The organism is Allobosea sp. 2KB_26, assembly GCF_052115715.1.
Lineage (GTDB): Bacteria > Pseudomonadota > Alphaproteobacteria > Rhizobiales > Beijerinckiaceae > Allobosea.
The window spans coordinates 57,672-113,910 of the sequence record NZ_JBFRHE010000009.1 but is presented as its reverse complement, the minus strand read 5'-3'; the positions used below and the strand labels follow the sequence as shown (position 1 = coordinate 113,910).

At 64.8% G+C, this 56,239-nt stretch carries 51 protein-coding genes, 1 tRNA gene and 2 pseudogenes (1 of these 54 running past the window's edge); 22 read left to right on the top strand and 32 right to left on the bottom strand.

All coding sequences use genetic code 11. From position 1 onward, the window contains the following. Both AB4099_RS22480 and AB4099_RS22475 read left to right on the top strand, forming a co-directional pair. Positions 1-1,185: pseudogene (locus AB4099_RS22480) on the top strand (MgtC/SapB family protein) (its annotated part extends 267 nt beyond the left edge of the window); the annotation flags it as partial. Between the two features lie 98 nt (positions 1,186-1,283). Further along, positions 1,284-1,529, top strand: a complete 246-nt coding sequence (locus tag AB4099_RS22475; RefSeq protein WP_441479770.1) for a DUF4010 domain-containing protein — start codon at positions 1,284-1,286, stop codon at positions 1,527-1,529. Positions 1,530-2,341: 812 nt separating this feature from the next. Here AB4099_RS22475 and AB4099_RS22470 read toward each other — a convergent pair. Then, positions 2,342-2,539 carry a hypothetical protein gene (locus AB4099_RS22470; RefSeq protein ID WP_113515181.1) on the bottom strand — a complete coding sequence of 66 codons (198 nt, stop codon included), beginning with the start codon at positions 2,537-2,539 and terminating at the stop codon, positions 2,342-2,344. Positions 2,540-2,852: 313 nt separating this feature from the next. Between AB4099_RS22470 and AB4099_RS22465 the strand changes: the two genes are divergently transcribed. After that, on the top strand, positions 2,853-3,065 hold the full coding sequence (locus AB4099_RS22465; RefSeq protein ID WP_162768137.1) for a hypothetical protein: 213 nt from the start codon (positions 2,853-2,855) through the stop codon (positions 3,063-3,065). Between the two features lie 91 nt (positions 3,066-3,156). Here AB4099_RS22465 and AB4099_RS22460 read toward each other — a convergent pair whose 3' ends face one another. Beyond that, a complete protein-coding gene (locus tag AB4099_RS22460; RefSeq protein ID WP_113515177.1) occupies positions 3,157-3,441 on the bottom strand; it encodes a hypothetical protein in 285 nt (94 codons plus the stop codon). Positions 3,442-3,677: 236 nt separating this feature from the next. After that, positions 3,678-3,875 (bottom strand): hypothetical protein, encoded by a 198-nt coding sequence (locus AB4099_RS22455; protein ID WP_441479675.1) that lies wholly within the window; start codon positions 3,873-3,875, stop codon positions 3,678-3,680. Between the two features lie 563 nt (positions 3,876-4,438). Here AB4099_RS22455 and AB4099_RS22450 point away from each other — a divergent pair. Beyond that, positions 4,439-4,828 (top strand): hypothetical protein, encoded by a 390-nt coding sequence (locus AB4099_RS22450; RefSeq protein WP_441479674.1) that lies wholly within the window; start codon positions 4,439-4,441, stop codon positions 4,826-4,828. Positions 4,829-5,315: 487 nt separating this feature from the next. Here the strand turns inward: AB4099_RS22450 and AB4099_RS22445 are convergent. From AB4099_RS22445 to AB4099_RS22430, 4 genes are all read right to left on the bottom strand, one after another. After that, a tRNA-Thr gene (locus AB4099_RS22445) sits at positions 5,316-5,391 on the bottom strand. 69 nt (positions 5,392-5,460) lie between these two features. After that, positions 5,461-6,408, bottom strand: a complete 948-nt coding sequence (locus tag AB4099_RS22440; RefSeq protein WP_113515175.1) for a prephenate/arogenate dehydrogenase family protein — start codon at positions 6,406-6,408, stop codon at positions 5,461-5,463. Continuing rightward, positions 6,408-7,514 (bottom strand): pyridoxal phosphate-dependent aminotransferase, encoded by a 1,107-nt coding sequence (locus AB4099_RS22435; protein ID WP_113515173.1) that lies wholly within the window; start codon positions 7,512-7,514, stop codon positions 6,408-6,410. The genes AB4099_RS22440 and AB4099_RS22435 overlap by 1 nt, the downstream gene beginning before the upstream one ends. A 35-nt stretch (positions 7,515-7,549) precedes the next feature. Continuing rightward, a complete protein-coding gene (locus AB4099_RS22430) occupies positions 7,550-8,383 on the bottom strand; it encodes a chorismate mutase (RefSeq protein WP_441479673.1) in 834 nt (277 codons plus the stop codon). Between the two features lie 179 nt (positions 8,384-8,562). Between AB4099_RS22430 and metX the strand changes: the two genes are divergently transcribed. Together metX and metW are read left to right on the top strand one after the other, a co-directional pair. Beyond that, entirely contained in the window at positions 8,563-9,732 is a 1,170-nt protein-coding gene (metX, locus tag AB4099_RS22425) for a homoserine O-acetyltransferase MetX (protein WP_441479672.1), read from the top strand. Between the two features lie 4 nt (positions 9,733-9,736). Continuing rightward, positions 9,737-10,360, top strand: a complete 624-nt coding sequence (gene metW, locus AB4099_RS22420) for a methionine biosynthesis protein MetW (RefSeq protein ID WP_441479671.1) — start codon at positions 9,737-9,739, stop codon at positions 10,358-10,360. A gap of 160 nt (positions 10,361-10,520) precedes the next feature. On the opposite strand, the gene clpB is transcribed toward metW, so the two are convergent. Then, on the bottom strand, positions 10,521-13,142 hold the full coding sequence (gene clpB, locus AB4099_RS22415; RefSeq protein ID WP_441479670.1) for an ATP-dependent chaperone ClpB: 2,622 nt from the start codon (positions 13,140-13,142) through the stop codon (positions 10,521-10,523). Positions 13,143-13,316: 174 nt separating this feature from the next. Here clpB and AB4099_RS22410 point away from each other — a divergent pair, with 174 nt between their 5' ends. Both AB4099_RS22410 and AB4099_RS22405 read left to right on the top strand, forming a co-directional pair. Continuing rightward, a complete protein-coding gene (locus tag AB4099_RS22410) occupies positions 13,317-13,640 on the top strand; it encodes a DUF2293 domain-containing protein (protein WP_113515163.1) in 324 nt (107 codons plus the stop codon). Positions 13,641-13,739: 99 nt separating this feature from the next. Further along, positions 13,740-14,531, top strand: coding sequence for an MOSC domain-containing protein (locus tag AB4099_RS22405; protein ID WP_113515161.1), 792 nt, complete (start codon positions 13,740-13,742; stop codon positions 14,529-14,531). A gap of 56 nt (positions 14,532-14,587) precedes the next feature. Here the strand turns inward: AB4099_RS22405 and AB4099_RS22400 are convergent, their stop codons facing one another. The 6 genes from AB4099_RS22400 to otsA form a co-directional block, all read right to left on the bottom strand. Then, complete coding sequence (locus tag AB4099_RS22400) at positions 14,588-15,601, bottom strand: DUF4167 domain-containing protein (protein WP_441479669.1); 1,014 nt, start codon at positions 15,599-15,601, stop codon at positions 14,588-14,590. 401 nt (positions 15,602-16,002) lie between these two features. Beyond that, positions 16,003-16,836 carry a peptide chain release factor N(5)-glutamine methyltransferase gene (prmC, locus tag AB4099_RS22395; protein WP_441479769.1) on the bottom strand — a complete coding sequence of 278 codons (834 nt, stop codon included), beginning with the start codon at positions 16,834-16,836 and terminating at the stop codon, positions 16,003-16,005. 85 nt (positions 16,837-16,921) lie between these two features. Next, positions 16,922-17,170 carry a hypothetical protein gene (locus AB4099_RS22390; protein WP_113515157.1) on the bottom strand — a complete coding sequence of 83 codons (249 nt, stop codon included), beginning with the start codon at positions 17,168-17,170 and terminating at the stop codon, positions 16,922-16,924. A 60-nt stretch (positions 17,171-17,230) separates the two neighbouring features. Continuing rightward, positions 17,231-18,316 carry a peptide chain release factor 1 gene (gene prfA / locus AB4099_RS22385; RefSeq protein ID WP_441479668.1) on the bottom strand — a complete coding sequence of 362 codons (1,086 nt, stop codon included), beginning with the start codon at positions 18,314-18,316 and terminating at the stop codon, positions 17,231-17,233. A gap of 51 nt (positions 18,317-18,367) precedes the next feature. Beyond that, positions 18,368-20,635 (bottom strand): phosphoenolpyruvate--protein phosphotransferase, encoded by a 2,268-nt coding sequence (gene ptsP / locus AB4099_RS22380; RefSeq protein WP_113515153.1) that lies wholly within the window; start codon positions 20,633-20,635, stop codon positions 18,368-18,370. Positions 20,636-20,816: 181 nt separating this feature from the next. Further along, a complete protein-coding gene (otsA, locus tag AB4099_RS22375) occupies positions 20,817-22,376 on the bottom strand; it encodes an alpha,alpha-trehalose-phosphate synthase (UDP-forming) (protein WP_113515151.1) in 1,560 nt (519 codons plus the stop codon). A 283-nt stretch (positions 22,377-22,659) separates the two neighbouring features. Between otsA and otsB the strand changes: the two genes are divergently transcribed. Further along, a complete protein-coding gene (gene otsB / locus AB4099_RS22370) occupies positions 22,660-23,454 on the top strand; it encodes a trehalose-phosphatase (protein WP_113515384.1) in 795 nt (264 codons plus the stop codon). 2 nt (positions 23,455-23,456) lie between these two features. Beyond that, complete coding sequence (locus AB4099_RS22365) at positions 23,457-25,298, top strand: glycoside hydrolase family 15 protein (protein ID WP_113515149.1); 1,842 nt, start codon at positions 23,457-23,459, stop codon at positions 25,296-25,298. Positions 25,299-25,451: 153 nt separating this feature from the next. On the opposite strand, the gene AB4099_RS22360 is transcribed toward AB4099_RS22365, so the two are convergent. The 3 genes from AB4099_RS22360 to AB4099_RS22350 all read right to left on the bottom strand — a co-directional run bounded on the left by AB4099_RS22360 (position 25,452) and on the right by AB4099_RS22350 (position 28,770). Further along, the gene (locus AB4099_RS22360) at positions 25,452-26,660 is read right to left on the bottom strand and encodes a M20 family metallopeptidase (protein WP_441479667.1); all 1,209 of its coding nucleotides are present in this window, start codon (positions 26,658-26,660) and stop codon (positions 25,452-25,454) included. Positions 26,661-26,867: 207 nt separating this feature from the next. Next, positions 26,868-28,043 carry a pyridoxal-phosphate-dependent aminotransferase family protein gene (locus AB4099_RS22355; protein WP_113515145.1) on the bottom strand — a complete coding sequence of 392 codons (1,176 nt, stop codon included), beginning with the start codon at positions 28,041-28,043 and terminating at the stop codon, positions 26,868-26,870. Between the two features lie 94 nt (positions 28,044-28,137). Beyond that, positions 28,138-28,770: a LysE family translocator gene (locus tag AB4099_RS22350; protein WP_113515143.1), complete on the bottom strand. Its 633-nt coding sequence runs from the start codon at positions 28,768-28,770 to the stop codon at positions 28,138-28,140. A 127-nt stretch (positions 28,771-28,897) separates the two neighbouring features. Here AB4099_RS22350 and AB4099_RS22345 point away from each other — a divergent pair, with 127 nt between their 5' ends. Next, positions 28,898-29,416 (top strand): hypothetical protein, encoded by a 519-nt coding sequence (locus tag AB4099_RS22345; protein ID WP_162768135.1) that lies wholly within the window; start codon positions 28,898-28,900, stop codon positions 29,414-29,416. A 13-nt stretch (positions 29,417-29,429) separates the two neighbouring features. Here the strand turns inward: AB4099_RS22345 and AB4099_RS22340 are convergent, their stop codons facing one another. The 3 genes from AB4099_RS22340 to AB4099_RS22330 form a co-directional block, all read right to left on the bottom strand. After that, positions 29,430-29,936: a DinB family protein gene (locus AB4099_RS22340; protein ID WP_441479666.1), complete on the bottom strand. Its 507-nt coding sequence runs from the start codon at positions 29,934-29,936 to the stop codon at positions 29,430-29,432. 10 nt (positions 29,937-29,946) lie between these two features. Then, positions 29,947-31,167 carry an NAD(P)/FAD-dependent oxidoreductase gene (locus tag AB4099_RS22335; RefSeq protein ID WP_113515137.1) on the bottom strand — a complete coding sequence of 407 codons (1,221 nt, stop codon included), beginning with the start codon at positions 31,165-31,167 and terminating at the stop codon, positions 29,947-29,949. Positions 31,168-31,260: 93 nt separating this feature from the next. Then, positions 31,261-32,175, bottom strand: coding sequence for a LysR family transcriptional regulator (locus AB4099_RS22330; protein WP_113515135.1), 915 nt, complete (start codon positions 32,173-32,175; stop codon positions 31,261-31,263). A 136-nt stretch (positions 32,176-32,311) separates the two neighbouring features. On the opposite strand from AB4099_RS22330, the gene amaB reads away from it, so the two are divergent. From amaB to AB4099_RS22310, 4 genes are all read left to right on the top strand, one after another. Beyond that, positions 32,312-33,832, top strand: a complete 1,521-nt coding sequence (gene amaB / locus AB4099_RS22325; protein WP_113515133.1) for an L-piperidine-6-carboxylate dehydrogenase — start codon at positions 32,312-32,314, stop codon at positions 33,830-33,832. 18 nt (positions 33,833-33,850) lie between these two features. Next, on the top strand, positions 33,851-35,068 hold the full coding sequence (locus AB4099_RS22320; RefSeq protein ID WP_113515131.1) for an acyl-CoA dehydrogenase: 1,218 nt from the start codon (positions 33,851-33,853) through the stop codon (positions 35,066-35,068). Between the two features lie 113 nt (positions 35,069-35,181). Beyond that, positions 35,182-36,369, top strand: a complete 1,188-nt coding sequence (locus AB4099_RS22315; protein ID WP_441479665.1) for a CaiB/BaiF CoA transferase family protein — start codon at positions 35,182-35,184, stop codon at positions 36,367-36,369. Further along, a complete protein-coding gene (locus tag AB4099_RS22310; RefSeq protein ID WP_441479664.1) occupies positions 36,362-38,032 on the top strand; it encodes a thiamine pyrophosphate-binding protein in 1,671 nt (556 codons plus the stop codon). The genes AB4099_RS22315 and AB4099_RS22310 overlap by 8 nt, the downstream gene beginning before the upstream one ends. Here AB4099_RS22310 and AB4099_RS22305 read toward each other — a convergent pair. From AB4099_RS22305 to AB4099_RS22265, 9 genes and pseudogenes are all read right to left on the bottom strand, one after another. Next, positions 38,023-38,607 carry a cytochrome b gene (locus AB4099_RS22305; RefSeq protein ID WP_441479663.1) on the bottom strand — a complete coding sequence of 195 codons (585 nt, stop codon included), beginning with the start codon at positions 38,605-38,607 and terminating at the stop codon, positions 38,023-38,025. The two genes, AB4099_RS22310 and AB4099_RS22305, sit on opposite strands and share 10 nt — an antisense overlap. After that, on the bottom strand, positions 38,604-39,167 hold the full coding sequence (locus AB4099_RS22300; RefSeq protein ID WP_441479662.1) for a YceI family protein: 564 nt from the start codon (positions 39,165-39,167) through the stop codon (positions 38,604-38,606). The genes AB4099_RS22305 and AB4099_RS22300 overlap by 4 nt, the downstream gene beginning before the upstream one ends. A gap of 70 nt (positions 39,168-39,237) precedes the next feature. Further along, entirely contained in the window at positions 39,238-39,849 is a 612-nt protein-coding gene (locus AB4099_RS22295; RefSeq protein ID WP_113515121.1) for an HdeD family acid-resistance protein, read from the bottom strand. Positions 39,850-39,940: 91 nt separating this feature from the next. Further along, positions 39,941-40,075: pseudogene (locus tag AB4099_RS22290) on the bottom strand (SDR family oxidoreductase); the annotation flags it as partial. A 16-nt stretch (positions 40,076-40,091) separates the two neighbouring features. Further along, complete coding sequence (locus AB4099_RS22285; RefSeq protein WP_441479661.1) at positions 40,092-40,643, bottom strand: cysteine hydrolase family protein; 552 nt, start codon at positions 40,641-40,643, stop codon at positions 40,092-40,094. Continuing rightward, positions 40,643-41,617 carry a transaldolase gene (gene tal / locus AB4099_RS22280; RefSeq protein ID WP_441479660.1) on the bottom strand — a complete coding sequence of 325 codons (975 nt, stop codon included), beginning with the start codon at positions 41,615-41,617 and terminating at the stop codon, positions 40,643-40,645. The genes AB4099_RS22285 and tal overlap by 1 nt, the downstream gene beginning before the upstream one ends. A 110-nt stretch (positions 41,618-41,727) precedes the next feature. Further along, positions 41,728-42,564 (bottom strand): carbohydrate ABC transporter permease, encoded by an 837-nt coding sequence (locus AB4099_RS22275; protein ID WP_113515117.1) that lies wholly within the window; start codon positions 42,562-42,564, stop codon positions 41,728-41,730. Beyond that, entirely contained in the window at positions 42,564-43,451 is an 888-nt protein-coding gene (locus AB4099_RS22270) for a carbohydrate ABC transporter permease (protein WP_441479659.1), read from the bottom strand. Before AB4099_RS22270 ends, AB4099_RS22275 begins: the two co-directional genes overlap by 1 nt. Positions 43,452-43,550: 99 nt before the next feature. Then, positions 43,551-44,924, bottom strand: a complete 1,374-nt coding sequence (locus tag AB4099_RS22265; protein ID WP_441479768.1) for an ABC transporter substrate-binding protein — start codon at positions 44,922-44,924, stop codon at positions 43,551-43,553. A gap of 276 nt (positions 44,925-45,200) precedes the next feature. Here AB4099_RS22265 and AB4099_RS22260 point away from each other — a divergent pair, with 276 nt between their 5' ends. Further along, complete coding sequence (locus AB4099_RS22260; RefSeq protein WP_441479658.1) at positions 45,201-46,187, top strand: ABC transporter substrate-binding protein; 987 nt, start codon at positions 45,201-45,203, stop codon at positions 46,185-46,187. Positions 46,188-46,210: 23 nt separating this feature from the next. Continuing rightward, a complete protein-coding gene (locus AB4099_RS22255; protein ID WP_441479657.1) occupies positions 46,211-47,953 on the top strand; it encodes an ABC transporter permease in 1,743 nt (580 codons plus the stop codon). Between the two features lie 15 nt (positions 47,954-47,968). On the opposite strand, the gene AB4099_RS22250 is transcribed toward AB4099_RS22255, so the two are convergent. Next, on the bottom strand, positions 47,969-48,883 hold the full coding sequence (locus tag AB4099_RS22250) for a LysR family transcriptional regulator (RefSeq protein ID WP_441479656.1): 915 nt from the start codon (positions 48,881-48,883) through the stop codon (positions 47,969-47,971). A gap of 124 nt (positions 48,884-49,007) precedes the next feature. On the opposite strand from AB4099_RS22250, the gene AB4099_RS22245 reads away from it, so the two are divergent. From AB4099_RS22245 to nudC, 4 genes are all read left to right on the top strand, one after another. Continuing rightward, the gene (locus AB4099_RS22245) at positions 49,008-50,504 is read left to right on the top strand and encodes a CoA-acylating methylmalonate-semialdehyde dehydrogenase (protein WP_441479655.1); all 1,497 of its coding nucleotides are present in this window, start codon (positions 49,008-49,010) and stop codon (positions 50,502-50,504) included. Between the two features lie 26 nt (positions 50,505-50,530). Further along, positions 50,531-51,679, top strand: coding sequence for an isobutyryl-CoA dehydrogenase (locus AB4099_RS22240; RefSeq protein WP_441479654.1), 1,149 nt, complete (start codon positions 50,531-50,533; stop codon positions 51,677-51,679). Positions 51,680-51,738: 59 nt separating this feature from the next. Further along, on the top strand, positions 51,739-52,626 hold the full coding sequence (mmsB, locus tag AB4099_RS22235) for a 3-hydroxyisobutyrate dehydrogenase (protein WP_441479653.1): 888 nt from the start codon (positions 51,739-51,741) through the stop codon (positions 52,624-52,626). Positions 52,627-52,817: 191 nt separating this feature from the next. Next, positions 52,818-53,774: an NAD(+) diphosphatase gene (gene nudC, locus AB4099_RS22230; protein ID WP_113515103.1), complete on the top strand. Its 957-nt coding sequence runs from the start codon at positions 52,818-52,820 to the stop codon at positions 53,772-53,774. Positions 53,775-53,824: 50 nt separating this feature from the next. Here nudC and AB4099_RS22225 read toward each other — a convergent pair whose 3' ends face one another. Together AB4099_RS22225 and AB4099_RS22220 are read right to left on the bottom strand one after the other, a co-directional pair. Further along, positions 53,825-54,679 (bottom strand): prephenate dehydratase, encoded by an 855-nt coding sequence (locus tag AB4099_RS22225; protein ID WP_441479652.1) that lies wholly within the window; start codon positions 54,677-54,679, stop codon positions 53,825-53,827. Between the two features lie 3 nt (positions 54,680-54,682). Then, complete coding sequence (locus tag AB4099_RS22220) at positions 54,683-55,426, bottom strand: 3-deoxy-manno-octulosonate cytidylyltransferase (protein ID WP_113515099.1); 744 nt, start codon at positions 55,424-55,426, stop codon at positions 54,683-54,685. Between the two features lie 198 nt (positions 55,427-55,624). On the opposite strand from AB4099_RS22220, the gene AB4099_RS22215 reads away from it, so the two are divergent. Then, positions 55,625-56,167, top strand: coding sequence for a c-type cytochrome (locus tag AB4099_RS22215; protein ID WP_441479651.1), 543 nt, complete (start codon positions 55,625-55,627; stop codon positions 56,165-56,167). Positions 56,168-56,239 lie beyond the last annotated feature (72 nt).

The following is a 56,239-nucleotide window of genomic DNA, read 5'->3' as shown; positions in this document are numbered from 1 at the left end:
GATTGCGTCGAGTTCTTCTTCCTTGGCCCGGCAATCCGGCCTGGCGCGCAAATCCTCCAGGCGCTCGAGGGCGCAAGCGTAATCTTCTTCCGAGTAGATAAGAACCAACCGCTTCATGACCAACTCACCAAGCATAAGACGGGCCAAGCCGCCCGCGATGACGACATGGGTTGGTCTAAAGACCGCCTGCATGACCTGCAGATGACGGCCGCCGGCGCTGACCGGGATGCGTCCTGGCGCTATCCGAACCGGCCGCTTCCGATATGCTCTGCGAACGATCGCCACGCCCGAGTGAAGCCGCAGACCGATATGGACGAACACGCCCTTCTGAGCCGCCTTGCCGTCTCTCTCGCCATCGGACTCCTGGTCGGTCTCGAACGTGGCTGGCGCACGCGCGGCGAGGATGACCACCAGCGTGCTGCGGGCCTGCGCACCTTCGCGCTGTCCGGGCTGCTCGGCGGCGTGACCGGGGCCATCGGCCAGCAGCTCGGCGGCATCGCAATCGGCCTGGTCTTTCTCGGATACAGTGCGGCCTTCGGCGCCTTCCACTGGCTGGAGGCCCGTGCCGAGCAGAATGTCAGTGCGACCTCGGTCATCGCCGGGATGCTGACCTTCATGCTGGGCACGCTCGCCATGGTCGGCGATCTCAATGCCGCAATTGCAGGCGCAGTCGCGATGACGGTGCTGCTGGCGTTGCGCGAACAACTGCACCGCTGGGTCGCCTCACTGAGCTGGCAGGAAATCCGCTCGATCCTGACCCTGCTCGCCATGTCCTTCCTGCTGCTGCCAGTTCTGCCGAACCGCCCGATCGACCCATGGGGATCGATCAATCCCTATTCGATCTGGCTGCTCGCCATCCTGATCGCGGCAGTGTCCTTCGGCGGCTATGTCGCCGTCCGCGTCTTCGGGGACCGACTCGGCGTGATCATGGCAGCGGTCGCCGGCGGCCTCGCCTCCTCCACCGCGACGACGCTCACCCTGGCTGGGCTCGCGCGCCAGCATTCGGATTCCGGCCGTCTGCTCAGCGCCGGCATCCTGATCGCCGGGGTGGTGATGGTCCTGCGCGTCGCCATCGTCGCCATGGCGCTGAACCCGGTCCTGATCCCGCTCCTTGCACTGCCGCTCGCCTGCGCCGGCGGCGTCCTCGCAGCAGGCGCCGGCCTCATGCTGATCAACACGGGCGGCTCCTCCGAGCGGCCGGAGCTGAAAATCTCGAATCCGCTGGAACTCGGCTCCGCTCTGAAGAGGCGCGCTTGCTGCAGCAGCATTTCGGCGATGCGGGCGTGCTCGCCACGGCCGCTCTGTCCGGTATTGCGGATGTCGACGCCGTCGTCATCTCGATGTCGCGCATGGCGCTCGGCGTCATTGACCCGACGCTCGCAGGCCGCGCGATCCTGCTCGCGACAGGCGTCAACACGCTGGTCAAGGCCGGACTCGCCGCATCGACGGGCGGCATGGCGCTTGGCCTGCGGGTCGGCAGCGTCAGCGCCCTCGCCGTCGCAGCAGGGCTGTTGGCGGCGTCGCGATAGGTCGCGCCTTCCGGCGGGCGCGGCGCGCGAAGTCTTCAGCTCGGGCACCAGCGGCTAGCCGGCTGGTCCGCGCTCCCGTACGGCCTCCGTTCGGCAGCATCACGGTACGACATGGCCCCGCGCGCGTTTGCCATTGGGCAACCGGCACGAACACCCGGACCGGACATACGCTGCGCTCTTCAGCACGCAGATGCGGCTCGACGTCTGGCAGTGCCGGCCTGTTGCTCTGACCGCGCGGCGATCGACTACACCATATCCGGCGCCGATGCCGGCATTGCCCAGCGGCTGTGTGCCTCCATAGCCGATCGGTGGACCCGCGCCAGGGATCCCCCCGCCACTCGAATGCAATCGGATATCCGGCACACTGTCGCTGAGTGAGGGCGGCCCAAGACCTTGTCTGGGGCCACCGGGTGTGAGCGGCGCGTTCCCGGGCGTGCCGATCTGCGCCCCGGCCGGCACTGCGAGAACAAGGGAGAACATGAACGACAAAGCTGCGGTGAACCTGCGCGTCATGGTGAGGCCTCCCGGAACAACCAGCATTTGCGCGGCTTGGAAGGTCAGTTTCTCCACAGCCCTCGGCGCTCTTGTCGAGATCACACCTGTTGCAGGCCCTTGTCGAGTCGCGAATACGGCTCCAGCATTGGCTGCCGTTCGCCATTGACTGAGGCTGAGGGCGATCAGTAAACGCGGCGGGCGAGCGGACTGACGCTTCATGACGCCGTCAAGCGTCACAGGCGATATGCGCCAACGTCAGGGCTCGGGCCCTCCGCCCCGGGGGGAAGAGGCACGGCTGCCTGAGGTCGAGCCGTGAGCTATCGAGATCGAGCTCCGGGAGCCTGTGCGTGTTGGCCGCCGAGTTGAACGACAATCAGATCCAGCCTGCCGTCGGGAGCGATGCGGATCACGCTGCCGTCCTCATTCAGGATGTAGGCTGACAGGCCTGCCTTTTGCGCACGTTCGACCTCCCTGCGCCGGAACTGCTCAAGCTTCTCGTCACAGGTGGGGTTCATGGTGCGCTCCGACATTCGTCAGTGCGTGAAAGACTACGCATTCGGGCCGGTCGAATATGTGAGGCACCTCACTTAGCGTGACGCGGGGATGCACGAGCGGGAATTCTGGGTCCGGGACGGCATGCCAAGGGACGCTCCGCCGTCCTCGGACACGGTTCTCTCCATGCCAAATTGCGACGCTGATCTTCATCGGTTGGCTGGCAGCGGACGGTCTGCCGAGCCCATGCGGCTGGCAACACTGCCCGACGTTTTCGTCGAGGAGCCGCCTTGCCGTATAGCTCTGCTCATCGAATCGCCATTGACGGAAGAGATCATGCCTAAGCTCTGCAAGTTCACTTCGCCCTCCGATGGAAAGCCCGTCTACGTCAATCCCGCGCAGGTCAGCGTGGTCTACACGTTCAAGGGCAACCCGCCGGACACCATCATCGGCTTCCGCAAGGATTTCATGCTCGGCGTGAGGGAAAGCCTGGAGGAGGTGGTCGAAATTCTCGACAAGGCGACGGCCGAGGACACGGCTGGCAGCTAGAACTGCGAAACATTGGGGGCAGCCGGGTCACTCGGGCCGTTGCGGTTCGCGCGGGAGCGTCCCGGCGTTGCCTCGGTTGACCTCATCTTGGTCAGGACAGCCGCCTGTCGCGGATGTCGACAATGCGCTCGCATATCCCGAGATGTTCGGCCAGCAGCGCTTGCAGAGGCGTCAGCGGCCGGAAAGCCCGCATGTCCTGCTCAAAATCGATCTCCTCGGCCCAGGCCGCGATCGCCTCATCGGCCGCAAGCACTTGCTGCTCGGTCGGGACATCGACGGGACGCTCGCCCCTCTCTTCCGCGAGTCTTAGCGCGATCGTCTGCCGCAATTCCTGCTCCAGCCGAATGAGCGGCTCGAGTTCGTCGACATAAGACATGAAATCTCCTCCTGCAGGCGCAGCGAGCACTCGCTGCTGATCGGGTCGTGTGTGAGCCATTCAGGCGGCTCGCGAGTAGGTACCTTTTGTCTGCCGCACACCCATACCGTTCAGCGCTTAGGGTCTGACAGCATGGCATTTGCGAGCGGGAAGCCGACTTGCCCGCATTTCGCGCAACTCTCAGGGAGGCGCCAGGCAGTCAAGCTGATCGACCTTCGTCGGTCGGATACTCCGCCTTATTGGGCTTCAATGCGATGAAGGAGGTTGGCAGCATCGATTGGCCGCATCGCCAGTATTTCTTGATACATTGCGATCGCTAGTGCGCAATAATCTCCGTACAGCGCAGGAAGAACAGCCTCTAACTGAAAAATTGCGATTTTTTTCAGCGCATACACGTTTTGACAACGCTTTATAGACGCGCGCAAATAGGTCATCTGTAATCTTTTGATCGACCGGAATCGTTTTCACTAACGTCTTGGGGCGCACCCTTGCACCTCCAACGCGAGGCAAGTTCCGCCCGGTAATCTCGAAAATTGGGAAAAGCGGCGCGTTTGGCAGCGGCGTCGGCGCCCGAACTCTCGCCTGCTACCGGACATATGCAGGGCAGGCCGCCACTCGGAAGTGATGCTTCGCGATTCGTGATCGGCAGCATAAGACCGAGGAAACGCTCGGCTCTTTGCCCCAGATTGGCCCTACGGCTAATCCGGAATGCTTGTGAAACCAAGCTAAACAATGGTGCGCAGGAGGGAACCGTAAAAAACCTATATGGTATTCAAATTTAAAAAATTTTTCTAATTCAAATATCCATGAGGCCAACGACAAGGCCAACAATCGAAAACGCTGCGGCACTCCAAGTGAGCTTTCCACATGCGGAAGCGTTTTGAAGCGATGCTGGCGATACGCCCCTCACGGCACTTCCCCAACGTCTAGCAAAAATGGGCGCGAATGCTATCTTCGCGCCGGGATGACGCAAGAGACTCGATGGCAGGTGGTCACGATGAAGCAGGCATTGTTAGCGGCAGTTGCCGTCATTGGCATCAGTGGTACAGCCACCGCCCAAAATTGCCCCTATGATTCCCGGTGCATCAACAATCCGTATGGAGCCGGCAACCCATACAATCCGGACAGCTTGAACAACCCCTATGGCCGCTATGGCTCGCCCTACAGCAACGAGTCAGCCAAGAACCCTTACGCAACAAACGCGCCGAAGCTCTACGACGACAACGGTAACTATCGAGGTCGCCTCAGCTCGAATCCATATGATCCAGACAGCACGAGCAATCCTTACGGACGATACGGCAGCCCGTATTCATCTGACAGCATCAACAACCCCTACGGGGCAGGAAATCCGTATGGCCGACCGCTAACCGTTGTGCCCCAGAAATGACTACTTGACTTATTGGCCGCCTAGAATTGGTTCGAGCCTAAGAGCCGTGAACTCTTGGTCTCGCGCGCCGGATACCTGCACTGTGAACTGATGGGGTGGATGCCCCCTCCAGCCAGCACCGTCGGGTGCCAGCGAGCGCCATCAAGGCGCGTTCGAAGGAGGAGCCGATGTCCGACGTCCATGTTTTGGCGATCGATCTCGCCAAGCGTAGCTTCCAGGTCTGCGCGACGGCTCAAGGCGGGGCGGTTCTATTCAACCGCAGGGTGTCGCGCGCCGATGTGGCCCCCACCCCTCGAACCGCATACCGGCCACGTGGCGGATGGCCACGATCAAACGCCTAACACACGACCGACAGAAGTGCCTGGCTGCAAGATCTGTCAGAAGAATCCCCTTGCAAAACCGGGGGCATCCACCCACGCCCCTTTGTACCAAGGAGCGACTTCAGCTCGAAAACAGCTCGGAAAATCAACAACCTCAAGGGGTTGGGTGGTGCCGCAAGAGGGATTCGAACCCCCGACCCCCTCATTACGAATGAGGTGCTCTACCAGCTGAGCTATTGCGGCGACGGGAGGGGCTCTAACAGCCCTACCCAATCTTGGCAAGACGGACGGAGCAGAACATGCCCCGCCATCTCACGATTTGCGCAGCTTTTCCGTTTCGGGCTTTTCCTGGCCGAGCGCGACGATGCCGCGGCGGATGGCGCGGGTGCGGGTGAAGTGCCTGTGCAAGGTCTCGCCGTCGCCGAAGCGGATGGCGCGGGTCAGCACCGAAAGATCCTCGCTAAAGCGCCCCAGCATCTCCAGAACCGCTTCCTTGTTGTGCAGGAAGACGTCGCGCCACATCGTCGGGTCGGATGCCGCGATGCGGGTGAAATCGCGAAATCCGCCGGCCGAGAACTTGATCACCTCGGACTGGGTCACCGCCTCGAGATCTTCGGCCGTGCCGACGATATTATAGGCGATCAGGTGCGGTAGATGGCTGGTGACGGCAAGCACGAGATCATGATGCTGCGCGCTCATCACCTCGACGAGAGCGCCCATGCCCTCCCAGAAATGGCGGGTGCGCGAAACCGCGCCGTCATCGCTGCCGTCCGGCGGGGTGAGGATGCACCAGCGATTCAGGAAGAGGCTGGCAAAGCCGGCATCCGGGCCGGAATTCTCTGTGCCGGCGACCGGATGGGCCGGGACGAAATGCACGCCCGCTGGCAGATGCGGCGCGACAGCCTCGACCACCGCGCTCTTGACCGAGCCGACATCGGAGACGATCGCGCCCGGCTTCAAGGCCGAAGCGATCTCGCCTGCGACCGCTCCGCAGGCGCCGACGGGCACGCAGAGAATGACCAGGTCGGCGCCGGCCACGGCGGCCTGCACGGTCTCCGCCACCTCATGGCCGAGATCGAGCTCGCGGGCGCGGGCGCGCACGCCCTCGTCCCGGTCGCTCAGGACGATGCGCCCGGCGAGATTGAGATCCTTGGCCGCATGGGCGATCGACGAGCCGATCAGCCCGATGCCGATGATCGCGAGGCGGCCGAAGATCGGCTCCTCGCGCCGCGGGGCGAAACTCTCGGTCGGCGCCGTCATCACTTGCCGGCCAGGAAGTCGCCGAGCGCCGTAACGACGAGGCGGTTCGCTTCCTCGGAGCCGATCGTCATGCGCAGCGCGTCCGGCAGGCCATAGGCCGCGACGCTGCGCAGGATCAGTCCGCGCTGGCTCAGGAAGGCGTCAGCCTCCTTCGCCGTCTTGCCGGAGGTTTTTGGGAAATGGATCAGGATGAAGTTGCCGACCGATGGTGTGACGGTCAGGCCGAGCTTTTCCACCTCGGCCGTCGTCCAGGCGAGCCAGGTCTCGTTGTGCTGGAGCGCGGCCGCGACATGGGCCTCGTCGGCAATCGCGGCGGTGCCGGCCTCGATCGCCGCGCCGTTGACGTTGAACGGGCCGCGGACGCGGTTGAGCGCATCGATGACGTGGGCGGGCCCGTAGAGCCAGCCGAGCCGCAGATTGGCGAGGCCGTAGATCTTCGAGAAGGTGCGCGCCATCACGACATTCTCGTTGGTCGCCACCAGTTCGAGTCCCGACGCATAATCGTTGCGGCGGACATATTCGGCATAGGCGGCATCGAGCACCAGCAGCACATCGGACGGCAGGCCGGCATGCAGGCGCTTGACCTCCTCGAAGGGCAGATAGGTGCCGGTCGGGTTGTTGGGATTGGCGAGGAAGACGATCTTCGTCTTCGGCGTCACCGCCTTCAGGATGGCGTCGACATCGGCGGTGAGATTGCTCTCGGGCACGACCACCGGCTTGCCTCCGGCCGCCAGGATGGCGATGCGGTAGACGAGGAATCCGTGCTCGGTGAAGATGCCCTCGTCGTCGTCGCCGAGATAGGTCTTGGTGACGAGCTGCAGCAACTCGTCGGACCCCGAGCCGCACACCAGGCGCGCCGGGTCGAGACCGTAGCGCGCCGCGATCGCCTCGCGCAGCTTGGTGGCCGAGCCGTCGGGATAGAACTCGAGCTTGCCCTTGAGGCTGTCAAAGGCGGCAATCGCCTTCGGGCTCGGGCCGAGCGGGGTCTCGTTCGAGGAGAGCTTATGCAGCTTCACCCCCGCCGGAGCAGTGGACTTGCCGGGCACATAGGCCTCGATATCGAGGACACCGGGACGCGGAACAGGGCGGGAAGCAGGCGTGGCCATGGCTTGTGGACCTTGTCAGGGGAATGAGAAGGAGATCAGCGGGCTGATTTGACGGCGAAGCGGGCGGCGTGGCTGCCGATTTCGGCAAATTCGCTCAAGCCCGCAGGTTCGAGTGCGGCACGGATCGCGCTCTGCTCGACTTCTCCGGACGCCGCGACCAGCAGCGAAAGATGCGAGCCGTCGGCAGCGCTGGCCGAGACCTCCGCGAGATGCTGGGCAAGGCCGGCGCGCAGAGCCTCCGACCAGCGCTCCACCCTGGCGGCATAGAGCACGATCTCGCGCACGGCCGCATCCGCGAGCGGCTTGGCGATGCAGTAGACCGGCGTGCCGGCGGGATGGTCCGGCCGCTCGATGAAGGGCAGGCGCGCGATGATCTTCGGTCGCTCCGGGCCGATCAGATCGCGCCACCAGACGCCGGCGCTGGCACCAAGGTCCATGCGGAAGATGCCGAGATCGCCAGCCGACTCGGCGACGGCGGCGATCACCGCGCGCGCGTGTTCATGCGTGATGAAGGGCACGGTGAAGCCGAAATGGAACCGCGCTGAATCGCGCATCGCCGCATCGCCGCCCGAGACATCGGCATGGACGGCGTAATTCGCCTGAACATAGGTGAAGGTCGCGATGATGATGCGCCAGATGCCCTCGACGGTGTCGAGCGGGAGCAGGCCCTTATGACGCAGCGCCAGCCGCTTCATCATGTCGGCCTCGCGGCCCGGCCGGAACGCGGAACCCGACACCTGCGTCTTCTTCACGGCGATCAGCGTTTCGATGATCTGCGAGCGCTCCATCAAGAGCGCGTGCATCTCGCTGTCGATGCGGTCGATCTCACCGCGCAGATCGGCAAGGGTGGTCGGAGCAATTTCGGTCATGGCTTGATCTTGGCGCGTGAGGCGACGGACGCGCGTCTCTTAGACCTCAAGCCGGCGCTTAGCAAAGCCAGCTTCGCGCGAGGCCGCGTTGACAGCGCGCCTGCGGCACGCCATCGGTAAGTTCGATCTTTCGAACGAGCCGACCGGCAAGACAAATCAGCCTGTCAAAGCGGACGACGATGCACGACGAAATCCAGAGCCTTGCAGACCCGCTGAAGGAAGCGAACGAGCCCTCCAGCCCTGTTGTCCGGTTCGACGCTGCCACGCCACTGGTGATGGATTGCGGCGTAGTGCTCGACAGCTGGCAGATCGCCTATCAGACCTATGGCGAACTCAATGCGGCCAAGTCGAATGCGGTCCTCGTCTGTCATGCCCTGACAGGTGACCAGCATGTCGCCAGCCGCAACCCGATCACCGGCAAGGGCGGCTGGTGGACGGCGATGATCGGCCCCGGCAAACCGATCGATACCGACCGCTTCTTCGTGATCTGCGCCAATGTCGTCGGCGGCTGCACCGGCACGACGGGGCCGGCCTCGACCAACCCGGAAACCGGCAAGCCCTGGGGCCTCGGCTTCCCGATGGTGACGATCCGCGACATGGTGCGAGCCCAGGCGCATCTGGTCGATGCGCTCGGCATCGAGTCGCTGTTTTGCGTCGCCGGCGGCTCGATGGGCGGCATGCAGGTGCTGGAATGGGCCGCGAGCTATCCCGCACGCGTCTTCTCGTCGCTGCCGCTTGCGACCTCCGCCAAGCACTCGGCCCAGAACATCGCTTTCCACGAAGTCGGCCGCCAAGCGGTGATGGCCGATCCGGACTGGCGTGGCGGGCGCTATCTCGAAGAAGGCACACGCCCGTCCAAGGGCCTTTCGGTGGCGCGCATGGGCGCGCATATCACCTACCTGTCGGAGCCGGCGCTGCACCGGAAATTCGGCCGCAAGCTGCAGGATCGCGAGGCGCCGACCTTCTCCTTCGATGCCGATTTCCAGGTCGAAAGCTATCTGCGACACCAAGGCCTGAGCTTCGTCGAGCGCTTCGACGCCAATTCCTATCTCTATGTGACGCGTGCGATGGATTATTTCGACATCGCCGCCGATCATGACGGCGTGCTCGCCAAGGCTTTCACGGGTACGAAGACGCGCTTCTGCGTCGCCTCGTTCACCTCGGACTGGTTGTTCCCGACCGCGGATTCACGCGCCGTCGTTCATGCGCTCAATGCTGCCGGCGCTTCGGTCTCCTTCGTCGAGCTCGAAAGCGACAAGGGCCACGACGCCTTCCTGCTGGAGGAACCGAACCTGTTTGCGACCACGCGCGGCTTCATCAATGCGGCAGCTCGGGCAAGAGGGTTGTGAGGCCATGGCGCTGAGCGAGATCTATACCAATCGCATCGATCTCAAGCTCGTCGCCGAGATGGTGACGCCGGGCACGCGCGTGCTCGATGTCGGCTGCGGCGACGGCGCATTGTTGGCCCTGCTGGCCGAGACGCGCCAGGTAGACGCACGTGGCATCGAATTGTCCCGCGAAGGTGTCGCCGGCTGCGTCGCGCGCGGGCTGTCGGTGATCCAGGGTGACGCCGACACCGACCTCGCCGACTATCCCGACGATTCCTTCGACTATGTCATCCTCTCCCAGACGATCCAGGCGACCCGCAACCCGCGCCTGGTTCTGGAGCACATGCTGCGCATCGGTCGTCGCGCCATCATCTCCTTCCCGAATTTCGGGCATTGGCGCATGCGCAGCCAGATCTTCTTCCGCGGCCAGATGCCGGTGACCGACGCCCTGCCCTATTCCTGGTGGGACACCCCGAACATCCATTTCTGCACGATCCGCGACTTCGTTACGCTGTGCGAGGTGGTCGGAGCGCAAAAGGAGCGCGCGGTCGCGCTCGATGCCGCCGGAGGCAAGGTCGGCGTCAGCGCGCCCTGGTGGTTCTGGAACCTGTTTGGCGCGCAGGCGGTGTTCCTGCTGAAGCGGGGCTGAGCCCTTTCTCCTTGCGTCGGGGTGGCAATACGGAGCGCCCGCAGATCGGCTTATCGCAGCCCTGAAACAGGAAAAGGGCCGCTTGCGCGGCCCTTCCCTCATCCATCTCGCGGCATTCGTTACCTTCTTCCCAATAGGGAACGAAATCGTACCGATCCCATTAGTTCAGCGGCACGCCCTCAGGCCGCCTTTCGCGGGTGACGCTGACATCGCCCAGCATCAGCCCGGTCGGTCCGACGGTGACCTTCACGGTCTCGCCATCGGTGACCTTGCCGGCGAGCAGCAATTCCGCCAGCGGGTCCTGCACCGTTTTCTGGATCACGCGCTTCAGCGGACGTGCGCCATAGGCGGGATCGTACCCCTTGTCCGCCAGCCAGGCGCGCGCGTCCTCGGACAGATCGAGCACGATCTTGCGGTCGGTCAGCAACCTTGCGAGCCGTGCCAGCTGGATATCGACGATCGCCCCCATATCCGCGCGCTTCAGGCGATGGAACAGGATGATGTCGTCGATGCGGTTGAGGAACTCAGGCCGGAAGGCCTGCCTGACCACACCCATGACTTCGTCGCGCACGGCGTCGCTGTCCTGCCCTTCGGGCTGGTTCACCAGGAACTCCGAACCGAGATTCGAGGTCATGATGATCAACACGTTGCGGAAATCGACCGTGCGGCCCTGGCCGTCCGTCAGACGACCATCGTCGAGCACCTGCAGGAGCACGTTGAAGACGTCCGGATGCGCCTTCTCGACCTCGTCGAAGAGCACGACCTGGTAGGGCCGGCGCCGCACGGCCTCCGTCAGGGCTCCACCTTCCTCATAGCCGACATAGCCGGGAGGCGCGCCGATGAGACGCGAAACCGAGTGCTTCTCCATGTATTCCGACATGTCGAGGCGCACCATCGCCGTATCGTCGTCGAACAGGAACGACGCCAGCGCCTTGGTGAGCTCGGTCTTGCCGACACCCGTGGGCCCGAGGAACATGAAGGAGCCGATCGGCCGGTTCGGGTCCTGCAAGCCGGCACGGGCACGCCGCACCGCTGTCGAGACTGCCTCCACCGCCTCGCGCTGGCCGACGACGCGCGCTGCCAGCACCTCCTCCATCCGGAGCAGCTTGTCCTTCTCGCCTTCGAGCATGCGATCGACCGGCACACCGGTCCAGCGGCTGACGACCTGCGCAACATGGTCAGGCGTCACCGCCTCTTCCACCATGCCGGAGGTATCGCCAATCGCCTCAACCTCGGCGAGCTGCTTCTCCAATTGCGGGATCTCGCCATAGGCGAGCTCGCCTGCACGCTGATACTCGCCCTTGCGCTGCGCCTGGGCCAGTTCGTTGCGGGCATTGTCGAGCTTGGTCTTGATCTCCGCCGCCTGGCCGAGCTTGTCCTTCTCCGCCTTCCAGCGGGCCGTGATCGTGGCCGAACGCGTTTCAAGATCGGCGAGTTCGGATTCCAGCCGCTTCAACCGCTCCTTCGAGCCGCTGTCGCTCTCCTTCTTGAGGGCCTCCTGCTCGATGCGCAGGCGCACGATCTCGCGGTCGATCGAATCCAGCTCCTCGGGCTTCGAATCGACCTGCATGCGCAGGCGCGCCGAAGCCTCGTCGACAAGGTCGATCGCCTTGTCGGGCAGGAAGCGGTCGGTGATGTAGCGGTTCGACAGGGTCGCGGCCGAGACAAGCGCCGAGTCCGTGATGCGAACCCGGTGATGCTGCTCGTATTTCTCCTTGAGACCGCGCAGGATCGAGACCGTATCCTCGACCGTCGGCTCGTCGACAAAGACGGGTTGGAAGCGGCGTGCGAGCGCAGCGTCCTTCTCGACATATTTGCGGTATTCGTCGAGCGTGGTCGCGCCGACACAGTGCAGCTCGCCGCGCGCGAGCGCCGGCTTCAGCAGGTTCGAGGCATCCATGGCGCCGTCGGTCTTGCCGGCACCGACCAGGGTATGCATCTCGTCGATGAACAGGATGACGCCGCCATCGGAGCTGGAGACCTCGTTGAGCACGGCTTTCAGGCGCTCCTCGAACTCGCCACGATATTTCGCACCGGCGATGAGCGAACCCATGTCGAGTGCGAGCAGTTCCTTGTCCTTCAGGCTCTCCGGCACGTCGCCATTGACGATGCGCAACGCGAGGCCCTCGGCGATGGCGGTCTTGCCGACGCCGGGTTCGCCAATCAGGACGGGATTGTTTTTGGTGCGGCGGCTCAGCACCTGGATGGTACGGCGGATCTCCTCGTCGCGGCCGATGACCGGGTCGAGCTTGCCCTCGCGGGCAGCAGCGGTGAGATCCCGCGCATATTTCTTCAGCGCATCATAAGCCTGCTCGGCAGAGGCCGAGTCCGCGGTGCGGCCCTTGCGGATCGCCTCGATCGCAGCATTCAGCGCCTGCGGCGTCACGCCGGCCTTGGCCAGCACCTTGCCGGCCTCGGTTTCCTTCTCGACCGCGAGGGCCAGAAGAAGGCGCTCGACCGTGACGAAGGAATCGCCAGCCTTGTCCGCAGCCTTCTCCGCGGTGTCGAAGACACGGGCGAGGCCCGGCGTCAGATGCAGGCCGCTGGCGCCGCCGCCGCTGACCTTGGGCAGCTTTGCCAGCACCGCATCGGTCAGTTGCAAGGCAAGTTTCGACTGGCCGCCCGATCGATCGATCAGGCCGGCCGCCATGCCCTCGTTGTCATCAAGCAGGGCCTTCAAAAGATGTTCGGGCGTAAACTGCTGGTGCCCGTCGCGCAGCGCAATCGTCTGCGCCGCCTGCAGGAAACCCTTCGCCCTGTCGGTGTATTTCTCAATGTTCATATCGTCGCTCCGCCCGCCGGCACGCCCCGTGGCGACGCATCCGGCTGCCTTTCATCAGGATAGGGCTCCCGAGGGACACCCTTCGCAACCAAAGATAGTGTGACATCAGCGCAACGGAAGGGGCCCCCCTTGCGAATGATTGACGGCGCCCTTCGGACAGGCTCAGCCTTGGCTATGGCGGGAACAAGGCGACAGCAGACGATTCGCAAAGCGTTGAGAGCGCTGGCGCCCGGTATCCCACTTGCCGACGCCGAAGCGGTCCTGGCGCTCGCCGAGCGCCGCCACATGAAGGATCTGCCGCCCTCGACGGCGCTCTGGCTTGCTCTCGGCAGCCATGTCCGCCATGTCCATACCGATTATGAGCGGCTTCTGGCGGAAGGATACGACCGCGACGCGGCGCGCTTCTTCGTCGTCGAGGAGACCGATGCGGTGCTCTCCGCCTGGGGCTGCCAGCGCTCCGTGGACGAGAACGAGGAGGCCGAGGCCGAGGAGGCCTGAAGTCAACCTGATCGAACCGATGCAAGGATTTGATCGGTCCGGCCTCTCGGAACCCGCTATATCAGCCCTGCCCGATCAGCCTGCGGACCGAAGACCTCCATGCGCGTCGCCTCGCTCTATCGCTACCCCGTCAAGGGGCTCTCGCCCGAACCCGTGCAATCGGCTTCGCTGAGCACCGGGGGCTTTTTCCCTGGAGACCGGCTTTTCGCCATCGAGAACGGCCCTTCCGGCTTCGACCCGGCCGCGCCCGTCCATCAGCCGAAGATCAAGTATCTGATGCTGATGCGCAATGAATCGCTGGCTCGGCTCCAGACGAGCTTTGACGACGAAAGCCGCGCGCTTGTCATCAGACAGGGCGGCCGGGAGACCTTGCGCGCGAGTACGGCGACGGAGGACGGCCGGGCGGCCCTGACGGCCTTCTTTGAGGGCTTCATGCCGGATGAGCTCCGCGGCAAGCCTCAATTGCTCACCGCCCCGCAAAGCTATCGCTTCATGGATTCGCGATCGGGATTCATGTCGATCATCAACCTCGCCAGTGTCGCGGATCTCGGTAACCATCTCGGCACGACGCTCGATCCGCTGCGCTTCCGCGGCAATGTCATGGTCGAGGGGCTGGCCGCCTGGGCGGAGAACGACCTCGTCGGGCGGGAGCTGTCGACGGCATCGGGGCTGCGTCTGCGTGTGATCAAGCGAATCGAACGGTGCGCGGCGACCAATGTCGACCCGCAGACCGGAGCCCGCGACCTCCAGATTCCGAAGGCGTTGATGAAGACCTATGGCCATGTCGACTGCGGAATCTACTGCGAGATTCTGAGCAGCGGCACGCTGACCGCCGGTGCGCATCTCGAGATCCAGGCGCCGCCGGCTACACTCGACCTCGGCGTCGCCTGAGCCCAAAAAAACAGGGGCCCGTGGGCCCCTGTCATGTCCGGTCAAACCGGAGTGTCCTATTCGGCAGCGTTATCGGTTTCCGAACCCAGCGCGTCCATCACTTCACGTGGCGAGCGGCGGCGGCGCGTGCGCTTCGGCGCGGCAGCTTCTTCGCTGGCCGGTGCTTCGACGGGAGCGGCCTCGACCGGCGCAGCGGCAACGGGCTCCTCGGCGACCGCGATCGGAACCCTGACCGGATTGGTCAGGAAGGACGGAAGCGAAGCAGCGACATCGTTCGCGTCACCTTCAGGCTCGACCTCCCGACGCGGACGACGCTCGGCGCGCTCGGGGCGCGGGCCACGCTCCGGCCGATCGCCGCGCTCGAAGCGGCGCTCGGCCTGGCTCTGCACAACAGGGACATTGTCGCCCTGCTCAGTGGAAGCCGGCTGCTCGGAACGCGGCGCGAAACCGCCGGGCTGGCCGTTCTGCCCGCCCTCGGGACGGTCAAACCGGCGTTCACCACGATCGGGACCACGGTCCTGGCGATCATTGCGATCGAATCGGCGGTTGTTGCGATCGTTGAAGCGATCGTTGCGCGCCGGGCGGTCGAAGCGCTGGCCGTTGTTCTGCTGGCTATCCTGCCCCTCGCCCTCCTGGCGGGGAGCAGCATTCTGGCCATAGCCGTTGCCGTTCACGCCACCCTGAGCCTGATGCCGCAGCTCAGGCTGAGGCGAGCCCTGCGGGAAGGCACCGTTCTCATCGCCCTCGCCCTCATCTTCGCCGTCGTCGCCTTCCTCACCAAAGGCACGGTTCGGCGGGAAACTATGGCCGAATTGCTGGGCCATCTGCTCCTGCGCAGCGAGAAGGATGCGGTAATAGTGCTCCGCGTGCTGGAAATAGTTCTCCGCCGCGACCGGATCACCCGACGACTGAGCATCCCGCGCCAGTTGCAAGTACTTTTCCGCAACATGCTGAGCGGTGCCACGAACTTTGACGTCCGGACCGTTCGACTCGTAGCTGCGCTGCAACGGGTTGGGCGACTTTCGATTGCCGTTGTTGTTATTGTTATTGTTGTTGTTACGGCCGCGCATACGCCGGTTCTGACCTGGTCTCATTCGCGTCTATCTCGCGCTCTGTCTGTTCAAAGCAACCGGGTCACTGTCATGCGCGTACCGGCACGCGGCGGGTTGCGGCGCCGTGCCGGAGGGAGTCGACCTGAAGGAGCAATGCGCCGTTCTTGGTCTTCACGCGCTCGTTTCCAAAAGGGGCGGTACTCGCCCCATGAGCCGAACGGCACATCCATGCCTTCGGAATTCCGATCTTGCTTTGTCAGTTCCGTCAAACTTCGGACGTGTCCGGAGGCAAACCCTCGTCAATCAGGAGGAGGCTGCCCTAGGCTCGGCGCTGACGACACCAGCTTCGGCTGTTATCTGCATAGCGGCTTTTGCGTCCGGTTCCAAGCAAATTCGCACAATCTCTGTGCGTATCCGGTTCAGCGGGAGAAGATCAGCGCGCGCTCGTGTCCGCCAAGGTCCTTGCGCGCTCCGTGATACCGGAAGCCTTCGGCCCGCATCAAGGCAGAGACATCCGGCTCCTGCCCGGCACCGATCTCGAAAATAACGATGCCGCCCGGCGCCAGAAACGGCGTCAGCTGGCGCGCGAAGTGTCGATACGGATCGAGCCCGTCGATCCCGCCATCCAGCGCCAGGAGCGGATCATAGGCGCGCACACCCACCTCCAACCCGGGAATCTCATCGCCCGGAATATAGGGCGGATTGGAGACGATCAGGTCGAAGCGGCCATCAAGGCCTTTCACCCAGTCGCCCTCCCGAAACGCCGCGCGATCGCCGACGCCATTTGCAAGGGCATTTGCGGCTGCGACCTGGCAGGCCTCTCCCGACAGGTCGATGCCCAGCCCCTTGGCCTGCCTGAACTCACTCAGGATCGCGATGAGCAGGCAGCCTGTACCAGTCCCGAGGTCCAGGATCGACAATGCATCTCCCCGCCTCTGGCGAAGGGCATCGAGCGCGGCCTCGACCAGCGTCTCGGTATCGGGGCGCGGCTCAAGCGTCGCTGGCGAGAGCTTGAAGGTCAGTCCCCAGAATTCCCGCTCGCCGAGAATCCGCCAGACGGGCTCCCCAGACAGCCGCCGCGAAGCGTAACTATCCAACTCCGACGCGGCCTGCTCACCGAGCGTGGCGTCATCCTCTGCGACCCCGCCTCCAGCCACAGCCTCAACGAGAAGGCGCGCATCAAGCACCGGCGTATCGCACCCCGAAACACGTAGACGCGCCGCAAGCAACCGCCGCGCTTCCCGAATCGTCAGCGCGCCGGCTGCTTGCGGCGAAGTCGTCACGACGTCGCCACCGGTTTGCAGTGGCGACGTCACAGGGCTGGTGCTCGCATCGAAATCAATTGCCCTGCATCTTATGGTCTATGCAAATCTTCATCTTCTGATTGATGGAGGATTTGCTCTCGCGCGCTCCGCGCATTTCCTGCGAACATGCCCTGCGCGCTTGCGACTGGGTCATCGCGTTCTGCAGGGGTGCGGCCTGTCCCTGCACGACGCGGCCAAACGTCTTGTCCTGCGCCTCGGCAGTCCCTGCCGTAGCCAGCGCCATCAGACCGATCATGGCAATTACTGATGTAAGCTTCGTCATGGGTTCCTCCAGCCTGTTTTCATGTCGATATGGAAACAACGCCAGTCCAGGAAAAAGGTTTCACGCCCCGCTTTGCGCTGCAAGCAATGTCGCCTGATGCTCCGCCGTAAGGGCATCGATGATCTCGTCAAGCGCCAGCCCCTGCATCATCTCGTCGAGCTTGTAGAGCGTCAGGTTGATGCGATGGTCCGTCACGCGGCCTTGCGGAAAATTATAGGTACGGATCCGTTCGGAGCGGTCGCCGGAACCGATCTGCGAACGTCGGTCCGCAGCGCGTTCGGCGTCGGCTTTCATGCGCTCCATGTCGTAGAGCCGGGCGCGCATCAACTCGAAGGCACGCGCCTTGTTCTTGTGCTGCGAGCGCTCGTCCTGGACCACGACCACGATCCCGCTCGGGATATGGGTCAGGCGGACGGCCGATTCGGTCTTGTTGACGTGCTGGCCGCCGGCGCCCCCGGCACGCATCGTGTCGATGCGCAGATCGTTGTCATTGAGCGCGACATCGACCTCGGTCGCCAAAGGCAACATCGCCACCGTCGCGGCCGAGGTATGAATGCGGCCGCTCGCCTCGGTATCCGGCACGCGCTGGACGCGATGAACCCCGGATTCAAACTTGAGCTTGGCATAGACGCCCCGGCCCGAGATCTCCGCGATGACTTCCTTGTAGCCACCAACCGTGCCTTCGCTCTCCGAGATGATGTCGACGCTCCAGCCCTTCTGCGAGGCGTAGCGCTGATACATCCGCAGCAGATCTCCGGCGAAGAGCGAGGCCTCATCGCCGCCGGTGCCGGCCCGGATTTCCAGAATGACGCCGCGTTCGTCGGCAGCGTCCTTGGGCAGGAGAGCGATCAGGATCTGATGGGCACGCGTGTCGATCTCGGCTCGCGCGGTGTCCCGCTCCTCATAGGCGAGATCGCGAAATTCGCTGTCGGTCGCCGGATCGTCGATCAGCCCCTGCGCCTCGTCGAGGGAGGCCTGCGCATTCCGCCAGGAGGCAATCGCTGCAACGACGGGTTCGAGCTCCGCCAGCTCCTTGGCAAGCTCTACCGTACGCACGGCATCGGTCGAGCGATTGATCTCGTCGGTGGCAACGGCGTGGCGAGCGACGATGCTGTCGAGACGGTCTTGAGGAAGCTGAAGGGACATCAGGAACTCGGAAACACTGTTTGGGGACCGGCGAAGCGCGCTTCAGCGACGCTAGACCGGCACTTTCAATTCGGTCGCCAATGCCGAAAGCTGCGAACGCAGGCTCGATGCACCATCGGAAGAGGCGAGCATCCAATCCATACGCTCGCGCAGCTTCCTGACGTCAAGCGCGCGCAGCATCGCCTTGACCGGGCCGAACGACGCCGCGGACATCGAGAACGAGCGATAGCCCATGCCGATCAGCGCCATCGTCTCCAGCGGCTTGCCACCCATCTCACCGCAGACCGAGACGGGGCAACCTGCCTCGCCCGCGGCCTCGACGATCGTCCGCAGCGCCCGGAGTGCGGCGACGCAAAGCGGATCGAAGCGCTCGGACACCCGACGATTCTCACGATCGGCCGCGAACAGGAACTGCATCAGGTCATTCGTGCCGATCGACAGGAAGTCGGCCTCGCGCGAGATCTCTGCCAGTTCGAACAGCAGCGACGGCACCTCGACCATGACGCCGAGCTCGAGATTGGTGGGCGCCGGACGCTCCTGCTTCTCCATCATGGCGAGCTCGCGGCGCACGATGAAGCGCGCGCGCAGGAATTCGTCCACGGTCGCGACCATGGGCAGCATGATGCGCATGTCCTGGCCGGCTCCGGCCCGCAGCATCGCCCTGATCTGGCCGCGCAGCAGACGAGGCTTGTCGAGGCCGATCCGGATCGCGCGCCACCCGAGCGCCGGATTCTCTTCCTCGACGCGTTCCATATAGGGCAGCACCTTGTCGCCGCCGATATCGAGCGTCCGGAAGACGACCGGCCGGCCCTGCGCCGCCTTGAGCACGGCCCCGTAGAGCGCTTGCTGCTCGGTCGTCGTCGGCATGTGTTGAGCGACCATGAATTGCAGTTCGGTGCGGAACAGCCCGATCCCTGCGGCGGCCGTCTCGTCGAGACTGTGCATGTCGACCAGAAGGCCGGCATTGATCTGGAGGTTGATCTCGACCCCGTCCTTGGTGACGGCCGGCAGATCCTTGAGCTTGCGGTACTGTTCCTGCTTGCGGGCGCGCAGGCGGGCCTTGTCCTTGTAAGCGTTCTCGACGTCCGGCTGCGGACGGATCTGCACCTCGCCGGCTTGGCCGTCGACGATGACGGCGTCGCCGGCCTGGATCAGGGCGGTTGCGTTGACGATCTCGCCGACGGCCGGAATGCCAAGCGCCCGCGCCACGATGGCGATGTGGCTGGTCGGGCCGCCTTCCTCGAGGATAAGCCCACGCAAACGGACGCGATCATAATCGAGCAGTGCCGCCGGCCCCATTGAGCGGGCGATCAGGATGGCATTCTCGGGCAGCTTCTCGTGAGCAACGCCATTCGCCTTGCCCATCAGGGTCCGCAGCAGCCGATTGGCGAGATCGTCGAGATCGTGCAGGCGCTCCCTGAGATAGGGATCGGTCTGGCGCAGCATCTTGGCGCGGGTGTCGGATTGCACACGCTCAACCGCCGCTTCGGCGGTGAGACCGGTCATCACCACTTCGCGCATCCGCCTGAGCCAACCCTGGTCATGGGCGAACATGCGGAAGGTTTCGAGAACGTCACGATGCTCGCCGGTATGAGCCACGTCGCCACGCTCGATCAGTTCGTCGATAGCGGTTCGCATCTCGGCGATGGCGGCCTCGAGCCGCTTGACCTCGCGGGCGGGATTCTCGGCGATCAGATTGGTGATCGCGACCCGAGGTTCGTGGAGAACGGCGTGGCCGAGCCCGACACCGTCCGCCAGCTTGACGCCGACGCCGTGAATCGGCCGATCGAGGCCAATCATGCTGCCGGGCGGCGCCAGCGACTTCAGCCCGCCCGCCGCGATCATCTCCGCCATGATCATGGCGGTGGTCTGCAGGGTCTCGATCTCTTCCTCGTTGTAGAGCCGCGACGCGCGGTTCTGAATGACGAGGACGCCCATGACCGCACCGCCCCGCAGAATCGGGACGCCGAGGAAGGAATGGTAGATCTCTTCGCCCGTCTCCGGACGATAGGAGAAGGCCGGGTGCGATTGCGCGTCGGACAGGGCGACGGGCTCTGCCTCGCTCGCGATCAAGCCAACGAGACCCTCGTCGGCGCGCATCCGGGTAAGATGCACCGCTTCGCGATTCAGGCCCTCTGTCGCGTAGAGTTCAAGCGAACCGTCCTCGAGCAGGACATAGACGGAACACACTTCCGCGACCAGATTGCCGGCGATCAGGACGACAAGCCGATCCAGCCGCTCCTGCGGGCTGACGGGCGCTGCCATGACCTCGCGGAGACGGCGCAGCAGAACGCCCGGACCTCCGAGAGCGCCTCGCATCAAATCGGCCCTCCGCCCGGCTCCTCAGACATCGTTGCCGATGCCGCTCGCAGACCTGATACCTGGCTCCGGATGAGTCGGCAGCATGCCCCGGTTCTTGTCGCCTTCTAGCGAGCGAAAGGAGTGTTCGGCAAGGGCCGCCGTTACAACCCCGAGGCGAAATCGGCGGCAGGGCTTCTCATTAATGTGGCAAGCGCCCGTTTCCAGCCGCGATTTGTGACAGATCCGACATTGTCGGAACGGTCGTTGCGGCGCCGCTTGCGGATTTGGCCGGAGCGCGCGAAGTCGCCGGTCGCGGCTTGGTTCCGGTCGCCGGCTTGGCGCGAACCGCTCTCTTGGTCGCTGGGCGCGTCACCGGAAACCCGGCTTCGCCCTCGGAGAGCGCGGCAAGATAGGTTTCGGTCCACCAGCCGATATCGGTTGCGGCGATGGTGGCATAGAGCTTCTCGAAACGCCGGATTCGTTCCGGCTTCGGCATGACCAGCGCCTGCTGGATCGCCTCCGACATTTCCGAGAGATCGTAGGGATTGACGATCAGCGCGTCCTTCATCTGGCGCGCCGCCCCTGCGAAGCGCGAAAGGACCAGCACGCCGGGATCGGCGGGATCCTGCGCCGCAATGTATTCCTTGGCGACCAGATTCATGCCGTCGCGCATCGGCGTGACCAGCCCGACTTGGGCTCGGCGATAGAAGCCGGCCAGGACATTGCGGGAATAAGCCTTCTTGACCACGCGGATCGGCGTCCAGTCGAATTCGCCCAACGCTGCGTTGATCCGCCCGGCCGTCTCGTCCGACTGGCGATCGAGTTCAGCATATTCGGGAACATCCGAGCGGGAGGGTGGCGCGATCTGCAGCATACCGACACGGCCGCGCTGCTCGGGATTTTCCAGCAGGAAGCGCTCGAAGGCCTCCAGCCGTTGGACGATTCCCTTGGAATAATCGAGGCGATCGACGCCGATGACCAGCTTGCGGTCGCCAAAGGCCTCTGTCGCGCGCCGGATCGACACCGCGGTCGTGCGCGCAGAACTCGTCGCAAGCTTGCGAAAGCCCTCGACATCGATGCCGATCGGGAAGGATTTGACCTGGATCGAACGCCGACCGAGCCGGACCCCGTCGCCATCGGCCTTCGCGCCGCAGAGATTGACCAGTCCGCTCACCACATTGCGCGCATCGATCTCGGTCTGCAGACCAACGAGATCATAGGCGCCGACCGTCTTCATCAGGGTGATGCTCGAAGGCAGAGCGCCAAAAACCTCGGAGGGCGGCCAGGGGATGTGGTGGAAATAGCCGATCCGGTTCTTCACCCCGAGCCGCCGAAGCTCCGCAGCCAAAGGGATCAGATGGTAATCGTGAACCCAGATCAGGTCGTCCGGCCGCAACATCGCAACGAGCGCCTTGGCAAAGCGGCGATTGACGGCGAGATAGCCCGCATAGTCGGCCCGCGAAAACTCGGTCAGACCGAGCCGGTAATGCATGTTCGGCCAAAGGGCACGGTTCGAGAAGCCGAGATAATAGGTCTGCCGCTCCTCCTCGCTCAGATCGGTCACCGCGTAAGTCACCTTGCCGCGCTGGAGCGTCCGCACCGCATGGGTCTTCTCTTCGCTGACATGCCCGCTCCAGCCGAACCAGAGCCCGCCATGTTTCTCCAACGCCTCACGTAACGCGACGGCAAGACCGCCGGCGGCGACCTTCTCGCTGCGATCGGGAATGGTGACGCGATTGGAAACGATGACGAGACGCATGTCCGGGAAAACTCCGATCAGCCGGCTGCCCGAATTTCGACACCGGAAGCGGGAACAGAACGCGCCGGCGCACGTAATGTTTCCAAGGGGCTTCGGATGTCAGATGGCGAAGCCGCGTCAGGCTCGCGTTGAAATCATGATGACTGTGGCAAACTGAAAGCAGAATGTGGCAAGTTCACTAACATCCGCCCATAGCGCGGATGATGCAAGAACCCCCGGCCAGGCTTCTGACAGCTCACCTGTCGTTCTTTCGCCCGTTTCGTCACGCAAACAGAACGAAATGATGGAATTGATCGAATCGGAATCTACCAACGAATCCCGCGACTTCACCAAGTTGGCGAAGCAGGTCGCTCTGTTTCTCGATTTTGACGGAACGCTGGTCGAAATCGCGCCGGTGCCCGACGAGGTCAAACTCGACAGGCAACTCGCTCCGGCGCTCGATACGCTACGCTCGGCGCTGGGCGGAGCGTTGGCGCTCGTCTCCGGGCGCCCTATCCCCGACCTCGACGGGTTTCTCGCCCCCTATCACTTCGACATCGCCGGCCTTCATGGCGCACAGATCCGCCTCGGCGGAACCATCCGCAGCCAGGCGGACGCTCCCGAGGCCCTGCGCGAGGCGCTGCGGGAACTCATCCGTTTCGCCAACAGCCATGTCGGTATCCTCGTCGAGGACAAACGGATTTCGGCCGCCTTGCACTGGCGTCTGGCGCCGCAGCTCCAGGATGAAGCCCTCGCGCTGGCGAGGAAGCTTGCCGCGGGGATGGGCCCCTCCGTCCGCTTGCAGGAAGGCAAATCGGTCGCCGAACTGGTTCCGGCCGGGGCCAGCAAGGGCAGCGCCATTTCATGGCTGATGCAGGAAGCGCCCTATAGCGGCCGGACACCGGTGTTCATCGGCGACGACATCACCGACGAAGCCGGTTTTGCCACGGTGAACGCGCTGGGCGGCCTGTCGATCCGCATCGGTGCAGGCGAGACCTGTGCCGGCCGGCGCCTTGCTTCCCCCACAGCGCTCCGGACCATCCTGCTCGCCGCCGCAGAAAGCGGCAGCCTGACGATTGACGCTTTCTGCCAAGGCTGATCATGACCGTAGAAACCTCCACCACGGCGCGGCATTCCGCCTCGCTCGATCTCGGCGTGATCGGCAATTGCTCGATCGCCGCACTCATCGATCGGCGTGCCCATATCGTCTGGGGCTGCTTTCCCCGCTTCGACCGCGACCCGGTTTTCTGTTCGCTGATCGACAACAAGCCCGATGACGGCGACGCCATGCCCGAGAAGGGCGTGTTCGCGATCGAACTCGTCGGCATGACGCGATGCGAACAAAGCTATCTCGACAACACCGCGATCCTTTCCTCGGTGCTGTCCGACGACCAGGGCAATGCCATCGAGATTCTCGATTTCGCGCCTCGTTTCGTGCGCTACGAGCGTTCCTTCCGGCCGCCGCTGCTGGTGCGGCGCGTGCGCCGGCTTTCGGGCCGGCCGCGTATCCGGGTCGTGCTGAAGCCATGCCTCGGCCTCGGCGAGCCACCGGACGAGATCACGCGCGGCTCGAACCATGTCCGCTATGTCGGCGCCGACCAGACGATCCGGCTGACGACGGATGCGCCGATCTCCTATGTGATGGACAGCGTCCCTTTCGCGGTCGACCGGACCTTCTCCTTCTTCATCGGCTCGGATGAGGCGCTACGCGCCGAGATCGAGACGACCGCGCGCGAGTTCCTGGACAAGACGACGGATTACTGGCGCGACTGGGTGCGCTCCCTCTCGATCCCCTTTGAGTGGCAGCAGGAGGTCATTCGTGCCTCGATCACGCTGAAACTCTGCAGCTTTGAAGAGAGTGGCGCCATCGTCGCCGCGCTGACCACCTCGATTCCTGAGGCTCCCGGCACCCAGCGCAACTGGGACTACCGCTTCTGCTGGCTGCGCGACGCCTATTTCGTCGTGCATGCGCTTAATCGGCTGGGCACGACGCGGACGATGGAGGACTATCTCGGCTTCATCACCAATATCGTCGACACCTTCTCCGAGAGCGGTGCGGAGCATCTGCCGCCGCTCTATCCGATCACGCGCGGTGGCACGCTGACCGAATTCGAGGTGCCGAACCTGTCAGGCTATCGCGGACACCAGCCGGTGCGCGTTGGCAACGGCGCTGCGACGCAAATCCAGAATGACGGCTACGGTGCGGTGGTGCTTGCGGCGACGCATTCCTTCTTCGACCGCCGCCTGATCCAGCCCGGCAAGGACGCGCTCTTCGGGCAGCTCGAACGCATGGGCGAGCTCGCCATCGCAGTCTTCGACAAGCCCGATGCCGGCCCGTGGGAGCTGCGCGAGAAGCAGGTCGTGCATTCCTTCTCCAGCGTGATGTGCTGGGCGGCCTGCGACCGGCTCGCACGCATCGCCGGCACGCTCGGTCGCACCGACCGCAAGGACTATTGGCGTGGAGAGGCCAAACGTCTGAAGGGCGTCATTACCGACCAGATCTGGAACCAGGAGAAGGGCACCTTCGTTTCGACCTTTGGCGGCAGCGATCTCGACGCGACCCTGTTGCTGATCGCGGAACTCGGCTTCGTCACGGCGGAGGATCCGCGCTATATTGCAACCGTCGAAACCATCGGCCGCGAGCTCGGCCGCGGTGACCTCCTGCTGCGTTACGGCACGCAGGACGATTTCGGCTTCATGCATACCGGCTTCCTGATCTGCGCCTTCTGGTATGTCGACGCGCTGCATGCGATCGGCCGGCGCGACGAAGCCAAGGACCTGTTCTGCCGCATCCTGAAGCGGCGCAACAGCTTTGGCCTGCTCTCGGAGGATGCCGACCTCGAAACCGGCGAGCTCTGGGGCAATTTTCCGCAGACCTATTCCATGGTCGGGCTCATCAATTCGGCGATGCGGCTCAGCCGAAATTGGGAAGAGGCGTTCTGAGCGCGCACTGAAACCGAGGACCATTCCCGCCATCGATGCTCGCCCCAGGAGCGAGCATCGATGGCGTTGCGTCGCTGCCCTGTCAGCGGCGGTTCAACCGACGGATGATCGGCACGCGGCCGCGCATCCGCGCAGTGGCAATCCGCCCTGACCTCACTCCATGCGCGCAGCCGTGCGCATCACGGCGAGCGCCAGCACCTGCGCAGCCGGCACGATGCTCTCGACCTCGAGGAATTCGTCCGGAGTGTGCGCCATTCCGCCGATCGGGCCGACAGAGCATAGCGTCGGGCAACCCTGCGCCGCAGTGAAACCGGAATCCGCACAACCGCCGGTGAACTCGGCGCTGACGCTGATCCCGAAACTCGCAGCCGCATCACGATAGGTATCGTAGAGGGCGGCGGCTCCAGGGGTTCGTTCCAGCGGCACGAACTCGCCCTTGATGGTCAGTTTCGCGCTCGAGCCTTCGACGATGGGGGTCTCGATGATGCCGCGGATCGCGCTGACCAGTTCATCGCGCTGCGCGGCCGTGACATAGCGCAGATCGATTTCGCACCAGGCATGGGGAGCGACCGTATTGACGGTCTGGCCGCCGCCGATCAGCCCGACATTGACGGTGACACCGCGCTCGAGATCGGTCAGCCCCTGCAACTTCGGAATTTTGTGGCCGAGGTCGACAATGGCCGAGACGCCCTTCTCGTAATTTGCGCCGGAATGGGCGGCCTTGCCGACGAATTCGGCACGCATGAAGACGCCGCCCTTGCGGCCGCTGGTGATCGACTGCTTGTGATCGCGCAGGAACTCGGTGCCGGGCGGCAGCCGGCTCGGCTCGGCATTGAAGACACAGCGCGATTCACGCGCCGCCGCCTCGATGATCGGACGCGAAGAGGGCGAGGCGATTTCCTCGTCGCTCGTCGTCAGCATGGTGAGCGGGGCGGACAGGCCACCGCATTCGGCAAAGGCGGCAGCGACGAAGGCTTCGATGACGAGACCGGCCTTCATGTCGGCGACACCCGGACCATAGGCCCGGCCCGCCTTGATCGTGAAAGGCCGGCGCGTCGGCTCCCCCTCCGGGAAGACAGTATCGCGATGCCCCAGCAACAGCACCGGGCGCTGGTCGTTGGCGGCCGGGTTCGGCAGCCGCGCCTTGACGGCATCGCCATAGCGAGCATCCGGAATGATTTCGACGCTCAGCCCGTTCGCTTCGTGGAACCGGGCGAGCACCTGCCCTGCCCTGTCGACGCCCGGCTTGTCATAAGAGCCGGAATCGGTGTCGACCATCTCGCGCAGGAGCGCGACCATCGCGTCCTTGCGGCTGGCAAGCCATGCCGTCACCTTGGCTTCGTCCGGGGTCAACTCACTCATGGCCTGCGCTCTCTTGGTTCCGAATGGGACCGCGAAGCTAGAGCAGGACGGTAAAGTCTGGGAACGGGCATTTGCGCCGGACTGCCCTGCTTTTGCCGAGCCCATCTCGGGCACCAGAGAAGCTCCTCGTGTCCCGTCTGGTCCTACGCGGGCACAAGCGGCCCGGCCGGGGCTGATCACATTGCCGGCCAGGCCTTCGCCACTGCCTTACGCGCTCTGGCTGAGATGGGTGATGGCTGCAGCAACGCCGCCGGCACCGTGCGGGATATTCTGGGCCTGCAAGGCCATTTCGACGGCGCTCAGGCTGCCAAGCACCATCGGTGCATTGACATGGCCCATATGGGCAATGCGAAAGGCCTTGCCGGCGAGATCGCCGATCGCGAGCCCCAGCGTCACGCCGCATACCGTGCGCGCATAATCAGTGATCGAACTCGGATCGCCCTGGACGAGAATGGTCGTGACCGAAGGCGCCCGCTGCGATGGTTCCTCGATATTGCAGGTCAGGACCTGGCCCTCGGCCCATCGCGTCATCGCAGCATGGGTCGCGCCGGCCAGCAGGGCATGGCGGCGCCAGACGGCCTCCAGCCCCTCCTCGAGGACCATGTCGAGTGCCGCGCGCAGGCCGAACATCAGATGCTCGGGCGGCGTGCCGCAATGCTTCATGTAGAGAGGCGGGCTCATCCGGGACGTCCAGTCCCAGTAGGGCGTCCGCATCGTCGCGTGGGGATGCGCCTGCAGAGCCTTCTCGCTCGCCGCGGCGAAAGCAAGGCCGGGCGGCGTCATCAAGCCCTTCTGCGAGGCCGACATCGCGACATCGACGCCCCATTCATCCATCTCGAAGGGCATGCAACCCAGCGAGGCGACGCCATCGATCATGTACAGGGCTGGGTGGCCTGCAGCATCGATTGCCTTGCGCACTGCCTGCACGTCGTTGACGACACCGGATGCCGTATCGATCTGTACCATGAGCACGGCCTTGATCTCATGGTTGGTGTCGCGCCGCAGGCGTTCCTCGACGGCCACCGGATCGACGGCCGCGCGCCATGACCCGGCAAGGACCTCGACATCTGCCCCCAGGAAACGGGCCATTTCGCCCCAGCCGATGGCAAAGCGCCCGCTCGCCAGCACGAGAACCTTGTCACCGCGGGAGAGCACATTGGTCAGCGCCGCCTCCCACCCGCCATGGCCGTTGGCAGCATAGAGAAAGGTTTCCCCCTTGGTACGGAAGACCAGCCGGAGATCATTCAGAAGCGACCCCGTCAAATCGAGGATCGGCTGGGAGCTGAGTTCCTCGGCTGGCCGCATCATCGCTTGCAGAACGCGATCGGGAATATTGGTCGGACCGGGCATTGCGAGCAAAGCCCGGCCATTGGCGACACTCATGAAAAACTCCTGCTGGCCTTGCTGCGTCGCCCATGGCCGGCTTGAGCCCGGGCGCTTGCACGATGTGTGGAACGGTCCCTGACGCGGCTGTGAGCTAGCGCTGTGCTTCCGTCGCCATCTTCACAGCGAGGCCGGCAAGCACGGTGCCCATCAGCCAGCGCTGCACAACCGACCAGAACGGCCGCGTGCGAAGGAAGAGGGCAATGCTGCCGGCGGTGAAGATGATCAGGGTATTGACGCTGCCGCTGATCACGATCTGGATCGCGCCGAGCACCAGTGACTGCGTCAGGACATTGCCCGCCGCGGGATCGATGAATTGCGGCAGCAGCGCGAGATAGAACATCGCGATCTTGGGATTGAGCAGGCTGGTCAGGAAGCCCATGGCAAAGAGCTTGCGCGGTCCATCAGGCACCAGTTCGCGAACCTGGAAAGGCGAGCGGCCACCCGGCCGCAGGGCCTGCCAGGCGAGGTACAGGAGATAAGCCGCACCGCCGAAGCGTAGCGCGTCATAGGCATAAGGCACTGCGAAGAGCAGCGCCGTGATGCCGAAAGTGGCGCAGAGCATGTAGATGACGAAGCCGAGCACGACGCCGATGAGCGAGATCAGCCCGGCAGCATGCCCCTGCGAGATCGAGCGCGAGATCAGGTAGATCATGTTCGGGCCGGGCGTCAGCACCATGCCGAACGCGATTAGGGCGAAGGCAAGCAGGCTCGAGAGCTCAGGCATGGCGGGTCTCCGAAACGGCGCCGGCAACCTGCATCGAACCGGCACAATCGACAAGCGGCATGGAACAGCGGGCCGCCATGCCCGTTTCTCACGCCAACCGCCCGAATTGCCCCGGACAGACAGCGCCATGTTGCTCTTCAGCCGCGTCCTCTACACCGCCATTGCGGGTTCGCTGCTTGCCGCCTCGGTGATGCTGATGGTGGTTGCGGTCTGGCGAACTTTCACCGGCTTCCGGACCGGCGACGGCGCGCTCGAGACCATGCTCGACGGGATCGGCCTCGTGATCATTGCGGTCGCTGTCGCCGATGTCGGCAAATTCCTGTTCGAGGAAGAGGTGATCAGCGATCGCGAATTGCGGCGCCCGGCCGAGGCGCGCGGCTCGCTGACCAAGTTCATGACGATCATCATCATTGCGCTCAGTCTGGAATCGCTGGTGCTGATCACCAAGGCGTCGCGGACCGCGATGAGCGATGTCGTCTATCCCGGCCTGCTGGTCCTGCTCGCCGTGCTGGCGATGGTCGGGCTCGGGCTGTTTCAGAAGCTGAGCCAGAATACGACCGCGACCGTGCCGGAAGCCAAAGAAGACGGCGAAGGGCCCGCGCCCGTGAAGACAGCGCCCCGGTCGAAACGGACCAAGCAGGCCTGAGCTGGGAGGTCGTTCAGCGCAGCTCGTCGACGAGGAGGAGATCGGTATCCTCGGGCCTGGCGCCGGCAGCGGTCAGCATGGCATGGACCTGCCCGCGATGATGCGTCTGGTGGTTGAACATGTGCATGAGCGCAAAGGCGCGCGGCTTGCCGAGTTCGCGGCCGGCGGCCCCAGAATACCAGATCAGGGTCCCGCGCAGCCAGTTGGCGTCAACTGTGGCGGTCCAGGCCAGGATCGCCTCGTCGCGCTCGGCACGCCGGCGGCGGAACTCGACCCAGTCATCGACATAGATCGGCGCATCGCGGCCGCTGATCGGCGGCTTTGGCGTTCCGATCAGCCGATGCAGCCAGATTTCGTCGGCCCAGAGGACATGGTTCAGCGTTCCATGGATCGACTTGAAGAAGGCGCCGCGATCGCGACGGCGGCCTTCCTCGTCAAGCGTATCGGCCGCATCGCACAGGCTCCGGTTCTGCCAGGCGTTGTAGCGCGCCATGGTCTGGACATAGGCCGGATCGACCATGCGTGCCTCCTCAGATGATATTGGCCTCCGTCAGCGGCCGCCCCGCGACGATGCGCTCATGGCCAAGATCGGCAAGATCGAGCGTGCGATAGCCGCCATGCACAATCTGCTCGGCAAGCCCCCGTCCCACAGCCGGGGACTGCTGCAGGCCATGCCCCGAGAAACCGTTGGCAAGATAGAGGTTCGGCAGGCCGACAGCCGGGCCGAGGATGGCGTTGCCGTCGAGTTCGTTCATGTCATAGGGCCCGGCCCAGGCACGACCGGGCTTGATCGCCTCGAAGGCGGGCACACGATGGGCGAGCGGCGCCCAGACATGCTCCTCGAAGAAGGACCAGTCAACATCCTCGACATCGGCATCGGTCTCGATCCACTCGCGATCGAGTTCAGCCGGCGGGGAGGCGCCGCAAATGAACATCTGCCCCTCACTGCCGCGCTTGCCCTCAGGCCGGCAATAGGCACCGGAGGTGTCGATCAGGAGCGGGCAATTATCGACCTCGCCCTTGCAGGTGAAGCTGAAGACGTAGCGCTTCATCGACCGGACGGGAATCGCGATGCCGGCCGTTGCCGCCAGCCGCGCACCATGCGTGCCCGAGGCGTTGACGACCGCGCCGCAGCCGATGCGACTGCCATCGCGAAGCTCGACACCGACGACGCGCCCGCCTTCCACGATATAGTGTGCCGCCTCGCCCTGGCGGTACTCGACACCGAGCGCCCGGGCCTTCCTGCGAAAAGCCTGGAGCAGGGCCCAGCCATCGAACCAGCCCTCCCCGCTGATTCCATAGGTGCCGCAGGCGAGATCCTCGACATTGAGCCAGCTAAATTTGCTGCGCAACATTTCCGCAGCATAGAGCGCAATATCGGCGCCCTCGTCCTGCTGCAATTTCTGGTTCGAGGCGAGGACCGGGGCTCCCTCGCCGCTCGCGACATAGAGGTAACCGCCCTCATGCAGATCGATGGCCGGAACCTCGCCATCGACGGCGAGATGCGTCCCGATATTGCGCAAGAAATCGATGCCGTGGAGGGAAATGCGGATGTTCACGGAACTCGAGAACTGCTGCCGGATCGATGCCGCCGAGAGCGCCGAGGCGGAGTAGCGGTAGGTCGGATCCTTTTCCAGAACCACCACCTTGCCCTTGAAGCCAGGGTCGGCAGCGAGATGATAGGCGACGGAGGAACCGATGGCGGCGCCTCCACAGATCACGACATCGGCGGTCTCGGGAAAGGACGGCATGTCAGCCCTGCGCAGTTCGGGCCGCGACGCTCCGCGGCCGAGGTTGGTGAATTCCACGCATGAATGACGCGACTGCGCCGGCTTGTCGAGTACTCAGGCCGTGAGCCCGAATTCGCCGAGCAGCCAGTCGCGAAAGGCGATCACCGCCGGCAGCGCGGCGCGGGTCTCGGGATAGACCAGGTAATAGCCTTCCGTACCGCTGACCGGTCGGTCGACCGGGACGACGAGGGCTCCGGACCGCAACTCCTCCTCGATCAGGAAACGCGGCACGATCGCAAGGCCCAACCCAGCCACGGCCGCCTGTGAGACCATGGCAAATTGCTCGAAGCGCGGCCCCATCAGCGCCCGCTCCGGCGGCAGCCCCTGTTTTTCCAGCCAGTTCGCCCAGGCCCTGGGTCGCGTCGCCTGCTGCAGCAGCGGCGCACGCAGCATGTCCGCCGGCTCCTTCAAGCCCAGGCGCTCGACCAGCGCGGGCGCCGCCACGGGAACGACCTCCTCCCCCATCAAGCGGTGCAGCACCGCGCCGGGCCAGACCGGATCGCCGAAATGCACGGCTGCATCGATCGGCTCGCGCCCGAAATCGAAGGGCACCAGCTTGGTCGTGAAGTTGATGGTGACGCCGGGATGGGCCTCGATGAAGCGCGGCAGACGCGGGATTAGCCAGCGTGTGCCGAAGGTCGGCAGGATACCGAGATGCAGCACGCCGGCCGCGCCACGAAAGGCCATGGCCGAGACGGTTGCGGCCGCAAGGCGCGAGAGCCCATCGCGGATCTCCGTCGCATAGGCGCTTCCGGCCGGCGTCAGGCTGACGCGCTTCTTGACGCGCTGGAACAGGCTGACGCCGAGTACCTGCTCGAGATGCGCGACCTGGCGGCTGACCGCCCCTTGCGTCAGGTTCAGCTCCTCGGCCGCGCGCGTGAAGCTGCCATGGCGCGCAGCCGCCTCGAAGGCGGCGAGCGCCGACAGGGAGGGCACTGAAAGGCGGCCGGGAACGAGATCAAAGATCATGAGCTATTCTCATCAACTCGTGAGAACATATCTGTTGCCGAGCGCCGCCGGAAGAGGGCATTCTGCGCCCTTCCGGCGCGGCGGCTCTGTCCCGCGCCATTTGACATACTAGCAATCGACAGGTCGGAACCAGGACATGGCTTCATCTTTGCCGCAGGATGCGCTCGCGCTGCTCAAGCGTCTTGGCGTGCCGGACACCGCCTTCGCCTCCGCGGGTCTTGCCGCACGCTCCCCCATCACCGGCGAGACGGTGGCGACCCTGCGCGAGACGAGCGTTGCCGAAACCGAGGCGGCGATTGGCCGCGCACAGTCTGCCTTTCTGGCCTGGCGCAAGGTCCCGGCCCCGCGCCGTGGTGAGTTCGTCCGCCTGCTCGGTGAGGAACTGCGCAGCGCCAAGACCGATCTCGGCCTGCTGGTGACGCTCGAAGCCGGCAAGGTCACTTCCGAGGGGCTCGGTGAAGTCCAGGAGATGATCGACATCTGCGATTTCGCGGTCGGTCTTTCGCGCCAGCTCTACGGCTTGACCATCGCCACCGAGCGGCCGAGCCACCGCATGATGGAGACCTGGCATCCGCTCGGCGTCTGCGGCGTGATCTCGGCCTTCAACTTCCCGGTCGCCGTCTGGTCCTGGAATGCGGCGCTTGCATTCGTCTGCGGCGACAGCGTCGTCTGGAAGCCCTCCGAGAAGACCCCGCTGACGGCTCTCGCCGTCCAGGCCATCGTCGAGCGCACCATGAAGCGTTTCGGCCCCGAGGCTCCGGTCGGCCTGTCGGAAGTCCTGATCGGCGGTCGCGAAATCGGCGACGCGCTGGTCCAGGATCATCGCGTGCCGGTTCTCTCCGCCACCGGCTCGACCCGGATGGGCAAGGAAGTCGGCCAGAAGCTCGCCGCGCGCTTCGCCCGCGCCATTCTCGAGCTCGGCGGCAACAATGCCGCGATCGTGGCGCCCTCGGCCGATCTCGATATCGCGCTGCGCGGCATCGCCTTCGCTGCGATGGGCACGGCCGGCCAGCGCTGCACCACGCTGCGCCGTCTGATCGTCCATGAAAGCGTCTATGACGCGCTGATCCCGCGCCTGATCAAGGTCTATGGCTCGGTGAAGATCGGCGACCCCCGCGAGGCCGGCGTGCTGGTCGGGCCGCTGATCGACGAGGCTGCTTATGAGGGCATGCAGAAGGCGCTTGGCGAAGCCAAGGCTGCCGGCGGCAAGGTCCAGGGCGGCGAGAAGGTCGATGTCGGCAGCGGTGGCTTCTATGTCCGCCCGGCGCTGGTCGAGATGCCCGAGCAGACCGGCCCAGTCGAGCGCGAGACCTTTGCGCCGATCCTCTATGTCATGAAGTACAAGACGCTGGACCAGGCGATCGCGCTGCAGAACGCGGTCGGTGCCGGCCTCTCCTCCTCGATCTTCACCCTCGACATGCGCGAGGCCGAGACCTTCGTTTCCGGCGAAGGTTCGGATTGCGGCATCGCCAACGTCAATATCGGCCCTTCGGGTGCCGAGATTGGCGGAGCCTTCGGCGGCGAGAAGGAGACCGGCGGCGGCCGCGAGGCCGGTTCGGACGCGTGGAAGGCCTATATGCGCCGCGCTACCAATACGCTGAACTACGGCACGACGTTGCCGCTGGCGCAGGGCGTCAGCTTCGACGTCGACGCCTGAGCGAACGGGAGAGAAACCATGGCCGAAGCCGCACGCAGCCACTCCGCCAGCCATAAGCTCGCGGAATTCCAGTGGGACGATGCCTTCCTGCTCGACGACCAACTCAATGAGGACGAGCGCCTGATCCGCGACACGGCCCGCCAATACGCGCAGGAGAAGCTGCTCCCGCGCGTCTCGGAGGCCTATCTCGAGGAGAAGACCGACCGCTCCATCTTCAACGAGATGGGCGAGCTCGGCCTGCTCGGCGTGACGGTGCCGGAGGAATATGGCTGCGCCGGCGCCAACTACGTCTCCTATGGGCTGGTGGCCCGCGAGGTCGAGCGCGTCGACTCCGGCTATCGCTCGATGATGAGCGTGCAGTCCTCGCTCGTGATGTACCCGATCTACGCCTATGGCGACGAGAACCAGCGCAAGAAGTACCTGCCCAAGCTCGGCTCCGGCGAGTGGATCGGCTGCTTCGGGCTGACCGAGCCTGACGCTGGCTCCGACCCTGCCGGCATGAAGACCCGCGCCGAGAAGGTGGCCGACGGCTACAAGCTGACCGGCTCGAAGATGTGGATCTCGAACTCGCCGATCGCGGATGTGTTCGTGATCTGGGCGAAGTCAGCCGCGCATGACAACCAGATCCGCGGCTTCATCCTCGAAAAGGGCATGAAGGGCCTGAGCGCGCCGAAGATCGGCGGAAAGCTCAGCCTGCGCGCTTCGATCACCGGCGAGGTCGTCATGGACGGCGTCATCGTGCCGGAAGAGAACCTGCTGCCGAACGTCTCTGGATTGAAGGGGCCGTTCGGCTGCCTCAACCGCGCCCGCTACGGCATCTCCTGGGGCGTGATGGGCGCCGCCGAGGACTGCTTCCACCGCGCCCGCCAGTACGGGCTCGACCGCAAGCAGTTCAACAAGCCGCTGGCCCAGACCCAGCTCTACCAGAAGAAGCTCGCCGACATGCTGACCGAGATCACGCTCGGCCTGCAGGGCTCGCTTCGCGTCGGCCGCCTGCTCGACGACGGCAGGATGGCCCCCGAGATGATCTCGCTGGTGAAGCGCAACAATTGCGGCAAGGCGCTCGACATCGCCCGCCAGGCCCGCGACATGCATGGCGGCAATGGCATCTCGATCGAGTTCCACGTCATGCGCCATGCCGCGAACCTGGAAACGGTCAACACCTATGAGGGCACGCATGACGTCCACGCGCTGATCCTCGGGCGCGCCGTCACCGGGCTGCAGGCGTTCTTCTGAGCCGCGACCTCATGCCTGGGGCTTGCCCCAGGCATGTCTTTTGCCGCGCACCCTTCAAGGGATGGCTGGGCCAAACCCGGCCATGACGGCAGCCTCGAAGCCGGAATGACCTGATGACGACTCCTCCCCTCGCCGGCCTGCGCGTCCTCGAACTCGCGCGCATCCTTGCCGGCCCCTGGATCGGCCAGTTGCTGGCCGATCTCGGCGCCGATGTCGTCAAGGTCGAAAGCCCCGAGGGCGACGACACGCGCAACTGGGGTCCGCCCTTCGTCGAAGGCGTCGATGGCGGCACGCTCTCGGCGGCCTATTTCCACAGCGCCAACCGCGGCAAGCGCTCGATCATGGCCGATTTCCGCACGGAAGAGGGCCGCGCCCTGGTGCGCAAGCTCGCCGGTCATGCGGATGTGGTGATCGAGAACTTCAAGGTCGGCGGGCTCGCCAAATACGGGCTCGACGCCGCCTCGCTGCGCAAGCTCCATCCGAACCTGATCTATTGCTCGATCACCGGCTTCGGCCAGGACGGGCCCTATGCCGAGCGCGCCGGGTACGACTTCCTGATCCAGGGCATGGCAGGCTCGATGTCGATCACCGGCCAGCCCGACAGCCAGCCGACCAAGGCCGGTTATGCCAAGACGGATATCTTCACCGGGCTCTATGCGACCGTCGGCATCCTGGCGGCGTTGCGGCGCCGCGATGCCACCGGCGAGGGCGCGACGCTCGACCTTGCCTTGATGGACACGCAGGTCGCCGTTCTCGGTAACCAGGCGCTGAACTACCTGGTCTCGGGAAAAGCTCCGGCCCGGCTCGGCAACGCCCATCCCAATATCGTGCCCTATGAGGTCTTTCCCGTCGCAGACGGGCACATCATCATCGCAACCGGCAATGATGGACAGTATCGCAGGCTCTGCGACGTGCTCGGCCGTTCCGATCTCGGCAGCCATGCCGATTATGCCGACAACAAGGGCCGCGTCGCCAACCGCGCGATCCTGATCCCGATGCTGGCCTCGCTGACCGCCCGCCGCCACAAGGCAGAGCTTCTGGCTGCTCTGGAAGAGGCTGGCGTGCCGGCCGGACCGATCAACACGATCGACGAGGTCTTTGCCGATCCGCAGGTGGTGGCGCGCGGCATCAAGGTCGACCTGCCTGCAGAGGCTGCGGCCAAGGGCGCGATCCCGACCGTCGCCTCGCCCATTGTCATCGACGGCGAACGGCAGGTCGCCTCGCGGCCAAGCCCTCGCCTCGGCGAACATCAAGACGACATCCTGAACGACCCCGCCTGGGGAGGACATACACATGGCTGAACGGACTGGCGGGCAGATCCTCGTCGACCAATTGCTGATTCATGGCGCGACCGACGCGTTCTGCGTGCCCGGCGAGAGCTATCTCGCCGTGCTCGACGCGCTGCATGACGCGAAGCTGAAGGTCACCATCTGCCGCGCCGAAGGCGGCGCCGCGATGATGGCCGAGGCTGCCGGGAAGCTCACCGGCAAGCCCGGCATCTGCTTCGTCACCCGCGGCCCCGGCGCGACCAATGCCTCGCCGGGCATCCATATCGCCGACCAGGACTCGACCCCGATGATCCTGTTCGTCGGCCAGATCGAGCGCGGCATGCGCGAGCGCGAGGCCTTCCAGGAACTCGACTACCGCGCCGTCTTCGGCACCATGACGAAATGGGCAACCGAGATCGACGACGCCGCCCGCATTCCCGAGATCATCAGCCGTGCGTTCCATGTCGCGACCGCCGGCCGCCCCGGCCCGGTGGTGATCGCGCTGCCCGAGGACGTGCTGACCGACCTCGCCGACGTCGCGGACGCAGAACCCTACCAGGTCACCGAAACCCATCCCTCGCTGCTGCAGACGATTGACCTGCAGAAGCGCCTCTGGGCCGCGAAATCCCCGATTGCCATCCTTGGCGGCTCGCGCTGGAACCCGCAGGCGATCGAGCGCTTCCAGCGCTTTGCCGAGCGCTTCGATCTGCCGGTCGCGGTCTCCTTCCGCCGGCAGATGCTGTTCCCGGCCAACCATCCGAACTTTGCCGGCGATCTCGGCATCGGCCCCAATCCGAAGCTCCTGAAGCGCATCCAGGACAGCGATCTCGTGCTGCTCGTCGGCGGGCGCCTGTCGGAGATGCCGAGCCAGTCCTACACGCTGTTCGGCATCCCCAATCCCGGCCGGCCGCTGGTGCACGTCCATCCCGATCCCGAAGAACTCGGCCGCGTCTACCGGCCGAGCCTCGCGATCAATGCCTCGCCGACCGCCTTCTGCGCAGCGTTGGAGACGGTCCATCCGCCGCAAACGATCAACTGGGCGGGTGCGGCCGCCGAAGCGCATGATGCCTATCTCGCCTGGAGCGAGCAGCCCGCGCCGGTACCCGGCGCCTTCCATCCGGGCGAGGCGGTGACCTGGCTGCGTCGCTACCTGCCCGACGACGCGATCCTCTGCAATGGCGCCGGCAATTACGCCACCTGGGTGCATCGCTTCCATCGCTTCACCAAGTTTGCGACGCAGCTCGCGCCGACCTCCGGCTCGATGGGCTATGGCGTGCCGGCGGCAATCGGCGCCAAGCGGCTGTTTCCCGAGAGAACGGTGGTCGCCTTCGCCGGCGATGGCTGTTTCCTGATGAACGGGCAGGATTTCGCGACGGCCGTGCAGTACGAGCTGCCGGTGATCGTCGTCGTCGTCGACAACGGCATGTACGGCACGATCCGCATGCACCAGGAGAAGCACTATCCTGGCCGCGTCTCGGCAACGACGCTGAAGAACCCGGACTTCGCGGCCTATGCCAAGGCTTTCGGCGGCCATGGCGAACGCGTCGAGACCACGGCCGCGTTCGCTCCGGCCTTCGAGCGTGCGGTGGCCAGCGGCAAGCCGGCGATCATCCACTGCCTGCTCGATCCCGAAGCGATCACGCCGGCGAAGTCGCTCTCCACGATCCGCGAGGAAGCCTTCGCCGCTCAGCGCTGATCGCCGCGGAGCGCGACCCATCTGCGCCCGAACCACATGCGGCGCAGCAGACCATCACGCCAGATCAGGACGTGAACCAGCGCCGCCGCGACATGAATCGCGGCGAGCGCGAGGAGAAGATTGCCCGCCCAGGCATGCAGAACCTGCATCAGCTGATAGGTCGCCTTGTCGGGCCCCATGAGATGCGGGACGGCAAACCAGCCGAAATAGAGCGTCGGGATCTGCAGTGGCGCTGCCGACACCATGAGCAGTCCCGTGGCAGGCAGCGCGATCAGGCAGCTATACAGGCCCGCATGGACCGCGTCGCTGGCGCGCCGCAGCCATCGCCCGGCATTCGCCGGCGGCGGCTCAGGGGCGACCAGGCGCAGGACAAGCCGCAGCACGATCATGCCTGCGACCGTCAATCCCACTGATTTGTGCAGTTGGAAGAGTTCGAAACGCTCGACGAGGTTACGACTTTCATCGCGCATCGGCGAAGCGATCAGGAACTGGGCAACGACCAGCAGCAATGTCAGCCAATGCAGCGCGACGAGGGCGGGATGCCAGCGCGTCGGCCTCCCCTCCACCCCGCTCATCGCGCAAGCTGCCCCTTGATCTCAAGCTCGACCGCGTCATCGACAACATTGACCTCCCGGCCGAGCTCGAACGCAGGGCGCAGAAAGGTGCCATTGGCGTGGAAGGGCAGCTTGTCGCCGCGCCTGGCCCTGTCGATGTCGCCATCGACGACAGCCATCACCGTAATCGGCCGGGTGATCGAACGGATGGTGAGCTGCCCGCGTATCTCGAGGCTGCGGTCGCCGGTGCGGGTCACCGCAACGGAGGTAAAGCTCGCGGTCGGATAGCGCCCGGTATCGAGCATGCTCTCGCCCTTGATGAAGCCATCCATGAGGGCAGAGCCGGCCTGGAGCGAACCCGTCTCGATCGTGACCCGGATGCGGCTCCGTTCGGGCCGATCGAAATCGAGCGCCAATGTCCCGTCATAATGCGTGAAATGGCCGGTCGCGACGACCGCCCCGAAGCGGCGGGTCACGAAGCTGATATCGGTGGCCCCGCGCTCGATGCGCCAAGTCGTTTGCGCCGCCGAAGGCTCGGCGACGACCAAGGCGGGGATCACGAGGGCGACATAACGCAGCATGCCGCCATTGTCGCGCCCATGATGGCCGGGCCGCGGCATCTGGCCCGGCACACGCAAAGGTGATGCCGCCCTAGCCTGCCTGTGCCGTCGCTCGCCTTGCGGCGGCGCCATTGAAGGTCGAACGGATCGCCGTGGCCAATGCGATACAGGCCCAGCCCTGGAAGATCAGCTCGATCGCGAGGAAGGTGCCGAGCACCCAGAAGCTCGAGGCCGGCCATTGCGCCAGGATCATCCCGCCCAAGGCGAGTGAAAGCAGCCCGGAGATCAGCACCCAGATCCAGACCGGCGTCGGCCGCGTCTGGAAGGCGACGATGATGCGGAAGACGCCGGCTGCGACCAGGGCACACCCCGCCAGAAGCGTCAGCGACGCCGTCGCCACGACCGGGTTGATGAAGGTCATGATGCCGACGCCAAGATAGAGCAGACCGATCAGCACATGCATCAGCAGGCTTTTCCAGCCGCTGTGCCGGAAGGCATCGATCAGCATGACCACGCCGCCTGCGAACATCATCGCGCCGAACCAGATGGCGCTGGCGACGCTGAGCAAGGCGGAAGCGCCAAGCCCGAGCACGCCGAGGATGACCAGTACAATACCGGCTGCGAGCAGCCAGCCCCAGTTACGTCGCAAAGGCAGGAGATGCGTACCGAGAGAAGGTGGTTGATGCGCGGGTACGTCCGACATGACCAAGCCCCCAGTGGAACTTCACGAAGGCTCCCACCACCGGGGCTCGCCGTCAACTCCGGTCGCCCCTAGGAGCGAACTGCGAATATTCTCAATAGGTTGCCTGACCGCCCGAAAGATCGAAAACGGCGCCGGTAGAGAAACTGCAGCGCTCACTCGCCAGCCAGGCGACGAGCTCGGCCAGTTCATCGACCGTTCCCAGCCGTCCGAGCGGGCTCTTGGCGACCGCGCCCGACCGCCAATCAGGCGAACGTGACCTGAGCCAGCGGCCTGACGCGGATCGTCGCGGAACCGGCATCGAAGCCGTCAAGCAGGGCATTGTGATGCGCCACGATCTGCTCGACTTGCAGCGCCTCACTGTCGGCCGTCGTGTGCGCATCGGCGACGAGCGTGACATCGAAGCCCAGGCCGACGGCGCGCCGGCAGGTGGTATCGACACAATACTGCGTCATCAACCCGGCGATCACGAGATGGCCGATCCTCCGCTCCGCGAGCACGACCTGCAGGGCGGTGTCGTGAAAGGAATCGCAGGCCGTCTTGTGAACGACGATGTCACCCGGGTGTCGCGGCAGGCCGGGATGAAGTTCCCAGCCGGGAGTCCCGGTTTCCAGGCGGTGCCCGGCCGGGCCGTCATGCTGGATGAAGATCACCGGGCGGTGGGCAGCATGCGCGCGACCGATCAACTCGGCCAGGCGCTCGCGCACTTTCGCAAAGCGCTCCCCGACGACTGCGCGCGCAGCTCCCGGCACGGCCAGGATGTCGCGCTGGACGTCGATGATGACAAGTGCCGTCATCAAGCAGCCTTGGCGCCCTCGAGACGGGCATCGACCAGCTTGCGCAGGCCGCGCAGGTCCTTGACGAAGCCGCGAATGCCTTCGGCGAGCTTCTCCGTCGCCATCGCATCCTCGTTCAGCGCGAAGCGGAACGCCTTCTCATCGAGCTGCAGCTTCGCGGGCGCCTTCCCGGAATTGTCCGGCGAGAGCCTGCGCGGCAGATCGCCCTGCGCCGCAGCGAGCTCGTCGAGCAGGCCGGGGCCGATGGTGAGCCGGTCGCAACCCGCCAGCGCCTCGATCTCGCCCGTGTTGCGGAAGGAGGCGCCCATCACCACCGTGTCGATGCCGTAGGCCTTGTAATAGGCATAGATGGTGCGGACCGAGACCACGCCGGGATCGGTTTCCGCCGTGTAGGGGCCGCCACCGGCCTTGACGTGCCAGTCGAGGATTCGACCGACGAACGGCGAAATCAGGAAGGCCTTCGCATCCGCACAGGCGATGGCCTGCGGAAGCGAGAAGAGCAGGGTCAGGTTGCAGTCGATGCCCTCGCCCTGCAGCACCCTGGCCGCCTGGATACCCTCCCAGGTCGAGGCGATCTTGATCAGGATGCGCTCCCGCCCGACGCCGCGCTCCTTGTAGGCGGCGATGATGGCGCGGGCCTTGTCGATGCTCGCCTGCGTGTCGAAGGAGAGATCGGCATCGACCTCGGTCGAGACCCGCCCGGGGACGATCCCGGCGAGTTCGGCGCCGAAGGTCACGGCGAGCCGGTCGCAAACCGCATGCACGCGGGCCTCGCTCGAACCGGCAGCCTTCCGGCCCCAGACAATCGCCTCGTCGACGAGATGGGCATAGGCCGGGGTTTCGACGGCCTTGAGCAGCAAGGTCGGATTCGTGGTGCAATCGACAGGCTTCAGACGGCGCACTGCTTCGATGTCGCCGGTATCGGCGACGACGGTGGTCATCTTGCGGAGCTGGTCGAGCTTGGAAGCGGTCATGGCGATCCTGCCGAAATCGGTGTCTTGAACAATGGTCAAACCTGCGGCGCTCTTCCGGCCCGGTCAAGCGAGTAGGCCGGAAGGACAGCTGCGCGCGCGGCGCAGATGGGTCAGCTCTTGACAGCCCCCGATGTCAGGCCCCCGACCATATTCTTGCGGAAGCCGTAATAGATCACGGCCGGAGGGATGGCGTAGAGCAGGCCGGCAGCCATCAGCAGATTCCAGGGTGCGTCATCCGCGGAGAGGAAGAGCCCGAGGCCGACCGCCAGAGGCACCGCCTTTTCGCTCGAGAGCAGCAGGAAGGCGTAGAGATACTCGTTCCAGGCGAGCAGCAGCGCGTAGATGCCAATGACCACCATCGAAGGCTTCATCAGCGGCAGATAGACCATGCGGAAGAGCTGCAGCGACGTCGCGCCATCCATGATCGCCGCCTCGTCGAGTTCCTTCGGCAGCTTGTCGGAGGCCTGTTTCAGGACCCAGATCGCATAGGGCGAAGCCAGCGCGACCATGGCCAGGATCAGCGCGGTCTGCGTGTTGAGCAAACCGTAGGAGCCCATCGCCTTGTACATCGGGATGGCGAGGAAGGCGGCGGGGATGAGATAGGTCGCCAATGCCAGGTTCATAATGGTGCGCCCGCCCCTGACCCGCAGCCGGGCGATGGCGAAGGCGGCACAGGTCGCAACGAAGAGCGTCAGCAGCCCCGTGGCCACGGCGATGAAGAAGCTGTTGAACATCTGCAGCCAGAAATTGGTCAGGTAATAATGCTGCTGCTTGAAGACGATCTGGAAGTTCTGGAGCGTCGGCTGATCAGGCCAGAGCTTGCCGGCCAGCATCGACTCCTGATTGGAGATCGAGAGCACGAAGAGGTGGTAGATCGGCAGCAGGGTCCAGAGCAGGACCGGGATGGCGATCAGGATCAGCTTGCCTTCGTCGAGAACCTTTTTCATCACTCGGCTCCCTTCGACAGGCGCTTCACCATCACGAAGACCATCGGCAGGATCAGCGGCATCGCGACGATGATCGAGGCGATACCGAGATCCAGGTTGTTGTTGCGCATGTAGCGGATGCCGAGCGTCGCGAGCACATGGTTCAAGTCGCCCGGCCCACCGCCGGTGAGCAGGTAGACGCTGTTGAAGTCGCCCAGCGTCCAGATCATCGAGAGCATGGTCGAAGTGACATAGAGCGTTGCCAGCGAAGGCCAGGTGATGAAGCGGAACTGCTGCCATCCGTTGGCGCCGTCGACGCTCGCGGCCTCATAGAGATCCTGCGAGATCGCCAGCCGGCCTGTGACCAGGATCAGCGTCCAGAACGGCAGAGACTTCCAGATATGGACCATGATCGAGCTCGCGAAGGCGAGTGTCGGGTCGGTGAGCCAGCCCGGCCCCTCGACGATGCCGAACCAGTGGAAGAGCTGCTGGTTCAGCATACCGTTCTCCGGGTTCAGCATCACCCGGAAGGACAGGATGGTCGGGATCGAGGGCACGGCCCAGGGCAGGATGAACAGCACCAGCACGATGCGCACCCAGGCGCGCTGCTGCACGAAGAAGCCCGAGAGCCAGAGCGCGAGCAGGAACTTGAGGTTCACTGCCACGAACAGGAAGATGATGGTGTTCACCACCGTGCGAAGGAAGATCGGGTCGGCGAAGAGCGCGCGATAGGACTGCCAGTTGAGCCCCAGCCAGAGGCCGTAACCGACCGGGTAGACCACCATCACGGCGAAGACGAGGATATAGGGCATCAGCATCAGCGCGCCCCAGAGCGCCCTGTCTCGCGTGTGGCCTGAGGTCATTTCGGCCGATGTCGTTGCCGGCGCTGACATGGTGGTGGCGGTCATCAGTCGTCCTCCGAGGCCCCGCATTCTTTCGACGGGTCGGCATCCCGCGGCGCATTTCGCCGCGGGATGCCGTTTTCGCGGTCGTTCAGGTCGTCGGGATCAGCCGGCGATCTGCTTGATGCGAGCGATCATCTCGTCCACGGCCTGTTCGGGCGAGATCTTGTCCTGGACAACGCGGTTCACCGCCTTGGCCCAGACGTTCTCGGCATTCACGGTCGTGAAATTGTAGTTGTAGACGAACTGGAACGGAACAGTGCCGTCCTTGTACTGCTTGTAGACCACCGCACGGTGCGGGTCCTTGCCATCGGACCAGAACGGAGCCTCGATGCCCTTGAGCGTCGTCGGCACCCAGCGGCCGACCGAGCCCTCGACGAAGGGACGCAGGTTCTCGTCCTTCATCAGGAAGGCCATGAACTCCTTGCCGCGCTTCTTGTTCTTCGCATCGGCGAAGATCACGGCCGTCTTGACCGCCGCCAGGTTCGTCATCGGGCTGCCATCCGGCTTCCTCGGGAACTCGGCCGTACGGATGTTCTCCTCGTAGTTCTTCTTCGCTGTCGCCCGCTGCTCGGCGGTCAGCGCCGGATTGTTCATGTCGTCCATGTGCTTGCCGGCGATCGAGATCGTGGCGTTGTGCGTGGCGACGGTCGTGCGGTTGTGGAACGCGACGTTGTTGTCGGGGTCGAGCCAGTTCACGGACGAGGGGGGAGTGCAGCCGCGCTGGAAGATGTTCGCATAGGCCTTGACCGCCTCGATCATCCCGGCCCGGTTCTTGGGCTGATCGAGGACGATCTTGCCGTTCTCGTCGACGACCTGCGCGTTGAAGGCGTTGGCGAAGGTCAGGAAGCTGTAGAAGGTGTCGGAGGCGGCGACGCCCATGGGATGGCCGATGCCGTAGATGCGCTTGCCCTTGGCCCGTAGCGCGCCCTGGACCTTGTCGCACCAGAAATCCCAATAGCCGTCCCAACCCTTGGGAATGTCCGCTTCCTTGAAGCCCGCCTCCTCCAGCATGTCCTTCCAGTAGGTGATGTGCATCATCTGCTGTTCGACGGGGAAGGCGTAATAGGATTTCTTGCCGGCCTTGTTGTTCATCAGGAAGGTCGTCGCCAGCGCCTGCGGCTGGAACTCGGCCTTCATCGGCTCGATCACGTCAGTGACGTCCTCAAGCTTGCCGTCGAAGGCCCATTTGCCGGTCGTGCGGAAATCGTAGGTGGTGCAGAAGCCGACATCGGGAGGCGTTCCGGCCTCGACGGCGCCGACCGACTTGGTCACGCAATCCTCAGTCGCATAGAGTGAGAGGTCGACCTTGACGCCCGTCGCCTTCTGGAACTTGTCGACCACCGCGAGCAGGGCATCGTCCTCGCCCTTGTAGAATCCCTTGGTGAACCAGACCGTCACCGTTTCCTGCGCAACGGCGGCGCCGGACCAGCCGGCGGCGATCGCCGCGAAGGCTGCGCCGGTCACGAGATAACGCATGGATTTCATTGAGAACCTCCCATTTCAAACGTTTAAATTCGACGTTTTGGTACGCCTTCATTGAGGAGACTAGTCGAAAACCCGTTCGACAAACAAGCCGGAGAGATGCGGGAAATTCGGGCAGACCGGGCAGCCGGCCCGGCGCTGCACCAGCACGTTGTGGAGCAGTTACGCCGCCGCATGCGGCCCCGGTGATGACAGGTCACGGATGTGTCATATACGCGGTCTACCGCGAGTGCCTGAGGCCGGCCGGCCGACGGACAGGAGAGAAAGATAATGCATTCGAAGGCGATGATCGCTCTGGCTGCGACGGGCCTTGCCCTTTGCCTGGCCCCTCTTCCTGTCCAGGCTGCCGAGGGCAAGCTGGTTCTCTACACCAGCCAACCCAATACCGACGCCCAGCAGACCATCGACGCCTTCAAGGCGAAATACCCCAAGGTCGAGATCAGCTTCGTGCGCGACGGCACGCCGCGCATTATGGCCAAGCTCAGGGCCGAGATCGAGGCCGGCGCGCCTCAGGCCGATGTTCTTCTGATCGCCGATTCGGTGACGATGGAGGGGTTGAAGCAGGAGAACCGGCTGCTGGCGCATGAGGCCGCCGCGACATCGGCCTATCCCGCCGGCATTCACGACCCCCAGAAGATGTGGTTCGCGACCAAGCTGATCACCACCGGCATCGTCTACAACACCAAGGCGGGACTGAAGCCGACCAGCTGGCTGGACCTCGGCAAGCCGGAGGTCAAGAACCTGCTGGCCATGCCGAGCCCACTGAACTCCGGCGCAGCTTTGATCCACACCATGACGCTCGCAGGCAGCCTGCCCGGTGGCTGGGGCTATTATGAAACCCTCAGGAACAACGGTGCGCTGGCAGCAGGTGGCAATGGCGATATCCTCAGGCAGGTCGCCACCGGCGAGAAGCTCTACGGCATGATCGTCGACTTCATGCCGATCCGCGAGAAGGCCAAGGGCGCGCCGGTCGAGTTCGTGTTCCCGAGCGAGGGCGTCTCCGCCGTCAGCGAACCGGTCGCCATCCTCAAGAGCACCAGAAATCCGGAAGCCGCCAAGGCGTTCGTCGATTTCCTGATCTCGAAGGAGGGCCAGGAACTCGCCCTGAAGCAGGGCTATGTCGCGGCACACCCCGACGTTGCGCTGCCCGCAGGCTATCCGGAGCGTGCCGCCATCAAGCTGATGCCGTTTGATGCGGCCAAGGCGCTGGCCGACGAGACCGCAGCGCGCAAGCGCTTCAGCGCAATCTTCGAGTAAGCCCAAGCCAGGCCGGACGCAGCATGACCCTCGTCGCCCGCTCCGACCGGCCGCATATCGGGCAATCTCGGCTCCTGCCAGGGTTGCACCTGCCTTCGGGGATCGGGCTGCCCGTGCTGGTGGCGCTTTGCGTCCTGGTCTTCGGTGGCCTTCCCTTCCTGCGCCTCCTGCTCGCCGCCTTCGCACCCGGCGGCCGGTTCATGCCGGATGCAGCTCTCGCCGAAATCGGCAGCCGGGCCGCTCTGACCGCGACCTTGCACAGCATCGAGACCGCCGGTCTCTCCGCGCTCGGCGCCTTCGCGATTGGCGGCGCCGTCGCGATCCTGCTCGCGGTGACGGATATACGCGGCCAGCGTCCGCTGGCCTTCGCCTTCGTCTTCTCGATGATGATCGCGCCGCAGGTGGCGGCGCTCGCCTTCCTCAGCCTGACTGCACCCCACTCTCCCATTCTTGGCGCGCTTGGCCTGACACCGGCGCCGGGGACGCCCAATCCGCTGCTGGGCCGAGGCGGGATCATCCTGGTTATGGCGCTGCATCATGCGCCGCTGGTCGCGATCACGCTCTGGAGCGGCTTGCGCAGCGTTCCGCACTCGCTGATCGAGGCGGCGGAGCTCGAAGGGGCGGCCCCACCGACGATCATCGCGCGCATCCTGCTGCCGGTCCTGCGCCCGCAGATCGTCGCAGCGGGATTGATCGCCTTCGTCGCCGGCATCGGTAATTTCGGCATCCCGGCGCTGCTCGGATTGCCGGTGAACTATCTCACCCTGCCAACCCTGATCTACCGGCGGCTTTCGAGCTTTGGACCGGCGGGCCTGCCGGATGCCGCCGCCTTGTCGCTGCTTGTCGCGCTGGTTGCCGGCCTCGGGATTCTCGCGAGCATGCTTGCGACGCGGCGCGGTGGCAAGGTCGAGATCGAGCGCCCCTTGCAGCCCTTCTGGTCTCTCGGCAGCGCCCGCCCCTTCGTCACGGCCGGACTCTGGCTGCTGATCGCCCTGAAGCTCGGCCTGCCCTTCCTCGCCTTGCTCGGCGAAGCCCTGACGCCGGCGCTCGGTGTCGCACTATCCTGGCAAAGCCTGACCTTCGACAAGTTCACCGAGGTGCTGTTGCGCCAGGACGTAACAGCGCGCGCCTTCCGCAATTCCTTCCTGTTCGCCGGCACCGCGGCGGTGATCCTTGCGCTGGCCTCGATCGCCTTCGCCTACGCGCTGGAGCGGCGAATGGGCAAGGCGAGACGTGTGGTCGAGCTTGTTATCGAGCTGCCCTATGCCTTGCCCGGCGTGGTCCTCGCCATCGCCTGCATCCTGATGTTCCTGAAGCCGCTGCCGCTGATCGGCGTCAGCATCTACGCGACGCCGTTCATCATCCTCTTCGCCTATCTCGCGCGCTTCCTGCCACTGGCGCTGAAAGCCCCGATGGCGGCAATGGCGCAGATCGAGGCGCATCACGAAGAGGCGGCGAAACTGGACGGTGTCACGCTTTGGCAGATGCTGCGCTTCATCGTGGCGCCGATCCTCGCCCCGGCTGCGACGGTCAGTGCGTTGATGGTGTTCCTCGTGGCCTTCAACGAACTCACCGTCTCGGCGCTGCTCTGGTCTTCGGGAACCGAGACGCTGGGCGTCGTGCTCTTCAGCCTGAAGGAAGCCGGGCTCGCCGGCGAGGCGGCAGCGGTCGCGATCAGCGCCTCGGCCGTGATCCTCTGCGTGATGCTGCTGCTCGACCTTTGCGCCAAGCGCCTGCCAGAGAATGTCCTGCCCTGGCGGATCTGAGCGTCACTCTGCCGCCTACGTCTCGATCCTGAGCTCGCCCATCATCAGCGAGCGCGCCGCCTTTGCCTCGCGAACGATGAAATCGACGATGGCGCGCACGCGGGCGACATCCTTGAGATCGGCATGGACCAGCAACCAGAACGAGCGCGTGATCGACACCGTATGCGGCAGGACGGGCACCAGGCGCCCCTCTGTCGCCGCCATGAAATGATGGATGACGCCGATACCGGCGCCGGCAACCACCGCATTCATCTGAGCCAGCACATTCGAGCTCTGCACCTGCGCCCGTAAGCCCTTGGCGACCTCGTCGAGATAGTCGAGTTCCGGCGTGAAGATCAGGTCGTCGATATAGCCGACGATCCGATGTTCGAAGAGGTCGTCGGGCTTCGCGACCACCGGCATGCTGTCGAGATACTCGCGCGTCGCATAGAGGCCGAGCCGGTAATCGCAGAGCTTGCGCGCAACGACCTTGCCCTCCTTGGGCGGCGCCAGCGTGATCGCGACATCGGCCTCCCGCTTGGACAGCGACAGCAGCCGCGGCATGGCGATGAGCTGCAGCTCGAGCCCGGGATAGGCCTTGGCAAGGCCGGCCAGGCGCGGCGCCAGGAAACAGGTACCGAAACCGTCCGGCGCGCCGATCCGCACAGTGCCGGCCAGCGCCATGTCGGCACCGCCGATATCGCTCTGGATCGCGAGCGCCTCGGTCTCCATGCTCTCGGCCTTGGCAAGCAATCGCTCGCCATGGGCCGTGAGGGTGTAGCCCTGCGGCCGGCGCTCGAAGAGCTTGGCCTTGAGCGATTCCTCCAGAGAGGTGACACGACGCGAGACCGTGGCATGATCGGCGCCCAGACGCCGGGCCGCGGCCGTCAGCCGGCCGGAGCGGGCAACAGCGAGAAAGAAGCGCAGATCATCCCAGTCGAACCTCTCCAAGACGCTCTCCCTGATATTTGCGTTTGCGCACGGCGACCGCTTGATAGTTGCTATAGCCGTGCACAAACGAGAATGGTAGGGGTGAGGCCAATCAAGACACCACACCATTCGTAGGGAGGGCGCCATGCGTCAGGTCGGTCATTTCATTGGTGGCAAGCACGTCGCCGGAACCTCGGGTCGCACCGCCGACATCTACCAGCCGATGGACGGAACCGTGATCGGCAAGGTCGCGCTCGCCTCTCCCGCGGAGATGCGCGCCGCTGTCGAAAACGCACTGGCGGCACAGCCGAAATGGGCGGCGGTCAACCCGCAGCGCCGCGCCCGCGTGCTGATGAAGTTCCTCGACCTCATCGCGCAGAACAATGACGAGCTGGCCGAGCTGCTCGCCCGCGAGCACGGCAAGACCATCGCCGACGCCAAGGGCGACATTCAGCGCGGCGTCGAGGTCGTCGAATTCTCACTCGGCATCCCGAACCTGATGAAGGGTGAATTCACCGACGGCGCCGGCCCCGGCATCGACATCTATTCGATGCGCCAGCCGCTCGGCGTCTGCGCCGGCATCACGCCGTTCAATTTCCCCGCAATGATCCCGCTCTGGAAGCTCGGCCCCGCCATCGCCTGCGGCAACGCTTTCATTCTGAAGCCGTCCGAGCGCGATCCTGGCGTGCCGATGCGTCTGGCCGAGCTGTTCATCGAAGCCGGCGGTCCTCCCGGCATCCTCAATGTCGTCAACGGCGACAAGGAAGCGGTCGACGCCATCCTCGACGATCACGACATCAAGGCCGTCGGCTTCGTCGGCTCGACCCCGATCGCCGAGTATATCTATGCCCGTGGCTGCGCCAACGGGAAGCGCGTGCAGTGCTTCGGCGGCGCCAAGAACCACATGATCATCATGCCGGATGCCGACATGGACCAGGCCGTCGACGCGCTGATCGGCGCCGGCTACGGCTCGGCCGGCGAGCGCTGCATGGCGATCTCGGTCGCGGTTCCGGTCGGCAAGGCCACCGCCGATGAGCTGGTGAAGCGCCTCATCCCCCGCGTCGAGAGCCTGAAGATCGGCCCCTCCACCGATTCCTCCGCCGATTACGGCCCGGTCGTCACCAGGCAGGCACTCGACAAGATCAAGGGCTATGTCGAAACCGGCATCAACGAGGGCGCCAAGCTCGTCGTCGATGGCCGCGGCTTCAAGATGCAGGGTTACGAGAACGGCTTCTACATGGGTGGCTGCCTGTTCGACCATGTCACGCCCGACATGCGCATCTACAAGGAAGAGATCTTCGGCCCCGTGCTCTCTGTCGTACGCGCCAAGGACTATGAGGAAGGCCTCAAGCTCGCCAACGACCACGAATACGGCAACGGCGTCGCGATCTACACCCGCGACGGCGATGCGGCGCGCGACTTCGCCTCGCGCGTCCAGGTCGGCATGGTCGGCGTCAACGTGCCGATCCCGGTGCCGCTGGCCTATTATACCTTCGGTGGCTGGAAGCGTTCGTCCTTCGGCGATCTCAACCAGCACGGCCCGGACTCGATCCGTTTCTACACCAAGACCAAGACGGTGACCTCGCGTTGGCCGTCAGGCGTCAAGGATGGAGCAAGCTTCGTCATCCCGACGATGGGCTGAAGCCCCCGGACGGCAAGGATCGCGACATGTTCTCCCTCACCGAAGACCAGATCGCGATCCGCGACATGGCGCAGGGTTTCGCTTCAGAAACCCTCGCCCCTCATGCCCTGCGCTGGGATGAAGAGAAGCACTTCCCGGTCGAAGAGATGCGTCAGGCCGCCGCGCTCGGCATGGGCGGCATCTATATCGGCGAGGATGTCGGCGGCTCCGGACTGTCACGGCTCGACGCGACGCTGATCTTCGAGGCACTCGCGACCGGCTGCCCGACAGTCGCAGCCTATATCTCGATCCACAACATGTGCGCCTGGATGATCGACCGCTACGGCTCCGAGGAGCAGCGCCATGCCTGGTTGCCGAAGCTCTGTTCGATGGAGCATCTGGCGAGCTACTGCCTGACGGAGCCCGGAGCAGGGTCGGACGCTGCCGCGCTGAAGACCCGGGCGGTCCGCGACGGCGATCATTACGTGCTCGATGGCCAGAAGCAGTTCATCTCCGGCGCCGGCGTCTCCGACATCTATGTCGTGATGGCGCGCACCGGCGAGGCCGGCCCCTCGGGCATCTCGACGGTCGTCGTCGAGAACGGCACGCCCGGCCTGTCCTTTGGGGCCAACGAGAAGAAGATGGGCTGGAATGCGCAGCCGACGCGCGCCGTGATCTTCGAGAATTGCCGCGTCCCCGTGGCGAACCGCCTCGGCCCCGAGGGGATCGGCTTCAAGATCGCGATGGCAGGCCTCGATGGCGGGCGGCTCAATATCGGGGCCTGCTCGCTCGGCGGGGCACAGGCCGCGCTCGACAAGGCGCTGGCCTACGCACAGGAGCGCAAGGCCTTTGGTGCACGCATCGCCGATTTCCAGGCATTGCAGTTCAAGCTTGCCGACATGGCGACCGAGCTCGAGGCGGCACGGACCTTCCTGTGGCGGGCAGCCTCGGCACTCGACGCGAAGGCACCCGATGCGACCAAGCTCTGCGCTATGGCCAAGCGGGTTGCCACCGATACCGGCTTCGAAGTCGCGAACGAGGCGCTGCAGATTCATGGCGGCTACGGCTATCTCGCCGATTACGGCATCGAGAAGGTCGTGCGGGACCTGCGCGTTCATCAGATCCTGGAAGGCACGAACGAGGTCATGCGCATGATTGTGGCGCGCTCGCTGGTAGGGCGGGCAAAGGGGAACTAGCCTCAGAGCCGGGATATCCCTGCCCCACGGAAGAGCTTCTCAAACGACGAGGTTAGACCATGACCAGCATCGCCTTCATCGGGCTCGGCAATATGGGCGGGCCGATGGCCGCCAATCTCGTCAAGGCCGGGCATGAGGTCAGCGCCTTCGACCTGGTGCAGGCCTCGAAGGATGCGGCAGCTGAACTTGGCGTGCACATTGCGGGCTCAGCCAGGGAGGCGGTCGCCAATGCCGAGGTCATCGTCACCATGCTGCCGGCCGGCAAGCATGTGCTCGCGGTCTGGGCCGACATTCTGCACGCCGTGAAGCCGGGCGCGCTGATCATCGATTCCTCGACCATCGATGTCGAAAGCGCCCGCAAGGCGCATGCGCTGGCGACCGAACGCGGCTGCCTCTCGCTCGATGCGCCGGTTTCCGGCGGTGTCGGTGGCGCAAAGGGCGCGACCCTGACCTTCATGGTCGGCGGCTCGAAGGATGCTTTCGAGAAGGGCGACCCGATCCTCTCCGCCATGGGCCGGCGCGTCGTCCATTGCGGACCGGCCGGCAACGGCCAGGCGGCCAAGATCTGCAACAACATGATCCTGGGCATCTCGATGATCGGCGTCTCCGAGGCCTTCGTGCTCGCCGAGAAGCTCGGCTTGTCGCATCAGGCCCTGTTCGATGTCGCATCGACCTCCTCCGGCCAATGCTGGTCGCTGACCACCTACTGCCCCGTTCCAGGCCCGGTGCCGACTTCGCCGGCCAATAACGACTACAAGCCGGGCTTCGCATCCGCGCTGATGCTGAAGGATTTGAAGCTCGCGCAGGAAGCGGCCCAGGCGGCCGGCGCCGCGACCCCTCTCGGCGCGGCCGCAGCCCAGCTTTTCAGCCTGCACAATGCCTGGGGTGAAGGCAGCTCCGATTTCTCCGCGATCATCCATCTGCTGCGCGGGCGCGGCGAGCGCTAGATCGCCGATGTTTGCATCGGCTTTCCCGAAAGCCGCAATCCACCTTTCAGGCCGATGCTTTGAGGCACGACCAAACCGCAGGGAGCAGACCCGCCTCGCGCCTTCCGCCTCTGGCGCAGGCGGCACTTTGCCGCTAGCACATCCGCCTATATGGCGGTTGTTCTTAAGCCGCCTGCCAGACGGGTGTGCGCATGAACGATGTCTCCTTTCGACGCGAACGCTCGGCCCTGACCGGCTTTGCCACGAACCCGCTCGACCGCCGCGGCGACCTGCGTGACCGTCCCGACGCGGTCGAGGGCTTTCGGGCTTCGCCCGGTACGCGCCATGCGATCGTCTCCGGCGAGACGCCGATCCTGAAGCGGATCGACGCCGAGACATTCACGATCTGGTTCGCCGAGAGCGAGGCCGACGCTATCGGCAAGGCGCATGAGGAAGTCTTCCTCGGGCTCGACCCGCAAGGGACCGCCTGCTTCGGCCGACTGGTCGACCGGGAGCTCGCCGAGCCGCTGCGCGAGCGCGACGACCTCCTGGTCAGCGACCTGCGCTCGATCGCCCTGAAGCGGCTCGTTCCGGCCGAAGAGGTCGGGCCGCTGGGCGAGGCCAAGGCCCTGCTCGACTGGCATGCGCGGCATCGCTTCTGCGCCCGCTGCGGCGGGCTCTCGCCAACGGTGAGCGGCGGCTGGCGGCGCGAATGCTCACAATGCGGCGCGCTGCACTTCCCGCGCACCGACCCGGTCGTGATCATGCTCGCGGTGCGTGGCGATCAGTGCTTCCTGGCCCGTCAGGCCCGGTTCGCGCCCGGCATGTATTCCTGCATTGCCGGCTTTCTCGAGCCCGGCGAAACCTTTGAGGATGCGGTGCGCCGCGAAACCCTCGAGGAAGCAGGGCTGCGCACCGGCGCCGTGCGCTATGTCGCCTCGCAGCCCTGGCCCTTCCCGTCCTCCCTGATGATCGGCTGCATCAGCGAAGCGCTGAACGACGACATCACGCTGGATGGGAACGAGCTCGAAGCAGGGCGCTGGTTCTCGCGGGAAGAGGCGCTGCAGATGCTGGAGGGAAGGCATCGCGACGGCCTGTCCTGCCCGCCCCATATGGCGATCGCGAACACGATCCTGAAGGCGTGGGCCGAGGACGGCGTCACGCCCTAGCACGCGAGGGCGTCTGCAGCCGACGCGGTTTCCGCTCGGCTGCGATCGGCCTATTCTCCCGGCTCGGCGAGGCTCGCGCGGAATTCGTGCGCCGGGTAGACGCCGAGAATCTTCATCTCCTTGGAGAAATAATCGAGCTCCGTCAGGGCGCGCTTCAGGTCCGCGTCATCAGGATGCCCTTCGACATCGCAGTAGAACATCGTCGCTGAGAAATGGCCGTCGACCATGTAGCTCTCGAGCTTGGTCATGTTGATGCCGTTGGTGGCAAAGCCGCCCAGCGCCTTGTACAGCGCCGCCGGGATGTTGCGCACGCGGAACATCAGCGTCGTCACGGTCTTCTTCGCGCCCTGGCGGGTGAATTCCGGATATTTCGAAAGCACGACGAAGCGCGTGGTGTTGTGCTTCTCGTCCTCGATGTCCTCCATCAGGATGTTCAGCCCGTAGACCTCAGCCGCGATATGCGGCGCGATCGCCGCGCGGGTGACGTCCGCGGCTTCCGCGACCTGCCGGGCAGAGCCGGCGGTATCAGCAGCGACCTCGGCCTTGAGGCCAAGCTTCTTGATGATCTTGCGGCACTGGCCGAGCGCATGGATATGGCTTTGCACGGTCTTCAGGGTGGCGAGCGTGGCTCCCTGCACCGCCATCAGGTGAAAGCGGATCGGCAGGAAATGCTCGCCGATAATGTGCAGGCCGGAGCGCGGCAGCAGATGATGGATATCGGCAACGCGACCGGCGATCGAATTGTCGATCGGGATCATGCCGTAGCGGGCCGTTCCGTCGCTGACCGCGGACAGGGCGTCCTCGAAGGTTGCGCAGGGCAGCAACTCGCAATCCGGAAAGACCTGCAGGGCGGCCTGCGAGGAGAAGGCTCCGGGCTCGCCCTGGTAGGACACGACGACAGACATGATTCAGGCTCCGAGGCGGGATTTCAGGAGCGCGCGGGCGCGATCCAGGTCAGGAGGAGTGTCGACGCCGCGCGGGACGTGATCGATGACCATCACGTCGATCCGCATGCCGTCTTCCAGTGCACGCAACTGCTCGAGCTTCTCGCGGAGTTCGAGCGGCGATTGCGGCAGGCTGACGAAACGATCGAGCGCACGGCGGCGATACGCATAGAGGCCGACATGGTGATAGAGCGGCCCCTCGCCGCTCGGCGCGGTGGCACGGGTAAAGTAGAGGGCGCGCATCCGGCCAGGACTGATCTCGCTGCCGATCAGCTTGACGACGCTCGGCGCGGTCTTCTCGTCCTCATCGGTGATGACGCCGGCCAGGGTCGCGATGTCGACGGCAGCGTCCTCGAGCGGCTTCACCGCGGCAGCGATCGCGCTCGGCTCGAGCGTGGGAAAATCTCCCTGCACGTTGACGATGATGTCGTGGCGCCCCTGCGGGTCGACGATGTCGGCTGCTTCCTTGATTCGATCCGAGCCGGTCTGGTGATGGATGCTGGTCATCACCGCCCTCCCCCCGGCCTTCTCGACCGCCGCCACGATGCGCGGCTCGTCAGTGGCGACGACCACGGCACCGACGCCCGATTCCATCGCGCGGCGCCAGACATGCACGATCATCGGTTCGCCGAGGATGTCTGCGAGAGGCTTGTCGGGCAGGCGGGTCGCCTGCATGCGGGCGGGAATCAGAATCAGCGGGTCCGACATCGGCAACAGCTCTGGGGGGAATGTCGCGGGGCTGCGACGGGAGGCGTCAAAAGGTCTCAAAGAGGTGCGTGCTTATACGAGTTGCAATGAAGCGCGCAAAGCGGTTAAGCAACGCCCGTGTGTCGGCGCTCCCAGGCTCCGGCCGGAGCGCTGCTATGCCTTGCCTGTCCTGTGGCGAGGCCCAAGGGTTTCGATGCAATGAATATCGAACTGAACAAGATTGCCGGCGCGGGCCTGTCCACGCTGCTCGTGGTGATGGCCCTGAACATGGCCGCCGGCATTGTCTTCGCGCCGCACAAGCCGGCCGTGCCCGGCTTCGATCTGCCGAGTCCGGAGCCGGCCGCCGCCGGTGGAGCAACCGCTGCTGCTCCCGTTGCGGACGCGCCGATCGTGGAACGTCTCGCCAAGGCCGACCCGGCCCGCGGCGAAAAGGCTGTCGGTGCCTGCAAGGCCTGCCACACCTTCGAGAAGGGCGGCGCCAACAAGGTCGGCCCGCATCTCTTCGACGTCTATGGTCGTAACAAGGGTTCGATCGACGGCTTCGGCTACTCGGCCGCCATGAAGGGCAAGTCCTCCGAGAAGTGGGAGGCCGAGCAGCTCGACGGCTTCCTGAAGGGTCCGAAGGCCTATATGCCCGGCACCACGATGGCTTTCGCCGGCCTGACCAAGCCCGACACCCGTGCCGACGTGATCGCCTATCTCAACACGCTCGCGGATGCGCCGAAGCCCCTGCCGAAATGAGCCTTGCGTCGTTTCGGCGCGCCTGAATGACTGCAAGCCGGGCCCTCGAGCCCGGCTTTTGCTTGCTCCCGC

Excerpts from the sequence above, each read along its gene's own strand:
- AB4099_RS22275 (WP_113515117.1), bottom strand. The coding sequence starts at position 42,564 with ATGAAAAAGGTTCTCGACGAAGGCAAGCTGATCCTGATCGCCATCCCG.
- AB4099_RS22225 (WP_441479652.1), bottom strand. The coding sequence starts at position 54,679 with ATGTCTGTCGTCGTGTCCTACCAGGGCGAGCCCGGAGCCTTCTCCTCG.
- AB4099_RS22285 (WP_441479661.1), bottom strand. The coding sequence starts at position 40,643 with ATGACGGCACTTGTCATCATCGACGTCCAGCGCGACATCCTGGCCGTG.
- mmsB (WP_441479653.1), top strand. The coding sequence starts at position 51,739 with ATGACCAGCATCGCCTTCATCGGGCTCGGCAATATGGGCGGGCCGATG.
- AB4099_RS22350 (WP_113515143.1), bottom strand. The coding sequence starts at position 28,770 with ATGCCTGAGCTCTCGAGCCTGCTTGCCTTCGCCCTAATCGCGTTCGGC.
- AB4099_RS22220 (WP_113515099.1), bottom strand. The coding sequence starts at position 55,426 with ATGTCGGACCCGCTGATTCTGATTCCCGCCCGCATGCAGGCGACCCGC.
- AB4099_RS22295 (WP_113515121.1), bottom strand. The coding sequence starts at position 39,849 with ATGTCGGACGTACCCGCGCATCAACCACCTTCTCTCGGTACGCATCTC.
- AB4099_RS22430 (WP_441479673.1), bottom strand. The coding sequence starts at position 8,383 with ATGACCGAAATTGCTCCGACCACCCTTGCCGATCTGCGCGGTGAGATC.
- AB4099_RS22450 (WP_441479674.1), top strand. The coding sequence starts at position 4,439 with ATGAAGCAGGCATTGTTAGCGGCAGTTGCCGTCATTGGCATCAGTGGT.
- AB4099_RS22360 (WP_441479667.1), bottom strand. The coding sequence starts at position 26,660 with ATGAGTGAGTTGACCCCGGACGAAGCCAAGGTGACGGCATGGCTTGCC.
- AB4099_RS22255 (WP_441479657.1), top strand. The coding sequence starts at position 46,211 with ATGACCCTCGTCGCCCGCTCCGACCGGCCGCATATCGGGCAATCTCGG.
- AB4099_RS22410 (WP_113515163.1), top strand. The coding sequence starts at position 13,317 with ATGGCGGGAACAAGGCGACAGCAGACGATTCGCAAAGCGTTGAGAGCG.
- AB4099_RS22305 (WP_441479663.1), bottom strand. The coding sequence starts at position 38,607 with ATGAGCGGGGTGGAGGGGAGGCCGACGCGCTGGCATCCCGCCCTCGTC.
- AB4099_RS22215 (WP_441479651.1), top strand. The coding sequence starts at position 55,625 with ATGAATATCGAACTGAACAAGATTGCCGGCGCGGGCCTGTCCACGCTG.
- AB4099_RS22440 (WP_113515175.1), bottom strand. The coding sequence starts at position 6,408 with ATGACGGCGCCGACCGAGAGTTTCGCCCCGCGGCGCGAGGAGCCGATC.
- metX (WP_441479672.1), top strand. The coding sequence starts at position 8,563 with ATGCACGACGAAATCCAGAGCCTTGCAGACCCGCTGAAGGAAGCGAAC.
- nudC (WP_113515103.1), top strand. The coding sequence starts at position 52,818 with ATGAACGATGTCTCCTTTCGACGCGAACGCTCGGCCCTGACCGGCTTT.
- AB4099_RS22320 (WP_113515131.1), top strand. The coding sequence starts at position 33,851 with ATGGCCGAAGCCGCACGCAGCCACTCCGCCAGCCATAAGCTCGCGGAA.
- AB4099_RS22455 (WP_441479675.1), bottom strand. The coding sequence starts at position 3,875 with ATGACCTATTTGCGCGCGTCTATAAAGCGTTGTCAAAACGTGTATGCG.
- AB4099_RS22465 (WP_162768137.1), top strand. The coding sequence starts at position 2,853 with ATGCCTAAGCTCTGCAAGTTCACTTCGCCCTCCGATGGAAAGCCCGTC.
- AB4099_RS22460 (WP_113515177.1), bottom strand. The coding sequence starts at position 3,441 with ATGTCTTATGTCGACGAACTCGAGCCGCTCATTCGGCTGGAGCAGGAA.
- AB4099_RS22300 (WP_441479662.1), bottom strand. The coding sequence starts at position 39,167 with ATGCTGCGTTATGTCGCCCTCGTGATCCCCGCCTTGGTCGTCGCCGAG.
- prfA (WP_441479668.1), bottom strand. The coding sequence starts at position 18,316 with ATGTCCCTTCAGCTTCCTCAAGACCGTCTCGACAGCATCGTCGCTCGC.
- AB4099_RS22245 (WP_441479655.1), top strand. The coding sequence starts at position 49,008 with ATGCGTCAGGTCGGTCATTTCATTGGTGGCAAGCACGTCGCCGGAACC.
- AB4099_RS22470 (WP_113515181.1), bottom strand. The coding sequence starts at position 2,539 with ATGAACCCCACCTGTGACGAGAAGCTTGAGCAGTTCCGGCGCAGGGAG.
- AB4099_RS22335 (WP_113515137.1), bottom strand. The coding sequence starts at position 31,167 with ATGCCGTCCTTTCCCGAGACCGCCGATGTCGTGATCTGTGGAGGCGCC.
- metW (WP_441479671.1), top strand. The coding sequence starts at position 9,737 with ATGGCGCTGAGCGAGATCTATACCAATCGCATCGATCTCAAGCTCGTC.
- ptsP (WP_113515153.1), bottom strand. The coding sequence starts at position 20,635 with ATGCGAGGCGCTCTCGGAGGTCCGGGCGTTCTGCTGCGCCGTCTCCGC.
- AB4099_RS22270 (WP_441479659.1), bottom strand. The coding sequence starts at position 43,451 with ATGACCGCCACCACCATGTCAGCGCCGGCAACGACATCGGCCGAAATG.
- AB4099_RS22315 (WP_441479665.1), top strand. The coding sequence starts at position 35,182 with ATGACGACTCCTCCCCTCGCCGGCCTGCGCGTCCTCGAACTCGCGCGC.
- AB4099_RS22435 (WP_113515173.1), bottom strand. The coding sequence starts at position 7,514 with ATGGCCACGCCTGCTTCCCGCCCTGTTCCGCGTCCCGGTGTCCTCGAT.
- AB4099_RS22330 (WP_113515135.1), bottom strand. The coding sequence starts at position 32,175 with ATGATCTTTGATCTCGTTCCCGGCCGCCTTTCAGTGCCCTCCCTGTCG.
- AB4099_RS22265 (WP_441479768.1), bottom strand. The coding sequence starts at position 44,924 with ATGCGTTATCTCGTGACCGGCGCAGCCTTCGCGGCGATCGCCGCCGGC.
- AB4099_RS22345 (WP_162768135.1), top strand. The coding sequence starts at position 28,898 with ATGTTGCTCTTCAGCCGCGTCCTCTACACCGCCATTGCGGGTTCGCTG.
- AB4099_RS22355 (WP_113515145.1), bottom strand. The coding sequence starts at position 28,043 with ATGAGTGTCGCCAATGGCCGGGCTTTGCTCGCAATGCCCGGTCCGACC.
- amaB (WP_113515133.1), top strand. The coding sequence starts at position 32,312 with ATGGCTTCATCTTTGCCGCAGGATGCGCTCGCGCTGCTCAAGCGTCTT.
- AB4099_RS22310 (WP_441479664.1), top strand. The coding sequence starts at position 36,362 with ATGGCTGAACGGACTGGCGGGCAGATCCTCGTCGACCAATTGCTGATT.
- clpB (WP_441479670.1), bottom strand. The coding sequence starts at position 13,142 with ATGAACATTGAGAAATACACCGACAGGGCGAAGGGTTTCCTGCAGGCG.
- otsA (WP_113515151.1), bottom strand. The coding sequence starts at position 22,376 with ATGCGTCTCGTCATCGTTTCCAATCGCGTCACCATTCCCGATCGCAGC.
- AB4099_RS22240 (WP_441479654.1), top strand. The coding sequence starts at position 50,531 with ATGTTCTCCCTCACCGAAGACCAGATCGCGATCCGCGACATGGCGCAG.
- AB4099_RS22340 (WP_441479666.1), bottom strand. The coding sequence starts at position 29,936 with ATGGTCGATCCGGCCTATGTCCAGACCATGGCGCGCTACAACGCCTGG.
- AB4099_RS22260 (WP_441479658.1), top strand. The coding sequence starts at position 45,201 with ATGCATTCGAAGGCGATGATCGCTCTGGCTGCGACGGGCCTTGCCCTT.
- otsB (WP_113515384.1), top strand. The coding sequence starts at position 22,660 with ATGGAATTGATCGAATCGGAATCTACCAACGAATCCCGCGACTTCACC.
- AB4099_RS22365 (WP_113515149.1), top strand. The coding sequence starts at position 23,457 with ATGACCGTAGAAACCTCCACCACGGCGCGGCATTCCGCCTCGCTCGAT.
- AB4099_RS22405 (WP_113515161.1), top strand. The coding sequence starts at position 13,740 with ATGCGCGTCGCCTCGCTCTATCGCTACCCCGTCAAGGGGCTCTCGCCC.
- AB4099_RS22390 (WP_113515157.1), bottom strand. The coding sequence starts at position 17,170 with ATGACGAAGCTTACATCAGTAATTGCCATGATCGGTCTGATGGCGCTG.
- tal (WP_441479660.1), bottom strand. The coding sequence starts at position 41,617 with ATGACCGCTTCCAAGCTCGACCAGCTCCGCAAGATGACCACCGTCGTC.
- AB4099_RS22400 (WP_441479669.1), bottom strand. The coding sequence starts at position 15,601 with ATGCGCGGCCGTAACAACAACAATAACAATAACAACAACGGCAATCGA.